This is a genomic window from Clostridium sp. X (assembly GCF_055755365.1).
In genome coordinates, this window is the sequence record NZ_CM146912.1 from 115,343 (window position 1) to 173,013 (window position 57,671).

44 protein-coding genes (2 of these 44 running past the window's edge) are annotated in these 57,671 nt (G+C 30.0%); 3 read left to right on the top strand and 41 right to left on the bottom strand.

Annotated features, from left to right (window positions below; genetic code table 11):
• From rfbD (ACX0KU_RS00600) to ACX0KU_RS00785, 38 genes are all read right to left on the bottom strand, one after another.
• Positions 1 to 80 carry the start of a dTDP-4-dehydrorhamnose reductase gene (rfbD, locus tag ACX0KU_RS00600; RefSeq protein ID WP_472991014.1) on the bottom strand. It extends 799 nt beyond the left edge of the window, so only the first 80 of its 879 coding nucleotides appear in the window; the start codon lies at positions 78 to 80; its stop codon lies off the left edge, out of view.
• Positions 81 to 99: 19 nt separating this feature from the next.
• Complete coding sequence (rfbC, locus tag ACX0KU_RS00605) at positions 100 to 657, bottom strand: dTDP-4-dehydrorhamnose 3,5-epimerase (protein ID WP_472991015.1); 558 nt, start codon at positions 655 to 657, stop codon at positions 100 to 102.
• Between the two features lie 11 nt (positions 658 to 668).
• Entirely contained in the window at positions 669 to 1,724 is a 1,056-nt protein-coding gene (rfbB, locus tag ACX0KU_RS00610; RefSeq protein WP_472991016.1) for a dTDP-glucose 4,6-dehydratase, read from the bottom strand.
• Between the two features lie 35 nt (positions 1,725 to 1,759).
• A complete protein-coding gene (rfbA, locus tag ACX0KU_RS00615; protein ID WP_472991017.1) occupies positions 1,760 to 2,659 on the bottom strand; it encodes a glucose-1-phosphate thymidylyltransferase RfbA in 900 nt (299 codons plus the stop codon).
• A gap of 66 nt (positions 2,660 to 2,725) precedes the next feature.
• Entirely contained in the window at positions 2,726 to 3,385 is a 660-nt protein-coding gene (locus ACX0KU_RS00620; protein WP_472991018.1) for a sugar transferase, read from the bottom strand.
• Positions 3,386 to 3,594: 209 nt separating this feature from the next.
• Positions 3,595 to 4,377, bottom strand: a complete 783-nt coding sequence (locus tag ACX0KU_RS00625; RefSeq protein WP_472991019.1) for a tyrosine-protein phosphatase — start codon at positions 4,375 to 4,377, stop codon at positions 3,595 to 3,597.
• Positions 4,374 to 5,075, bottom strand: a complete 702-nt coding sequence (locus ACX0KU_RS00630; protein ID WP_472991020.1) for a CpsD/CapB family tyrosine-protein kinase — start codon at positions 5,073 to 5,075, stop codon at positions 4,374 to 4,376. The genes ACX0KU_RS00625 and ACX0KU_RS00630 overlap by 4 nt, the downstream gene beginning before the upstream one ends.
• Before the next feature lie 12 nt (positions 5,076 to 5,087).
• Positions 5,088 to 5,777 (bottom strand): YveK family protein, encoded by a 690-nt coding sequence (locus tag ACX0KU_RS00635; protein WP_472991021.1) that lies wholly within the window; start codon positions 5,775 to 5,777, stop codon positions 5,088 to 5,090.
• Between the two features lie 120 nt (positions 5,778 to 5,897).
• Positions 5,898 to 6,962 (bottom strand): hypothetical protein, encoded by a 1,065-nt coding sequence (locus ACX0KU_RS00640; protein ID WP_472991022.1) that lies wholly within the window; start codon positions 6,960 to 6,962, stop codon positions 5,898 to 5,900.
• 64 nt (positions 6,963 to 7,026) lie between these two features.
• Complete coding sequence (locus tag ACX0KU_RS00645; RefSeq protein ID WP_472991023.1) at positions 7,027 to 8,685, bottom strand: hypothetical protein; 1,659 nt, start codon at positions 8,683 to 8,685, stop codon at positions 7,027 to 7,029.
• A gap of 92 nt (positions 8,686 to 8,777) precedes the next feature.
• A complete protein-coding gene (locus ACX0KU_RS00650) occupies positions 8,778 to 9,347 on the bottom strand; it encodes a sigma-70 family RNA polymerase sigma factor (protein WP_472991024.1) in 570 nt (189 codons plus the stop codon).
• A gap of 155 nt (positions 9,348 to 9,502) precedes the next feature.
• Positions 9,503 to 11,200, bottom strand: coding sequence for a S41 family peptidase (locus ACX0KU_RS00655; RefSeq protein ID WP_472991025.1), 1,698 nt, complete (start codon positions 11,198 to 11,200; stop codon positions 9,503 to 9,505).
• 86 nt (positions 11,201 to 11,286) lie between these two features.
• Complete coding sequence (locus tag ACX0KU_RS00660) at positions 11,287 to 11,763, bottom strand: hypothetical protein (protein ID WP_472991026.1); 477 nt, start codon at positions 11,761 to 11,763, stop codon at positions 11,287 to 11,289.
• A 45-nt stretch (positions 11,764 to 11,808) separates the two neighbouring features.
• On the bottom strand, positions 11,809 to 12,465 hold the full coding sequence (locus tag ACX0KU_RS00665; protein WP_472991027.1) for a hypothetical protein: 657 nt from the start codon (positions 12,463 to 12,465) through the stop codon (positions 11,809 to 11,811).
• 31 nt (positions 12,466 to 12,496) lie between these two features.
• Positions 12,497 to 13,348 (bottom strand): SLAP domain-containing protein, encoded by an 852-nt coding sequence (locus ACX0KU_RS00670; RefSeq protein ID WP_472991028.1) that lies wholly within the window; start codon positions 13,346 to 13,348, stop codon positions 12,497 to 12,499.
• Positions 13,349 to 13,530: 182 nt separating this feature from the next.
• Positions 13,531 to 17,970, bottom strand: a complete 4,440-nt coding sequence (locus ACX0KU_RS00675; RefSeq protein ID WP_472991029.1) for a DUF5050 domain-containing protein — start codon at positions 17,968 to 17,970, stop codon at positions 13,531 to 13,533.
• Between the two features lie 465 nt (positions 17,971 to 18,435).
• Entirely contained in the window at positions 18,436 to 18,825 is a 390-nt protein-coding gene (locus tag ACX0KU_RS00680; RefSeq protein ID WP_472991030.1) for a hypothetical protein, read from the bottom strand.
• A gap of 187 nt (positions 18,826 to 19,012) precedes the next feature.
• Positions 19,013 to 20,149, bottom strand: coding sequence for a TolC family protein (locus ACX0KU_RS00685; RefSeq protein ID WP_472991031.1), 1,137 nt, complete (start codon positions 20,147 to 20,149; stop codon positions 19,013 to 19,015).
• A 22-nt stretch (positions 20,150 to 20,171) separates the two neighbouring features.
• A complete protein-coding gene (locus ACX0KU_RS00690) occupies positions 20,172 to 21,647 on the bottom strand; it encodes a hypothetical protein (RefSeq protein ID WP_472991032.1) in 1,476 nt (491 codons plus the stop codon).
• Positions 21,648 to 21,663: 16 nt separating this feature from the next.
• Positions 21,664 to 24,795, bottom strand: coding sequence for an efflux RND transporter permease subunit (locus ACX0KU_RS00695; protein WP_472991033.1), 3,132 nt, complete (start codon positions 24,793 to 24,795; stop codon positions 21,664 to 21,666).
• Positions 24,796 to 26,091 (bottom strand): efflux RND transporter periplasmic adaptor subunit, encoded by a 1,296-nt coding sequence (locus tag ACX0KU_RS00700; protein ID WP_472991034.1) that lies wholly within the window; start codon positions 26,089 to 26,091, stop codon positions 24,796 to 24,798.
• A 28-nt stretch (positions 26,092 to 26,119) separates the two neighbouring features.
• Positions 26,120 to 26,545: a MarR family winged helix-turn-helix transcriptional regulator gene (locus ACX0KU_RS00705; RefSeq protein ID WP_472991035.1), complete on the bottom strand. Its 426-nt coding sequence runs from the start codon at positions 26,543 to 26,545 to the stop codon at positions 26,120 to 26,122.
• A gap of 253 nt (positions 26,546 to 26,798) precedes the next feature.
• Positions 26,799 to 27,653, bottom strand: coding sequence for a hypothetical protein (locus tag ACX0KU_RS00710; RefSeq protein WP_472991036.1), 855 nt, complete (start codon positions 27,651 to 27,653; stop codon positions 26,799 to 26,801).
• A gap of 199 nt (positions 27,654 to 27,852) precedes the next feature.
• Positions 27,853 to 29,364 carry an undecaprenyl-phosphate glucose phosphotransferase gene (locus ACX0KU_RS00715; RefSeq protein WP_472991037.1) on the bottom strand — a complete coding sequence of 504 codons (1,512 nt, stop codon included), beginning with the start codon at positions 29,362 to 29,364 and terminating at the stop codon, positions 27,853 to 27,855.
• Between the two features lie 4 nt (positions 29,365 to 29,368).
• Complete coding sequence (locus tag ACX0KU_RS00720; RefSeq protein WP_472991038.1) at positions 29,369 to 30,238, bottom strand: glycosyltransferase family 2 protein; 870 nt, start codon at positions 30,236 to 30,238, stop codon at positions 29,369 to 29,371.
• A complete protein-coding gene (locus tag ACX0KU_RS00725) occupies positions 30,223 to 31,680 on the bottom strand; it encodes an O-antigen ligase family protein (protein WP_472991039.1) in 1,458 nt (485 codons plus the stop codon). The genes ACX0KU_RS00720 and ACX0KU_RS00725 overlap by 16 nt, the downstream gene beginning before the upstream one ends.
• A gap of 55 nt (positions 31,681 to 31,735) precedes the next feature.
• The gene (wecB, locus tag ACX0KU_RS00730; protein ID WP_472991040.1) at positions 31,736 to 32,860 is read right to left on the bottom strand and encodes a non-hydrolyzing UDP-N-acetylglucosamine 2-epimerase; all 1,125 of its coding nucleotides are present in this window, start codon (positions 32,858 to 32,860) and stop codon (positions 31,736 to 31,738) included.
• 96 nt (positions 32,861 to 32,956) lie between these two features.
• Positions 32,957 to 36,232: a glycosyltransferase gene (locus ACX0KU_RS00735; RefSeq protein ID WP_472991041.1), complete on the bottom strand. Its 3,276-nt coding sequence runs from the start codon at positions 36,230 to 36,232 to the stop codon at positions 32,957 to 32,959.
• Between the two features lie 36 nt (positions 36,233 to 36,268).
• A complete protein-coding gene (locus ACX0KU_RS00740) occupies positions 36,269 to 37,522 on the bottom strand; it encodes an ABC transporter ATP-binding protein (RefSeq protein ID WP_472991042.1) in 1,254 nt (417 codons plus the stop codon).
• Positions 37,523 to 37,534: 12 nt separating this feature from the next.
• Positions 37,535 to 38,326: an ABC transporter permease gene (locus tag ACX0KU_RS00745; protein WP_472991043.1), complete on the bottom strand. Its 792-nt coding sequence runs from the start codon at positions 38,324 to 38,326 to the stop codon at positions 37,535 to 37,537.
• Complete coding sequence (locus ACX0KU_RS00750) at positions 38,323 to 39,435, bottom strand: glycosyltransferase (RefSeq protein WP_472991044.1); 1,113 nt, start codon at positions 39,433 to 39,435, stop codon at positions 38,323 to 38,325. The genes ACX0KU_RS00745 and ACX0KU_RS00750 overlap by 4 nt, the downstream gene beginning before the upstream one ends.
• A gap of 18 nt (positions 39,436 to 39,453) precedes the next feature.
• Positions 39,454 to 40,326 (bottom strand): dTDP-4-dehydrorhamnose reductase, encoded by an 873-nt coding sequence (gene rfbD / locus ACX0KU_RS00755; protein WP_472992377.1) that lies wholly within the window; start codon positions 40,324 to 40,326, stop codon positions 39,454 to 39,456.
• A 16-nt stretch (positions 40,327 to 40,342) separates the two neighbouring features.
• The gene (locus ACX0KU_RS00760) at positions 40,343 to 41,401 is read right to left on the bottom strand and encodes a glycosyltransferase (protein WP_472991045.1); all 1,059 of its coding nucleotides are present in this window, start codon (positions 41,399 to 41,401) and stop codon (positions 40,343 to 40,345) included.
• Positions 41,355 to 42,374 carry a dTDP-glucose 4,6-dehydratase gene (gene rfbB / locus ACX0KU_RS00765; RefSeq protein ID WP_472991046.1) on the bottom strand — a complete coding sequence of 340 codons (1,020 nt, stop codon included), beginning with the start codon at positions 42,372 to 42,374 and terminating at the stop codon, positions 41,355 to 41,357. The genes ACX0KU_RS00760 and rfbB (ACX0KU_RS00765) overlap by 47 nt, the downstream gene beginning before the upstream one ends.
• Before the next feature lie 88 nt (positions 42,375 to 42,462).
• Positions 42,463 to 43,383: a glucose-1-phosphate thymidylyltransferase RfbA gene (gene rfbA, locus ACX0KU_RS00770; RefSeq protein WP_472991047.1), complete on the bottom strand. Its 921-nt coding sequence runs from the start codon at positions 43,381 to 43,383 to the stop codon at positions 42,463 to 42,465.
• A 275-nt stretch (positions 43,384 to 43,658) separates the two neighbouring features.
• Positions 43,659 to 45,458 (bottom strand): O-antigen ligase family protein, encoded by a 1,800-nt coding sequence (locus ACX0KU_RS00775; RefSeq protein WP_472991048.1) that lies wholly within the window; start codon positions 45,456 to 45,458, stop codon positions 43,659 to 43,661.
• Positions 45,459 to 45,758: 300 nt separating this feature from the next.
• Entirely contained in the window at positions 45,759 to 48,470 is a 2,712-nt protein-coding gene (locus ACX0KU_RS00780) for an Ig-like domain-containing domain (protein ID WP_472991049.1), read from the bottom strand.
• Between the two features lie 69 nt (positions 48,471 to 48,539).
• Entirely contained in the window at positions 48,540 to 49,676 is a 1,137-nt protein-coding gene (locus ACX0KU_RS00785; protein WP_472991050.1) for a hypothetical protein, read from the bottom strand.
• A gap of 816 nt (positions 49,677 to 50,492) precedes the next feature.
• Between ACX0KU_RS00785 and ACX0KU_RS00790 the strand changes: the two genes are divergently transcribed.
• Both ACX0KU_RS00790 and ACX0KU_RS00795 read left to right on the top strand, forming a co-directional pair.
• A complete protein-coding gene (locus ACX0KU_RS00790; RefSeq protein WP_472992378.1) occupies positions 50,493 to 51,305 on the top strand; it encodes a YihY/virulence factor BrkB family protein in 813 nt (270 codons plus the stop codon).
• Positions 51,306 to 51,423: 118 nt separating this feature from the next.
• Positions 51,424 to 52,614 (top strand): S1C family serine protease, encoded by a 1,191-nt coding sequence (locus ACX0KU_RS00795; protein ID WP_472991051.1) that lies wholly within the window; start codon positions 51,424 to 51,426, stop codon positions 52,612 to 52,614.
• A 37-nt stretch (positions 52,615 to 52,651) separates the two neighbouring features.
• On the opposite strand, the gene ACX0KU_RS00800 is transcribed toward ACX0KU_RS00795, so the two are convergent.
• Both ACX0KU_RS00800 and ACX0KU_RS00805 read right to left on the bottom strand, forming a co-directional pair.
• Complete coding sequence (locus ACX0KU_RS00800; RefSeq protein ID WP_472991052.1) at positions 52,652 to 54,169, bottom strand: HAMP domain-containing sensor histidine kinase; 1,518 nt, start codon at positions 54,167 to 54,169, stop codon at positions 52,652 to 52,654.
• Positions 54,166 to 54,861, bottom strand: a complete 696-nt coding sequence (locus tag ACX0KU_RS00805) for a response regulator transcription factor (protein WP_472991053.1) — start codon at positions 54,859 to 54,861, stop codon at positions 54,166 to 54,168. The genes ACX0KU_RS00800 and ACX0KU_RS00805 overlap by 4 nt, the downstream gene beginning before the upstream one ends.
• Positions 54,862 to 55,109: 248 nt before the next feature.
• Between ACX0KU_RS00805 and ACX0KU_RS00810 the strand changes: the two genes are divergently transcribed.
• The gene (locus tag ACX0KU_RS00810; protein ID WP_472991054.1) at positions 55,110 to 57,098 is read left to right on the top strand and encodes a fructose-1,6-bisphosphatase; all 1,989 of its coding nucleotides are present in this window, start codon (positions 55,110 to 55,112) and stop codon (positions 57,096 to 57,098) included.
• 103 nt (positions 57,099 to 57,201) lie between these two features.
• Here the strand turns inward: ACX0KU_RS00810 and ACX0KU_RS00815 are convergent, their stop codons facing one another.
• On the bottom strand, positions 57,202 to 57,671 hold the 3' end of the coding sequence (locus ACX0KU_RS00815) for an Ig-like domain-containing protein (protein ID WP_472991055.1). 1,540 nt of this gene lie beyond the right edge of the window; 470 of the gene's 2,010 nt are visible here — the last part of the coding sequence; the start codon falls outside the window, past its right edge; its stop codon occupies positions 57,202 to 57,204.

The window sequence follows — 57,671 nt, forward strand, 5'->3', positions numbered from 1 at the left end:
AGCTCTGAAGCACCTTCTTTTAATATATTAACAATTTGACTACCTAGTTGACCTCTGCAGCCTGTGATTAGTATTTTCATATCATTTCTCTCCTGGAAATTAAAATTCTATTTTACTTTCTTTTAAGGTTGGAGCATTTTTATCCTTATCTGATAATAGTACTTTATTTATTCCTTCCAAAGGCCATTGTATATTTATATCTGGGTCATTCCAAGCAATTCCACCTTCAAATTCAGGATGATATAAATTAGTACATTTATACACAAACTCAGCCTCATCAGATGTAACTAAAAAACCATGTGCAAATCCTTCTGGAACATAAAACTGTTTTTTATTTTCTTCACTTAAAAGTACACCATACCATTGTCCATATGTTTTTGATTCTTTTCTTAAATCTACTGCAACATCAAAAACTTCTCCTTTTATTACCCTAACTAATTTTCCTTGAGGACATTTGGTTTGAAAGTGCATACCTCTAAGTACACCTTTTTTTGATTTAGACTGATTATCCTGCACAAATATCATATCTAATCCAGCTTCTTTAAAGTCTTCATAATTATATGTTTCCATGAAATAGCCTCTATGATCTCCAAAAACCTTTGGCTCGATAATATATAAATCCTCTATAGGAGTCTTAATAAATTTAAACTGTCCCATATCTTGTCCTCCTATTTAGTATCATACATTTTACTGTAATAATTTTGGTAATCTCCCGTTGTTACGTTATTCATCCAATCTTTATTATCTAAATACCATTTTATAGTTTTCTTTATTCCAACTTCAAATGTAGTTTCAGGATACCATCCTAATTCTTCTTTTATCTTACTTGGATCTATTCCATATCTTCTATCATGTCCTTTTCTATCTTCTACATACTTAATTAGATTCTCAGTTACTTCTTTGTCAACATGTTCATTTATATAGCTTATTACAGTTTTTACAATCTGAATATTAGTTCTTTCATTATGACCACCTACATTATAAACCTCACCGATGCGTCCCCGTTCAAGGGTTATATCTATAGCCTTACAATGGTCCTCTACATATAACCAATCTCTTATATTTAATCCATCACCATAAACAGGCAAATCTTTGTGATTTAAGCAATTGTTTATTAATAATGGTATTAATTTTTCTGGAAACTGATATGGTCCATAGTTATTAGAACATCTTGTTATGTTAATTGGCATTTTATATGTGTCAAAGTATGCCTTAACCATTAAATCTGCTCCTGCTTTACTTGAAGAATATGGACTATGTGGATCTAAAGGTGTACTTTCCATAAAGTAACCAGTTTCTCCAAGTGAACCATATACTTCATCAGTGGACACTTGTAAGTATTTCTTCCCTTGTTTGAAGCCTTCTCCTGTCTCCCATGCTTTTTTAGTAGCATTCAATAGGGTAACAGTTCCTAATACATTAGTTCTTACAAATATTTCAGGTTCTCTTATACTTCTATCAACATGAGACTCAGCTGCAAAATTTACTACATATTCTATATCGTACTTTTCAAACAGTCCTTCAACTAATTCTTTATCGCATATATCTCCTTGAACAAATATATGATTAGAGTTATTTTCTACATTCTTAAGATTCTCTAAGTTTCCCGCATATGTTAACTTGTCAAGATTAATAATCTTTATATCATTATACTTGTTTAACATATATAGAACAAAATTTGATCCTATAAATCCTGCTCCGCCAGTGACTAAATAAGTTTTCATGTCTTATCCTCCAAGCTATAAATTATTTATGCTTATTACATGGTAGCCGCAACTTCCTTTGCCACTTCACTAGATTCATCAGCTATATTAATAAGGTACTTACCATATTCAACTTTAGAAAGTGGTTCAGCTAATTCTAGTAATTGTTCTCTACTTATATATCCTTTTCTATAAGCTATCTCTTCTATACATGCTACATATAATCCTTGTCTGGTTTGCACTGCCTCAACAAAATTAGATGCATTTAGTAAGCCTCTATGTGTACCAGTATCTAACCATGCCATTCCTCTACCTAAAAGTTCTACTTTTAGTTTTTTTCTTTTTAAATACTCATTGTTTACAGAGGTTATTTCTAACTCACCTCGTGCTGAAGGACTTATGCTTTTAGCTATTTCAATCACATCATTATCGTAAAAGTAAAGTCCAGGCACTGCATAATTCGACTTAGGATTTTGTGGTTTTTCTTCTATAGAAATTACATTATTATTTTCATCAAATTCAACAACCCCAAAATCTCTTGGATTACTTACATGATATCCAAATATTGTAGATTCATTCCTTATTACTGCTTTTTCTAATCTTTCTGTGAATCCGTATCCAAAGAATATATTATCGCCTAAAACTAGTGCTACCTTGTCTTTTCCTATAAAATCTTCCCCAATTATAAAGGCCTCCGCTAAGCCCCTTGGCTCATCTTGAATGGCATATTCGAACTTTAATCCAAGTTCACTTCCATCTCCCAGTAATTCTTTAAAAAAGTTTATATCTCTAGGTGTTGAAATTATAAGTATCTCTGTTATACCTGCAAGTATTAACACTGATAAAGGATAATAAATCATTGGCTTATCATATATAGGTAATATCTGTTTGGATACTGATTTTGTTATTGGATAAAGCCTAGTTCCCGATCCTCCAGCTAATATTATTCCTTTCATTAATTTTCCCCCATTAGTTCTAATTTTTTTATCACAAATTGAAACTCTCAGTCTCTAATCTATCCCCTAAGCCGCATTCTCATCCCCAAACAGTACCCCTACTGTTTTAAAAATGAGTTTTATATCTATCCACGTACTTCTTTCTCTAACATACTTAACATCTAGTTCCATCCACTCTTCAAAATCTATATTATTTCTTCCACTGACTTGCCAGTAACAAGTGAGTCCTGGTTTAGCCAGGAGTCTAAGCTTTTGATATTCCGTAAAATGTACCACTTCTCTTGGAAGGCTTGGTCTAGGTCCTACCAAAGTCATTTCACCCTTCAGTACATTAAAAAGCTGTGGAAGTTCGTCTATGCTTGTCTTTCTTATGAATTTACCTACTTTAGTTATTCTAGGGTCATCCTTGATTTTAAACATTGGACCGGACATTTCATTTTTATCTTTTAGCTTGTCTAAAATTTCTTCTGCATTAGTTACCATAGAACGAAACTTATACATTTTAAATATTTCTCCATTTAGTCCTACTCGTTCTTGTGAAAATACAACTGGGCCCCTTGACTCTAGTTTTATGAGCATTGCAGTAATTAATAAAATTGGTGATAATACTATAAATCCAAATAATGTCCCCAGTACATCCATTGTTCTTTTTATAACATGGTATGCTTGCCTTTTTTCTGATTCACTCACTACTTTAATATGTTGATTAACTTCTAACTCCTGCATTCCCCCACCCCCATTTTTATTCCATTTTATTGAAATTTTCCCCATATAATTTAAAATGTCAACTAAACTTTTAATCCTCGGCTACTATATTTTTCGTCCTAAAGATCAAATGCTTTATAAAATTAAACTTTCTATTAACAATTATAACAAGGTTTTTACAGTTAATTCTTGAAAAAAATAGGCTTATAGCCTATTTTACACCTATATTATTAAGTTAGATTCAGTTTACTAGCTATCTTATTAAAAAAACTCTTATTTTCTTTAATTTGCATATTATTATATGCTATTTCATTACCTTTCGACATTTCACTAGTATTTACTAAAATATTATCAAACTTTTGTTTATTTAAACCTTGTATTTCCATTAAAGCTTGTTTTATTTGTGGTTTTCTTCTTCCTTCAGTGTGGGCATCTGAAGCTATAAAATCACATATTCCATTTTTAATAAGCCTAATTGCAGTTTTTTGTATACCCTTTCCAAAAACTCCAGTAATACTTCCCGAGTTTAATTGAAAGAAACATTTTTCTTTTATAAAGCTATTTAAAATAGTTATATCTTCCATTATATAATTATATCTTTCTGGATGAGCAATAATAGGTTTTGCCCCTAGAAGTTTTAGTTCATATATAGTATCTAAAACATAACCTGGGAGAATATCTGGGGGTAGCTCTATTAGCATATACTTTGAATTATTAAGACCCTTAATTACTCCATTTTTATAATAGTCTAAAGTATGTTTATCTAAGAAAACTTCTTGTCCCGGAAAAATTTCAACATTTATATTATTTTCTTTTGCAACTCTATTTAATTTTTTTACTTTTTCTTCTACATCCTGGTAATGGTTTTCATAAAAACCTCTATAAAAATGAGGAGTGGCAATAAGTTTACTTATACCATCCTCCTCAGCTATTTTAAGCATTTTCAAAGAAGTTTCTATGTCCTTTGATCCATCATCAATACCTGGAAGTATGTGACAATGAATATCTATCATTTCTTCTTACTCCCTTTTTTCTCATTTTTATCTTCATTTCCATAATAATAGTAATAGCTATATCCATAGCCTTTTCCTGTATTAACAGGTACTTTTGTTAATACTACTCCAAGTATATTAGCTTTTACTTTTGAAAGAAGCTCTTTAGCTTTTACTATTGCTTCTTTTTCCGTTTCCCCTGCAGCTGCTACAATTATCACTCCCTCTACTATAGTAGATAAAACTTGAGCATCTGTAACTGCAAGAACAGGTGGACTATCTATTATAATAATATCAAACTTTTCCTTCATCTCTTGCAAAAAGTTTTTCATCTTCTTAGATGAAAGCATTTCTGCTGGATTTGGTGGTATTGTACCTGAAGTAAGCAAAAGTATGTTATCTGAATATTTTATAAAAGCTTCTTCTAGGGTAATTTCTCCAACTAAATAATTTGACAATCCTTTTTCATTAGATACATTAAATTTTTTATGTATAGTTGGTTTTCTTAAATCGCAGTCTATTACTAAGACTTTTTTATCTGCTTGTGCCATTGATATAGCTAAATTTCCAGCTGTAGTAGATTTACCTTCTGAAGGACCCGAGCTAGTTACAAGTACAGTTTTCATATCAGCGTCAAAGGATGAATACTGAATATTAGTTCTTAAGGTTCTATATGCCTCTGATGCAATAGATTTAGGTTCTTTTTCAACAATTAACAATGTCCGCTCCTCCTATTCTGCTGCATGTTCTGGTATCATACCTAGTACAGGAATTTCTAGATATTTTTCTATATCTTCCTGTGATTTTATTGTATTATCCATGTACTCTAGCACAAATACTATTCCAACAGATAGCATAAGTCCTAGAAAAAATGCAATTGCTACATTAAGCTTTTTATTCGGTTTTACTGGTTCTTGCGGAACTTTAACCTTGTCTAATATTTGAACATTTCCGTTTGGTATTATAACTTTCGCTTTATCTATAAATAAAGTTGTCACCTTTTCAGCAATTAGTTTTGCCTCTTCTGGATTTTTACTTTGTACCTTTATGTCCATTATCTGAGTGTCTTGTTGTGGTGTTACCTTGATCATTTCTTGTATTTGCTTTGCTGTAAAACCTAGATTTAATTCCACTGCTGCTTTTTCTGCAACATCACTTGATGTAGCAATTTTTGCATAGGTTTTCACTAATTTCTGATACATTGCTATATCTGAACTATCATAGGATATGCTAGTTTCATTAATATCAGAGGTTTTTCCTATGAAAACGCTTAAGGTTGCTTCATAGGTTGGTTTTATTATTAGAAAGCTTATAATTCCTGAAATCAGTGTTACAATTAATGTTATAGATATTATGAGCTTTAGCCTCTTTCTAAGGATTCCAATGAGTTCCCTGAGGTCTAAAGTTATTTCTTCTTCCATTGAGTTTTTTCCTCCGTTCTTTCAATTGTCTATTGCTGTAGCTTTATCGCTGAATTACTAACTAATTTTATTTCTGTATATTATAACATCAAAGCACAGCATTTTCTAGCTAATCTATGTTTAGTCTAACTGGTTTTCAATAGCACCTTTATCAATATTATACATGTCCATAAGCTTGTTTAAATTATCTAAATCTATACTTTCATACATTTTTAAACTTAAGCTAAGTTGATCACCTATTTCTAAATTTTTAAATCCATTTAATGCATTTGTCATATTGGAGGTAAAGTCATAATTTTTATCTTTCATAGCTTCACCTATACTTGTACTAATTTGTTGAAGTATTTGCTTCTGAGAACTTTTACTAGTATTAGAAATTAAGTTATCAACTTCAGTCTTTGCTTGTTTTAATGCAGCTTGTTTTTCAATATCCTCTTGGTTAGAATCTCCTGATTGATTTCCCCCTACTCCTCCCCCAATAACAGGAGGTGTCTTATCTTCATATTGAATTTCTATTCCTAATTTTGTATCTATTTTAACTTCCTTACTTTCTACTTTATTAAAAGCTATACCTTTTTTATCTCCTGATAAAACAGTTACTAAATTACATTTTACGTTATCAATTTTTACTTTTCCTAAGTTACCTGGATCAATTACTAAGTCTCCACTAACGTCTAAATTAGAAATCGTAACATTGTTAGCTTTTATATGTATACTTTTATATTTGTCTTTTAAAATCTTACTTCCATCTAAAACAAAATCATTTTTTAGTATAAATAGTTCTCTTACAACTTTTGCACTTTCAATTTTCACATTTTCCACTTGTGATGGAACTTCAGCTTCTTTAGATTTTTTAATTTCATCTTCTAAGTTAAAATTCTCCTCATTAGCCTTCTTTTCTAAAAAAACATTCTTAACTTCATTGTAGCTAATATATTTTTTCTCACTGTCATAAATTAGATAAAATTCTCCATTACTTAAAACATTATTAAATTCTCTATATAAGCCATCTTCTACACCAATTTTGTTATTCATAAAAGAGTCTTTTAGTTCTTCTACGTTATATTGATATACATTACTACTATCTTTTAAAAGGTAAGTTTCTACTGCTGCATATGCTTTAAAAGAAGTTGCTGTTACAAAAATTGCTGCAAGTATAAATGAATTTATTAATCTTTTTTTCATACTTCTTCTCCTTGTCTAAAGTTTTTAAAAGAGTTAACCACCTAAGGTGGTTAACTCATAAAAACTATTTAAATGCTAAATTATAAGTTTCTGTTTTAGATCCATTTGTGAATTTTAATGTTATAGTTTTATTTTTTAAAGTTGATAACTTAGTATCTTTAGTTACTGTTATTCCTAAAAGATTCTTAACTTCATCCATGCTTATATCATTAGCTGAAGTTGAGTAAACTTCAGTATCGTTAATTTTTACTTCACTTAAAGTATATCCATCAATAACTGGTAAAGATATATCTGTATATACTCTATCCTCTGGTGTTAATATCTCTTCTAGTTTATCATAGCTACTTCCGTTTTTCATTTCATTAAGCATAAATGCAATATAACCATTATCTTCAAGATATTGCGCTTTAACAGTTTCTCCCTTTGCATTTAATTTTGCAACTATATCTGCCTTTATTGTATCTTCATTGTCTACATCATCTTTAAAATCTAAAACAGCATTTAAAAGACCTGCTAGCTCGTCTCCGTCTTCAACAGGGATACTATCCATGTATGTTTGAATTTTATTATATAGCGCTCCAATTGTAATGTCTTTTTCACTATCTAATGCTGGAAGACTTAATGTAATTGTATTTGTACTCTGATTATAAGTTTCTAAGTTTACATATCCACTAAGTATTAGATTAAAGAACACTCTAGAATTATTTACATTATTCTTAATTAAAGTCTCAAGACTTGATAAAGAAGGTGTTGTTGAACCACCACCGCCGCCACTTGATCCTCCACTTGATGGTTGAGTTACTGTTCCTGATCCTCCAGTGTTTGTAATAGGCTTATCTGTTGTTACTGTTGCTCCTGCTTCAGCTACTACTGTTATGTCCTTAGCCTCATCATTTACAATCTTAACATCTACCTTTGATCCTGCAGTAATTGTTAGTTTTACAGCGCTACTAATCTCCACTGACCCTAAGTTACCACTTAGCACAATTTCTGTACCTTTAGGAGCTGTTATTGAAAGTTTAGTTACTTTTGAAGCAGCATCTACATTTAAACTTAAAGACTTTTCTATTACTAGCTCTTTTGCTTCTACAGCTTCTAATTTTAAGCTTCCTGATAACCCAGTTATTGCATCAGCCTTTACATTTTTAACTGTAACTGCAGCATCTTTTCCTGCATCAACTAATAATTTGCCTGTAATTGTACCATTAGATATAATTACTTTTCCTACTGTTACTTTTACATCTTCGTATGCTTCAAGAACTTCTTTAGATAAATCTAATTCAAAACCTTCTTTTGTAATATTTAATCCATTAACAAGTTTATCTCCACTAACTTTTCTTTCATAAACATAATTAGGAGTTTCTCCTGCTTCAGCTACTTTTAAAAATCCATTTAATTCGAATTCTTTTCCACTTACTTTTCCTTCTTCTAATGCTTTTACAGCCTCTGCATAGCTTATGTATTTTTTAGAATCATCATAGATAGCATGTACACCATTTTTACCTTGATCTTCTTTAAATTCGTTAAATAGTAAGTCATTGCCTTGTCCCACTTTATTATTTAAGAAAGATTCAGTCAAACTTTTTAAATCATATTGTCTAATTGTGTTAGTCGTAGTATCCTTTATAGCATAAGCTCCAGCGTCAGCAAAAGCAGTGGTATATGTACCAAGTATTGCTAGTGCAGCAACTGCCATAGATACAAGTATTTTAGTTTTTTTCATATATTACCCTCCCCATTTATAATCTTACATTTTTTACTTTCTTAATTATATTATATTTTCAACTTAATGTAAATTAAAATACCCATAACTTCTTATTCTTTAATTTTCGTATGAAACTCTCTAAGCTTTATAATAACTGTATTTTTTCTTTTTTGTGCTGTTCCATATTTTATTTTATATAGTTCACTATACTTTTTTAATCCTCCATAACCTATTCCATAACTAAACCTTATAAGCTCCTTCTCTTCTTTCGTAAGCTTACCCAAGACAGCTTTTAAATTACATACTTCTTCTCTTCTAATTAGCTCATCCTCAATACTTTTCTCTACCTTAGATGAGTTAGAATAGCGTCCTTCTTCTATAAGCTTTTCATAGCTTGTCTCGTAATTAGATTTAGCTACATTTCTAATTGCATTGAAATAATTTTTTCTTATAGCATTATAAACATAGGGTACAAAGCTAGCCCCTCTATCTAAATCAAACTCTTTTACTGATTTTATTATGCTTAAATAACCTATTTGAATTAAGTCTTCTTTTTCATATCCTTTGATATAAATACCGCTTACCATTTTCAGTATCAGTGGAGTGAATTTTTCTATCAATTCACTTACAGCAAGTTTATCTTCTGTTTTTCCTTTTACAACTAAATTTTCTATATTCATACGCTCTCCTCCAAACGTTTGTTCGCTATATTATATATTATACGAGAACAAACGTTCGGAGTAAAGATATTATTCTATATTTATCCATTTTTTTATTTGATGTCTATTCTTTCTAATCTTGAAATGGATTAAAAACTCCATCTGAAGCCAAGAACTCAATTTATAAAAATTCTACTTATAACGTCTTTATTTAATCCTAATCCATTTTCACTTTTCACTTCTTTACTTATCATAATAAAATAGGTTTCCCCTTCTTTTAGTTCAGTTTCAAAAGTTAACGCTACTTTATTTTTACCATCAACTTTTAGGTTTATAGCTACCTTTTCCCCTGTTTTTGAGTTAATTAGCTGTAAATTATTCTTATTAACTGTGGTAGTATCTAAAGAATTATTAAATGTTATGGTTATATTTTTATCATATTTATTTTTAGTAATGTCTATAAACTTTTTATGCTTAGGATATAACAGACCAAGCTTACCATCAACTTCATCCTTGGTAGTGCTAGTCCATCCATTTTGACTTCCTATATATATGTCTTCATTTTTTACATTTTCTAATATATAATTATACCCTTCCCAATTTTCATCTTTTATTGCTTCATCAACATCTATATAAAAAGTATTATCCTTTATTTTAATCTTTACATATCCAGATTTATCGGTATAATTTTCTATGTCATTTTCTTTTCCTATACTTGAGAGTAAAAGACTAGCTACTATTGCAGGATCAATGATAGCATCTTCAACAGGAAAATCCGGACTAACTCCTACATGATTTATAGTATTACCATAAGGTGAAAAGAACTCATTTGTAGTGAGCTTTATTAAACCTCCATCACTTAATCCAAACATGTTTTGAGCAACTCCTTTTCCATAGGTTGTTTCACCTATAAAAAAAGCTTTTTTATAATCTCTTAATGCTGCTGATAGGAGCTCTGAAGCACTAGCACTATATTCGTTCATTAAGAAAATCACAGGCTCGTCAATAACTGTTTTATGCTGAGCTCCATTGAAAGTGTTAACACTTTTTTGTTTATCCTTCATTAAAACCATAGGATTATTTCCAATAAAATATCCACCTATATCTAAAGCTGAATGTATATATCCCCCTGGATTATTTCTAACGTCTACTATATAAGCCTTTACTCCCTCTGTGGTGAGAGCTTTTAATGATTGCGAAAACTCAGCTCCAGCATTTTCTCCAAAGGAACTTATGGAGATATAACCCACACCATTAATCACTTCCCATTCTACAGTTGGCATGGAGATTGTTCTTCTTGTAATTATATATTCTAGAATACTATTATCTCTTTTAATTAAAATACTAACCTTTGTTCCTTCTTTACCTTTTATATATCTTACTGCTTCTTCTGAGGAGAGTCCTACTAAGTTTGTATTATCAGCCTTTAGGACTATATCATTAGGTTTAATTCCTACTTCCTCTGCCGGAGACCCGCTTATTACACTAATAATTTTAAGCCCTTCTTCAGCTGCTTCTACTCTTATTCCTACTCCTACAAGCTTATTATCAATTCCATTCACAAATTCATCATACTCTTCTTTTGTAAAGTAGGTAGAATATGGATCATTTAGTTTAGTTATCATATCATTAATACTTCCTGAGTTTAAAACTTCTTCAGATGCTGTATCTAAATAGTACATCTTTATAATTGCTCTCACTTCTGACAATAATTCATCATTATTAATTTGAGACTGATATGTTGTATTTTCTAAAGCATTAACTTTCATCTCCGAAAAGCTTAAACTGCAAAATAAAATTAGCATTGCTAAAACTATATTTAGCAATCTGCGTGCATTTATTCTACTTGAAAATCTATCTTTAAATTTTTTCATAAACTCACCACCCGTTTCTAATAAAATAAAAACTAGGATTTAGGCAACTTATATTAAGTTTTGACCTAACCCTAGTTAAAATTTCCTTATTCTATTCCAATAATCTCTAGATATTCATTTTCAGCTGTACTTCCTGTATCCTTATCTTTATAAGTAATTACAGTCCCTGATGCAGCTACCTTTTTGATTACTTTTGGAATGCTTGTCATCTTTGCACCCTTTGTTTCTATAAAAGTATCAAGTACAAAAGGTACATTATCTATTTTAGATTCCATAAAAGCATCTCTTACTTCAATATAATCTATGTATTTATTTGTATCATCATGAAAAGCGTATAATCCATAAGCTGAAAATATCTTGTTATATTCATTATACATTGGATCTGACCCATTAATCTTATAGTTCATGAAAGAACTAATTAGCTCTTGCTTATTAAATTCATAAATAATATTTTTAGAATTATCCTTTACTACATAAGCATCTGTTTTTGCACCTACACTGATAGTAGCTCCAAAAACTAATGCTCCGGCTAATGTTAGAGCTGCTAAAACTTTAGTTTTCATTTAATCCTCTCCTTACTTTAATATCTTAAGTAGTTTTAATAGATATTACTTTTTTAATGTAACTTTTATACTTTTCGTTATTGCCGCTTCATCAGTTGATTCTACAACTCCATGAAAAAACTTTTTTGAAGGGACATATTTTAAATCTTGTCCTAAAGCTTTTACCTCATATTGTTCTGGCTTATCTGTTTCTAAAGATATTGCTACATATCTATCTAGACCACTTAATCCTGAGCTGATTTGTATATTCATCTTAGGAAGCTTACTAGCTGGATCTTTATTTACATCAACATAAGTACTGCTTTCTGATAGTTTTTCTTTATTGTATACTACTTGCACCTTAATATTTTTATCTTTATATTTTTGTTTTAATGTATTTGTATATTCGTCAGCTAATTTATCAGCTTGAGCTTTATTTGCAGCTTCACTTACATTAATTACTCCTATAACTTCCTTATCCTTTACCTCAACCTTTGCATTTTCCATATCTTTTTTCAATGTATCTGTAATATCTGTGTTTACTTTTTCAGTAGTATTATTTCCAGTATTACTATTAGTGTTATTCTCTACTACCTGTGGATTTTTGCTATCATTCATTCCACCAAATGAAAAAACTGATGAAAAGGTAGTTACTACCATTGCTGTAGCAACTATTCCAACTATTATTTTAATTATTTTTTTATTTCTATTATCTTTTTTCACTGTTTTATTCTCTCCTCTCCTAATGATTATTCTATTGTGGAAGTTCAAAATTAACCTTCCATTTACTTAAATCTAATCTTTTTTCGGTTAACTCCTGTTTTGAAAAAGAGAAATTATATACTTTAGCTTTATTTGGATTTATAGCTACATTGTCAAGATAAAACACTCCTGCCGCAACTATTTTTTCATTTGCATCTATTATACTAATAGGTACTTTTCCAATCTTAACTTCTTTTTGTGTGCTATTACGTATTATAATAGTAACTGAAATTCCATTATCTTCATTTTTATATACCTCATAAGTTGCCACACTAACTTGCCCTTTTCTTAATAAAGGAAGATTTTCTAAAAATTTTTCAAACTTTCTTCTAGCTTCACCTTGAATTGCTTCTGGCAAATTTTCAAATTCAATCTTAACTGTTTCTTCTGCCTTTATTTTAGTATCGAAAATAATTTTAAGCTCTTTAAGGTCGTTCTCACCTAAGTTTACTTCTGACTTTTCAAAATATATCTTCCAAGGTCTTACACCCATTGGTGGAACCTCTCCAATTTCTCTTAGATTAAATATTTTATTTGCAAGCACTTCGTTATACTTATTAATTATGAGAAAAGGAACGCTTTCAAAATTTATAGGTTTCTTAAAGCCATTTCTTATGAAAATGCTTGCTTCATACTTATCTCCTAAATCAAATATGAAATCTGTGCTTATATTCACATCACCTTCTTTTATAGGTGGAAGTGACCCTATTTCATCCACAAAACATTCTTTTTGAAACTTTGATATTCTATCCTCAAATTCTGGATGAATAGATATTTGTGTTTCTACTATTTTTCTATCTTTATTAACTTTGTTATTAATTTCTTTATTCTCTGTACTCCCCATTTTACATTTCCTCCCTAATTGCAACTTATATAATTACATACACGCAGTCTAGTAAATCACATTATAAGTATACCATAAAGTTACAGTATTTTATAATAAATTCTTTGTTAACGCAATTACAACTCATGGGTAAAAAGCAATTTTAAAGGAACTAGAATAGTGCTAGTTCCTTTAAAGATTTGTTACGGTATTACCGTTTCCCCTGCCAATGTTACAGTTAAAACATTATCATTTAACGCTTTGTTTCCAGATGAATCTTCTACAACAACTGCTACATATAAAGTTCTTCCCGAAGTTGTAGTAGGATAATCGAAGGTAGCACTCCAAGTCTTAGCTGCTGCATTATAACTAAGTACCGATGCAACCTCATCCTTAAATGCAGGAGTACCATTTGAGCTTGCTACTATCTTAAAGGTATGTGGAATGGTTGTATTAATTTCATTCCAAGTTATAGTGATTCCCTTTCTTACACCATCCTGGGTATTATCACTATTTGAATCAATTACATTAATAGCTGTAAAAGTCTTACGTTTAATTGTAGCTATAACTCTCTTAGTTGTTGGTTTTGTAACACCATCTTTAGTTACCGTTATAGTTGCCTTTAATGCTACTTGTTCATCTTTTGCCGTTGGTGGCTGAGTCACTTTTAACATTCCATCTTCGTACACAACCTGCACTCTTGAATTACTACCCTCTACAGTCCAACTAATAAACACATCAATATTTGGAAGTTCATTGTCTATAAATCTACTTGTACTAGGAAGTATTGAATTAGGTGTTACCGTATTTGAATCTATTGTTATATCTTGAAGATTATTTTGTTCTGCACGCAATATTTCATCTATACTTCCAAATTTACTTGCAATACCAAGATTAATCATCTTAAACTTTAATACATCGAAAGCTATATTTATTTCTTGCTGAGTTACATTCTTAAATCTTATAGCCTTATCCGAAACTCCCTTAGCTACAAGCATAGCTGTTACAAGCTCATTTTTCTTATCTGCATCTAGTGCATCAGATAATGAAGCTTCACTTGCTTCAGTTATAAGCTGGTCTAGCTGAGTGGTGTCTGACCAAATTACTACTGTCTCAACTGCTGATATATTACCTACTAAATCAACTGCTACTAACTTATAGTTTTCAATATTATCTAAATCTAAATCAATATTGACATCCGCCTCAAGTCCTGTAGTGTTAATATCATATCCTACACCTTTTTTAACATCTGCAACCTTAGCTTTGCCGGCTTTTACTGCATCTTCAAGCTGCTGAACAGAGTTTATGCTATCACTTTTTCTTATAAGGTATATCTTTCCGTCTTCATTACTTCTTGCAACTATTTTATTTCCTAGATATACAACTCTATAAGTTTCTTCTAGTGATAGTTCTGGAGACTTATTATCTACAATTATTGGATTAACAGAAGCTATAGAAGCCCCTACTTTGTTCACAAGAACTAACTTATACTCAAGGTCAGCATAGGTTAGCGCATTTCCTTGCATTCCCCCTGGTATTATTATAGTTTTATTGCTTACATCATACTCTAAATATGTTGGTCTTAATCCATTTGCATTATTTGCATTACTTTGATCAAATTGACTTACATTAAATCCATCTTCTATTTTCCATCTAGTTATGCCATTTAGTGTACTTACAGGAACTAACCATGCCGTTTCCTCAGTGCCAAGTGCAACTGGAAGTGTCATAGCTTCATTTCCTTTAAATCTTGCTTTTGTTAATGTAGGCTGCTTTGGAAGCTGATTATCAATAATATCTAAAGTTAATGGAAGACTTGAAATATAAGCAATAACTGTAGGTCTTCTTCCTACATTGTCTGCAGTAGCTGTAGTATTGTATCTGCCTGATATAAATATATCATACTTACCGGCTTTGTATGCAGTACCTGAGCTATCCTTTGCAATTCCTCTATCTCCAGTCCAATCTAAACCCTTGTTTGAACTTGATACTAAATTACTTAGATTTGTATCTATACTATAGGCTTCACCTGCTAAAACATCTCCATAACCTTTTAATGCTTTTGTTGTACTATTATTACTTAAATCTAATTTTTTCTTAGTCTGAAGAGTATACACATAGTAAGCATTTAGCCTAGCTTTTAATGTTGGGAACCATTCTGCTATTGTAAAGTCTCTTCCGTCTATTCCAAACCCTACATCGTCATTATCCTTTGCTGATGTAATAACAGGCATATCTGCTTGTTTTACCTCCGTTGGTCTACTTTCTGACTTTCCTTGTCTTGTTACAGTTATCCAAACACTTTGTTGCCCCGATGTATCTAAATCTAACTTAGTGATAACTGCTTTATTTTCTCTACCATTTCTAACAACTGTAGCTTTTCCAAGCAATTTTACACGATCTTCACTATCATATACACTTACTGTTTCTCCAGCATTAAGCTTTGGTGGATTCGATAGTGGATTATTGTCAAATAAATTTTTAACCTCAATTACATCTGAAGCTTTATCTGGATTATTATATACAGTTATTGTGTTAGTATCATTTAACATTTCTGATGGAATTTCAAGCTCAAGAGCTATCTTTGTGTTAAATCCTATAACATCTCCAGTGTAAACTCTAAGTCCATTTTTTATGCTTACATTTTTTTTATCCCAAGAGACCGAAAACTGATGCATAGTATTATCATCTTTTATACCTGGCACTTTCTCAGGTATATACTTTTTCTCAATTTCAGCCAAGGTCAAATTAACATCATAATGTGGAACAGTAATTCTTAAATCATCTATTTGAATAATTTTATTATTTAATGATGATTTTTTTATAAGTTCCCCTTTTATTTTTCCATTACTATCAATTGGTAGTCTATATAGCTTTCCTTTTGATGTATAGTAGATATAGTTCTTACCTAGATTTATATAATCTACAACTTCATCAGCTAACTTTATTTTCACTCCGCTACCATCTGTACGTATCTTATATAATTTTCCTCCATCAAGATAGTTGCTATAATATACCCAATTCCCTGATACATTTAGATGGAATCCTTTATCAACTTCTCTAGTTTGTCCTACTATAGGAATTATACTTCCTGTCCCATCCTTTTTAACTTTACTTAAAATACCCGTTCCTGAAGTATAGTAAACCCAATCTCCCTGAACCTGAATAGAATCTGCCCACTCATCACTTAACTTAGCTTTATATGTTCCATCTACATTAATTACGTAAGGTCTGTGCTTATCACTTTTATCCGTATAATATATCCAGTCACCAAGTACATTTATGTATGCAACCTCATGATTTAAAGCAGCACTTACTTGTGCTCTCCCTGTACCGTTAGTTCTAATTTTATACAGCTTTCCCGCACTTGAGTGGTTACTGTAATAAATCCAATCACCTGATACAGTAACATAGGCTGCCATGTCATCTGTAAGCTTTTGTTTACCTGTTCCATCAATCTTTATTTTATAAAGCTTTCCCTTATCTGAATAATTACTATAGTATATCCATCCATTTACAGCATTTATATATTGAGCATTATCAATACTAATCGCATTATTAAACATTCCACTAGTATCTAACCTATATAAGCTATTTTTATCATCTGTATTATTATAAAAAAGAGAGTCATCAGAATCTTCTGCTATGTATCCATTATTATTAATATTTCCAGCAGTATTTCCTTTACTCTTATCTCCTATTATATTAACTTGTGTTTTAAAAGAATTAGAGTATTGTGTAATCAATTTTCCTTTTGCAATAATATCTTTATTATCATTTAATATAGAGATATTTTCATAACCCGCTGTTGATGTATAAACAACAGATTCTCCAATCGCTTTTATATCATTACTATGATCCAGCTTAAAATATGCTGCACCATCTACCCCTATAACACTATTAACCTTTACCATTATAACCTTAGCCGTAGAATTTACTGTAATTTCAGCTTCTACTGAGGGAACTACTAACTCATATTCTGAAATAGTTCTATTCCACTTATATGTGGACTTCTCCCCATCTGGTCCTATGTAATTCATTTCATTATACTTTGTTATATTACTTGTACCATCCAAGTTAATATTTCCAAATATGTTTTTAATTTTTTGCTCAGTTGCACTATAGATATAATAAACATCGTAATTATCATTTATTATTTCATTTCTAAGCTTTGAATTTTTAGCTAAATAATCTATGGAGTATGCCGTATTTCTTAAAATAATAAGCCCATTCTCATAGGGAAGCCCTGCATATACATTATTTACTGTAAAATTTACTTTAATAGGCTTTTTAAGTTTTTTACCCTCCTTAGATTTAACACCTTCCTTTAAGATGATATGGTACTTTTTCCCCTGAATATAATTTGAATAAGGTTTTATTGTGATTGTCTTATTATCATCACTTAATGAAACACTAGTATACACCTTATTATTAGATTCATCCTCAACATAAATATTAGTACTATTTACGGTAGAGGAATTTAACGCTTTATTAAACTTTAATTTCCATTCCTTATTCACTTCTACACTTGCACTTTTATCCTTTACGTCATAATCTACTATTGTATCTGCTTTACTGATACTCGGCAAAGATATAAGAAGTGCTAAAAACAACGGTGCAATTTTTTTCAATCCCTTCCCCAAAACTACTCCTCCTTTTGGTGGTACATCACTATGTACCTTTTAATACGATGAAAATACAAAAAAGTTATTAAAAATAACTTTTTCTTCATATATCTCTTTAAATAATCCTTATGTGTGGACATGTTATAAATTATATATTATAACATGTCCACACATAAGGCTTTCATATAATATATAGATATTTTATTTATCGTCCATATATTTATAAAAGTTTAAATATAAATTTAAATTTCTATTCTTAATAAGAAAAATCTTAAGCTTTCTTCATAAAAATCTACAAGCACCAAAGATAAATTCCAGTTTTGTAACAGTCCAAGCTATGGTAAGTTGGACCATTCTTTAAATTGAATAAAAAAATGTATGAAAGCAAACAACATGTGTCTGTTTTCATACATTTAAAAAGTATACTCTAAACTTACCATCTTCACCAATAATCAAGGGTAATTGTCACTATTTATTATTACTTTATTTTTCAATTACGATATTTGATACATTTTTTCCATTCTGAACTGCTTGTACATTAATAACCATACCTTTGTATTCTCCCTGCAGATTATTATATTTAACCTTTAGTTCTTGTGCATACTGATTTGCTATCTCTTGTATATCTTCTTGTTTTGCATCTTTGTTTATAATCATTGTAGCTATTATCATTTTATCTTGTATATAAACCTTGCTATCTAATACTATTTTTTCTTTTTGAATTTTCTTTGTCAGCGAAGTATCTTCTACCTTCTGTTTTGCATCCTTAGGAACTTCTACAAGCTCATCTTTTCCACAAGCAGCAAGAGATGTTATAAGAGCTAATGCTGAAAACATCACTGCTATTTTTTTATTTAATGATTTTTTCTTCATTATAGATATGTCTCCTTCCACTTAATTATGCTTTATTTTTTTACTTACTATATTATAACATATTTTTTTCTAATAACATATTTTTTTCTAATAATCACATAGCATAATGTGGAAAGATAATGTAGAGTTTCAGAATTCCATTTGCGAATTAACAATTTCCCTTATACAGATGCCTATCCTGAATTAATCACCACTTATTTGAAAATGATTCAACAGCAATATAATGATTCAACTTTGCTATATTATATTCGTATAGAGCAACATCTAAATTTTCCTGAGCTATGTCACAATCCATCTTGGTACTTCTCCCTGCTTTATATTTAGCTTCTTCCACTTGAAAATAAATTTGGGTATTTTCATAGCTCAATTTTTTAATTTCTACCTCATTCTGTAAATTTAATATATTGTTATATTCTGTTCTTATCTTCACTTCTATGTCTTTCTTTTCATCTTCTATATCATACTTAGCTATTAAAAGCTCATCCTCAAGTTCTTCTATTCTAGCTTCGTAATCTACCCCTCCATATAATTTTTCAATCTCACTTAAATCATCGTCTACATAATCTTTTACAACGTCCTTTTCCTGTATATCTATCTTTTGTTTTTCTATTAAATAATTTAATTTATAATAATTCTCTAACGTCGTAGATATTGTTTTATTAATATTATCAAGCTTATACTCATTATAGGGTATTTCAACTTTTTCTAAGTCCAACTTTGAATCTACTTCGTTACCTATATTTAAATTTAATTGTATTTTTAAGTTTTGTTCTTCATTTTGAAGCTTTATTAACATTGTTTCCGCCTGTTTTAAATTTGCTTCATCTTCTATTATAGAATATTGTGCATCAATTCCGGCTTCAATTCTTTTCTTCTTATTTTCTATGACATTTTTTAATCTTTGAATTTTTTTCTTCTGATTTTCTATCATAGTATTCTTGTTTAAAATCTCGTAATACATTTTAGTAGAATTGAGAACTACTTCATCTTGTTTTTTACTTCTTTGCCATTTTAAATCCTTTATTTCTAATTGTTTTCTATATGATGTAACATATTTACGCATATCCTTTTGATACTGCGATTCGCCTTCCTTTTCTTCTAATAAATCATTGTACCACTTCTCTTTAATTTCAATTTGTTCTTTAAATAAGTTAAGTTCTGAATTATTGCTTGTGGTAAGTTGTATTATATCATTTAAGTCTACTGTACCTGTTTTATTATTAGACGCACTAAATACTACAGTAGCACTTAATGACAAAATAATAGATACTACTACCAATATAGCTACTGTTCTAGATATCTTATTCATTTTATATGTTTTCATATATACATATTACCTCCCTTATCTAGTATTGAGGACCCACTTTACTTGCTGAATCTAGTTTATTTAATGCAGTTTTATAATCTCTAATTGCATTTATATAATTTATCTTTGCACTATTCACTCCAATCTCAACATTCCACACCATTGTAAGTGACATCATTCCATTCTTATAACTAGTTTTAATAGCATTATATTGAACTTTTGATAATTCCAATTTTTTAGTAGCTAAGTCTATTTCTGCTCTTTTATGCCTTAAATCTAAATAAGCATTTTCTATATCTTTTCTAATATTTTTTTCTGATTTTAACAATGCAATGCTTGCCTCATTGTAAGCTCTACTAGCATCCATCCAATCATACTCATCATCATCAAGATACTCCTTTACTATATCAAAGCTTCTTTCTTTTTCATCATAATCAAGTTTAGCTGTAATTATTTCATTTCTATTTAAAAGAGCAGAAGATAAATATTCATCATAAGCCTTTGGCTCTTTAATAGTAATGTCACTATTATCCGTAAGAGCTACTTCTTTTTCTAAGTCTATACCAATTATCTGTTTTAATTGAATTTTTCCATTTTCAACTTGTCTATTAAACTTATCTATCTCTAGGCTTAATTTTTGCAACTCTTTTTCAGCTGTAATCTTTTCTACTTCAGATGTTTGATTATTTTCATACTGAACTAGGAGATTGTTATACTCTTTTTCCTGCTTATCATAAAGCTGTTTTTGAAGTTTTAATCCTTCATCTGCAAATAAAATCTCATCATAAGCTCCTTCTACACTAACCTTAATAGTTTCATTTACTACTTCTCTTTGAGACTTAACCTTTTGGAGAGCAGTTTGCATAGAATACCATATAATATCTCTAGCTTTCACAAATCTAGTATATTCATCTTTTTTACTCAATTTTATCGGTGAGCCAGTTGCCGGATTTGTAAGGCCCATTGACATATATATTGCTTTATGTTCTTCAAACTTAGCTAGTTGTTTATTTATTTCATCATTTTTTAAATCTAAACTTGCTTTATCTATATCCTCTAGTTGCATTTCAACTTCCGATATTTCACTTTCAATATCCTCTTTTGTTTTACCACTATCTAATGAGTAATTTTCTAACTTCTCTTTTAAACTTTCAAGTTGATTAATTAAAGTATTATACTCTTCTAAAGCATCAGTAATATTCTTTTGTTTAGCTTTAAACTCGTCACTATTTATTGTTGTATATTCACTTTTATAATCCTCAAAACCATCTAAAAGCGACCTGATTTCATCTCTTAATTTTGTATACTTTTCAAAATTCCTTACTAAGGTATTCATAGATATATCAATTCTTAAAAGATTAGAATTACTTTTTAGTGCCATATCTACTGACTGACTTTTAGTTAAAACAATAGGTTCTTTTGAAACTTCAGCACTTGCATTAAATGTTGAAATTACTAAAATAGTGGAAGTGAATATAACTCCAAGTATTCTTGAAAGATGTTTTTTATTTATCACAGCTAAATCACCTCTTTTACATACTCTCACTTATGGTTTTAATTTTACTTTTCTTTTTTCTGTTACTAAACTTAGTGCTTAAATCATCAAATAAGCTGTATACCACTGGAATATATACTAGAGTTAAAACAGTGGAATACATTAGTCCTCCAATAACTACTGTAGCTAATGGTGCTTGCATTTCTGCTCCATCTCCTATACCTAGAGCCATTGGTATAAGACCTAAAACTGTAGTGAGTGTAGTCATAAGTATTGGTCTTAACCTTCTTGGTCCTGAATTTAAAATAGCCTCTGTTCTATCTTCTCCCCAGCCTCTTCTAATACCTATATAGTCTATTAGAACTATAGCGTTATTAACAACTATACCTGCTAGCATTATAACTCCAATAAAGGATATTACTGATATAGTTCTTCTTGTAATAGCAAGTCCAAGAGCTCCCCCTGCAACAGCTAGAGGCACTGAGAACATTATTATAAAAGGATTTAATAATGACTCAAACTGTGATGCTAGTATCATGTAAACAAGAGCTATTGCAAGAAGTAATGCTACAGCAAGCTGCCCGAAGGCTTCCATCATTTCTTCATTCTCTCCACCCATATTATAACTATAACCCTCTGGTAACTCTAGGGTTGAAATCTTTGCTTCTACGTCTTTAACTACACTATTAAGATCTCTTTCAAATATCTGACTTGTAACTGTTACAAGTCTTGCTTGCTCTGACCTGTTTATTGATGTTGGTCCTCTTTCGATTACTGCATCTGCTACTAGATTTAGTGGTATATTAGTTCCCATTCCTGTAGTAATCATTATATTTTGTAGGTTGTTGATACTTTCTTTAAATATGTCGTCTCCCTTTACTACTACATCTATCTCATCACCGTCAAGCTTAAAAGTAGTAGCAGTCTTACCCTTTATTGTTGAGCTTACTTGTGAAGATATTTGGGCTGCTGTAAGTCCATATTGAGATGCTATTTTTCTATTTAGCTTTATTCTAACCTCTGGCTTTCCTTCTCCCATGCTTGTTTTAACTTCTCTTGTACCTTCTACTTTAGATACCTCTGCTTTAAATTTATCGCCTAAATTTTTAAGAACTTCTAAATCATCACCTTTAATTTCTATGGATATAGGTGTTGAACTCATTCCCCCCATAGCCATTGAGGCTGTTTGATAACTTATCTTTGCTCCTGCAATATCTTTTGTTAATCCTCTAAGCTGATCTGCTATAGCCTTATCACTTCTATCTCTTTCTTTAAGAGATTTTAATTGAACAGTTATACTAGCAGTATTTGCACCTCCACCCATAATAATTGACATACCAGAGCCACCTATTTGAGTAAAGATTGTATCTATCTCTTCGATTTTTTCTGCTTTTTCTTGTATAATAGTAGCTATTTCTGAGGTCTCTTCAATACTTGCTCCTGCTGGAAGCTCTGCAGTTATAGAAATTTGTCCTTGGTCTGATGCTGGGAAAAATTCTGCTCCAACAGTAGCTAGGGTTGCTGTACTTAAAAGAGAGATAACTAGTCCTAATGCTACTGTTTTCTTACGATTTTTTAAGGACCCCTCTAAAATTTTCTTGTATTTAGTTTCTATCTTATGAAATAAAGCATTAAAAATACTGCTTAGCTTGAATATTCCTTTTCTATGAGATAATAGCTCCTCATTATTCACTATTTCCTCTTCATGTAGTATCTTAGATGCAAGCATTGGTGTAAAGGTTAAAGATACTATTAAAGATGTTGCTAAAGAAAACACTATAGTTAATGCAAAATCTCTAAATATTTCTCCTACTACTCCACTAGTAAGGGCTATCGGTAGGAAAACTACAACAGTAGTTAAGGTTGATGCTATAACTGATATACCAACTTCACCTGTACCCTTTATAGCTGCTTCCTTTTTATCATTACCCTCTTGAATATATCTGTATATATTTTCAAGTACAACTACAGAGTTGTCTACAAGCATACCTACTCCAAGAGCAAGACCTCCTAGCGTCATAAGATTAAGAGTTATTTTAGCAAAGTATAGAAGCACAAAGGTAGCTACTACTGACACTGGTATAGCTGTACCGATTATAAATGTACTTTTTATATTACCTAAAAATAGAAAAAGTACGAGTATTGCAAGGGCTCCACCTATTACAGCACTACCTGAAACATTTGATATAGATTTATTTATATAATCTGCTTGATCTATAAGAACATCTAGTTGTACTTCTGGATATTTAGCTTTTAGCTTTTGGAGTTCAGCATTAACTTTTCCCGAAACTGATACTGTATTTGCATCAGATTGTTTTTGAATGCTTATACTAACACCATTTTTACCATTAGTTATAGAAAGAGATTCTATATCTTTATTAGTAAGGTTTACAGTAGCTATATCCTTCAGCAGTACTACTCCTCCAGTTTTTAGAGGTATTGGCACGCTTTCTATTTCATCTATTGATGTAAATTCACCCATAGTTCTAATTAATAATTTCTTGTTACCTTTATTTACATTACCACCAGGGGCATTTAAGTTTTCTGCCATTAAAATCTGTGATATGTAATCTATACTTAATCCGTATCCTTCTAGTTTCTCTTGATTTAGTGATATCTGTACTTGTTTCTGGAGTCCACCACTGATATCAGCTGAGGCTACTCCTTCTATTCTTTCAAGTTTTGGTTGTATATTGTCCTCTACAAAGGCTTGTAATTGTTCTAAATCCTTCTTTCCTGTTACACTTATACTCATTACTGATTGAGCACTAGGATCTATTTTTAGAACCATAGGTTCTCCTGCTCCATCTGGAAGAAAGCCTTTAACCATGTCTACTTTTTCTCTCATATCTAAAGCAGCAAAATCCATATCTGTACTATCATTAAACTGAGCTATAATAATAGAATTACCTTCTACAGTTGTTGATGTTACTTCTTTTATATTAGGTGTAGTTTCAATGGCTTGCTCTAAAGGTTTTGTAATTAACTTTTCCACTTCTTCTGGACCTACGTTAGGGTAGCTAGTTGATACGACTGCAACAGGGATATTCATGTTTGGAAGCAAATCTATAGATAAGTCCATAATAGATACTATACCTAAAATTAGAATTGTAATTACTCCCATTAGCACAGTTACAGGTTTTCTAACTGCAAACTTAGCTATATTCATTTATTTTGCACCCCCAACGACTTTTACAGTTTCTCCATTCTCAACAAGTTCTTGACCCTTTACTATTACCTTGTCATTAAGAGATAATCCTTTTTTAATTTCAACATAGGATCCGTTATCAAGTCCTGTTTCAACTATTTTTTCGACAGCTTTTCCTTTTTCTTCAACATATACTATCTGCTTTTTATCATTAACAGTAACAGCCTCACTTTTTACTACCATTACTTTTTCCTTGTAGTCAGTGTTAAACTCCACTCTTGCAAACATACCTGGCTTTATTGCATGGTCTTTATTATCCACTTCTATTTCTATGGTATAAAGGTTATTTTGAAGATTTGCTACAGGGCTTATTAATGTTATAATTCCTGTAAGCTTTTTATCTGAAACTGAAGGTACTTCTAAATTCATTTTGCTACCCTTTTGAAGTTTAGTTACAAGCTTTTCTGTTACATCTACTTTTACATAAACCTTATCCACAGAAATTATTGTAGCAATTGGTTGAGCACCTGAAGCCATTTCTCCTTTTTCTACATTTACAGCATAGATAACTCCATCCATTGGCGCAGTTACTACTGTATCATTAAGAGACTTTACTGCTTGATCATAAGCAAGTTTTGCCTGATTATATCCTGCCTCAGCTTGCTTTACTGCAACAGTTGCTTGATTAACACCATTATTTGATTGTAATAGAGCTTCATTAGCCTGAGCTAGTTGTGCCTCTAGAACCTTTATAGTAGTATCTGAAGCTGCAAGCTCTGCTTGTTCAAGTTGAGATTTTGAAATAATTCCTTGTTCATATAATACTTTGCTTCTCTCTAAGTTTAACTTTGCATTTTGAATCTTCTCATAGTTGGCATCATAACTAGCCTTAGCTAAATCATAAGAAACCTCTATAGATTTTATGCTGCTTTCTGCTTGCTTTAATCCATTCTTAGCTTGCTCTACTCCTACAGCTGCACTGTTCATTGATGCATTGACCTGATCTACCCTATTCTGAAGATCACTTTTATCAAGCACTACTATTGTTTGTCCTGCTTTCACTGTCTGTCCTACCTTTACAGAAACCTCTTCAACTCTTCCAGCTACTTTTGGAATTACTGCCACATCATTTTTTCCAGCGATTTTTCCCGTGATCATAGTAGAGTTATATATTGTATCTGTTTTTACTGCTGCAACTTCTACAGGAGTATATTCTTCCACAGTGGCAACAGTAGCAGCCTCTTTAGCTCCACAACCAGATAATATTAGTACTGTTACTATAGATGCAGAAATTATCTTTAAATAAGATTTTTTCATAAACTTTCCCCCTGAAAATCATAATAATTTATTTTTCTAATAAGCTTTGTAATTTCTCAAGTCCAGTTAATATACTTTTTATCTCTTCCTCTGTGGCCTTTTCTAATATATTATCCAAGTATTCCTCCACCTCTAACTGAAGCTCATGAGCAATTTTTTTATACTCATCTTCAAGTTCTATGTAAGTTACTCTTCTATCCTCATCAGAAGGTATTCTTTTAATTATGTTCTTTTTTTCAAGGCCATTAATCATTGATGATATAGTACTATTTGAAAGCTGCATTGCCTTGCTTAGCTCTGAGACCTTCATTCTTTTATTTTCAAACAACACACCTATAACCATCATTTGAGGTACTGTAAATCCACAATCATTAAACCTATCACACATATTTTTATGTAGTGATTTATGTATCGATTTTAAAAGACCTGCTATCTTAACTCCCTCTCTATTCATATTCCTCCTTTATACCTCCTAATGTCTAATCTTCTACGCATAATATAATTAGTTCGCATTCAAATAATTCGAACACGAATTATTTATATTGTACCATTATATGGACAATAGTCAAGTAATATGTACCATTAATTACATATATTATTTTTTTCGGTAATTCTTATATTTTTAGGTTTTTCGAGAGGTTATAATAACCAAAAAGAGAGAGATATATCTTTCAGATATCCCTCTCTCTAATACTATAATTACACTTCTAATACAGTTTCTCAATTTTCACATCTGATTTTTGAGGTATATTAATTTCAGATCTTCTTCCATAACTCATAAGAGAAATCTTACCTTTTGTGCCTTCAATTATATTTATTATAGCTTTACTTTTAACCTCTACATCTTCTCCTATATTTCCACTAAGTTCAAATTCATCATCTATCTTTGAGCTTATAATCAACTTTCCTACACTTGCTCCTTCAATCACCCTAACTTTAGAAGAATGTTCTAATACAATTTCTCCAATTTTAGCATTTGAACCAAGAATGAGATTAACATTTTTGTTTACAGTTACCTTTCGAATATCCCCATCTAATATAACCTTTTCTCCTTCTTCTCCTCCAACTACTATGATTTCTGAAATTTTAGTAGTTTCATCTGATTTTATTATTACATCACTGTTTACAACTATTTTAGGAAAATATTTACCTTTAAGGATTACAGTTTTTTCTTCATTTTTATCATATTGTACTTTTATTTCGCCCACGGTTTTTGGTGTTAAATCAATGACCTTTTCTTTCTTTTCAATATCATCTATACAGTGTTCATAGATTTCATCTCTACTTATATAACTTGTAGCTATTCCCTTAGCTTTTACATTATTCAAATATAAGCTTCCTTTATCTAAGATAATTCCATATACCTTTTCATCTGTAAGATAATAGTTTTCTTTATTATTTAGGTTTACTATACTATCCTCATTATAAGTTTTTATTATATTTAAAAAACTAGCATCCTTAAACAAATATTTATCTTCATTTGCATAGGAATTATAGCTTATTGACAGGCTGCTGATAATACCTATACACAATATACATACATATGATTTTATTTTTTTCATGTTTTACCTCCTTATCACCATTGATAATTCTTCACGTATTTCTTAGTTATATATACATTGTATCATATCCATTTTATTACTTATAGCTTATTTTATGGTACTAATTATGAATAAAATTATATGTATATATAAATACCCAGAGATTTACTTAAACCTCTGGGTACACAATAATATTATATGCTAGTTTACCTATATTTTCTTAATAAGCATTTTTATTTATAAAGCCCTTAAACACAGTTAGAAACATTATCCTAATATCCATCCAAAAGCTCCAGTTTTCAATATAATAAATATCGCATTCAATTCTTTTTTCTATTGATGTATCCCCTCTTAATCCATTAACTTGTGCCCATCCGGTCATTCCTGGTCTTACATGATGCTTAACCATGTATTTTGGAATTTCTTCTTTGAACTTGTCCACAAAATATGGTCTTTCTGGCCTAGGTCCTATAAGACTCATATCCCCTTTAAGAACATTAAAAATCTGTGGAAGTTCATCTATGCTAGTCTTTCTAATAAAGTTACCGAATTTAGTCTTTCTTGGATCATTTTCAGTAGTCCAACATACTTTTTCATCTTCTTCTTTTTGGATATGCATGGATCTAAATTTATACATTAAAAACTTCTTTTTATTAAGCCCTACCCTCTCTTGCTTAAATATTATATTACCTGGAGAAGTTATCTTAATAACTATCGATGTTACTAAAAATACAGGCAAAAAAATCACTATACAAATTGTTGAAACTAAAATATCAAATAATCTCTTCATTAGTTTATTTAGAATATTGTCTAAAGGAATGTACCTTATATTAATTATAGGTATACCTTCCACTTCTTCTACATAAGGCCTTGCTGGTATATATTTATAGTAATCTGGTATTATTTGAGTTCTGACACCATACTTTTCACATAAAGAAATTATACTTCCCATTTTGTCATATTCTTTAATGCTTAAGGTTATAAATACTTCATCTAAAGTCAATCTTTTTAGAATTTTTTCTAAATCTACTATCTTGCCAATAAAATTTTCATTACGTAATGTTAAGTTATTATCAGATTTCATATTTGATGTTGCAGCAATTTGTTTATATGTTTCATTAAATGGAGCATTAAAATTCTCAGAGTTAAGATTATAATTTTTATTATAATCATGTGACAAAGCAAAATTATCATCTAGTATTCCTATAATATTATATCCCCAATGTTTATTGCTCTGTACTTTATTAAAAAAATTCTTAGCTCCATCACTATATCCTACTAGAATAATATGCTTGATATTCTTACCACTTCTTCTTATTATTCTTAAAACACTTCTAATGAAAACTCTTTCTATAGTAGTTATAGTAATATTTAATATAGAAAATAAAATCAATAAATATCTTGAATAATTTATTTCTTTAATTAAATATAGAAATAAGATAAATATGAGCATACCAATAATATTAGATTTAATTATACTTATAGCTTCACTATATATGCTTTTAATTCTCCGTGGTGCATACAGCTTAAATGAATAATATATTATTAAGTACAGTGGAATTAATACAATCAATGGTTTTAAATATGACTGCAAAGTCAAATACAATCCATTAGTAGTAATAATACCACTCTTAAATCTAATAATCCATGCTAATATTAAAGCAATTGGCATACATAATACATCCAATATAACTGTTAACTTATTTAGAAATTTCTGATTCTCTTTTATCATAAGCTCAACCTCTTCGTTTTAGTAAATTAACTAAAATTGATATAGTTAGTCTTAATGCTATTCCTATATATACTATTAAAGTAACCAACCAATTGTATCTCTTATAATAATGCTTATTATAAAATAAATACATAGCTCTATGAAACTCATATATTATTTTAAATCTCTTTTTCTTACTACTAGCACCCTTGTAGTGAATAATTTCAGCTTCTGGATAGTAAATTACTTTATACCCAGCTTGTTTTATCCTATAACACCAATCGATATCTTCACCGTACATAAAAAAGTCTTCGTCTAATAGTCCTATCCTATCTATAACTTCTTTTCTTACAATCATAAAAGCTCCTACTAGAGAATCTACTTCATTTATTTCATTATCCGATAAGTAACCCATAGTATAGGCTCCAAACTTTTTGGAGCTTGGAAAAAGCTTGTGTAGTTTTAGTAAGTAGTACAATGAAGCCTCTGGAGTAGGGTAACCCCTTTTACAAGCATGGTCTAAGGTGTCATTTGGTAGAAGTACTTTGCAACCTAATGCACCTATATGATTACACTTATCCATATACTTGATGCACTTTTCAATACAATTCTCTTTAACAACTGTATCCGAATTAAGAAGGAGTATATATCTTCCCTCAGATTCTTTTATAGCTATGTTGTTTGCTTTAGAAAATCCTAGATTAGCATTATTTTCAATAAGCTTAATTTCTGAAAAGTAACTTTTTATCATTTCACAGCTACCATCTTTAGAATTATTATCGGAGAGTATTATCTCATACTTTACTGATTTTCCTACAGTTTGTATAACTGATTCTATGGTTTGCTTTAAAAGCTCTCTTGTATTGTAATTTACTATTATTATTGATAAGTCCATTTTTCACCTGCTATTTTATCATTTTCTAATTCTATTATTTTCATTTCCAAAAAACAAAATAATATTATACTCATACCTGATGAATTAAATAGAAATGGATTAAACTGAGTACTTATGCCTAAAGCTGTTAGTAAGTAAACAATTGCTAAAGCATTATAGGTCTTTGGTGTTAGTCTTTTTAAAATATACCAAATTACGTAACAAAAGAAACTAAGCCATATTAAAATACCAACTAACCCAATCTTCATAAGTAATGCTATACCTACCATCTCATAAGAGTATGGAGTATCATTACCATTTGCGGTATATTGTTGTATTGAACTTCCATATCCCCATCCAAGTATGGGCTTTTGTTTCCATTTATCTATCAACTGCTGAATCTGTTTAATTCTTGTAAGATTAGCTCTTTCTGTTCCTGCATGTTCTTTCATATCATTTATCACATCTTCCGTTGCAATGTCACTTTCAATAACTTTTTGTGACTTCTCCTGAGATTTATCAGTTGCAATAGCAAATGGTTTTGTTAACCTCATAAAAATGTAATTGTCAAACACTACAAAATTAAGTACTATACAGCTTATTAGTATTGTGCTTATAAACTTATTAACTCTAGATATTTGTAATGTATTTTTGTCCTTTACTTTTTTGTAGGCTATTATGCTATAGTAGAGTATTACTCCTCCTAAAACCCCTAAAAACAGTGACTTCGTTAATGTTGTACATAGTGCAAATGTACCAAGGAAGGTAAGTGCTGTATTATTTATATTTTGCTTGCTATTTATAGTAAAGTAAAAAGTCATAATTAAAAAGATGGATGCAGGATATATAATTCTAATATAGGATTCAGGCATCATAACAATTGGACGTACAGTATGTTCACTCGTTAATTTTTCTATTCCTTTAAAAACACTTAAAGCAAATGTTGCATCACCTACAACTACTTCTCCTATATAAAAAATTATATGTATAATCCCTAAAGCAAGTATACTTCCTTTTATAATCGTTTTATACTTTTGCCAGTTAAGTAAATTAGATTTCATTAAAATAACCAATGGGAAGTATAGTAATATTACATTTACACATAATACCTCTTTAATACTTATCCTAAAGGGCGTTCCAGTAAAACTTGGTATAACAAAAACCCAAATTAGGTTTAATCCTAGAAAAAGTGCTAAAATTTTATCTAACTTACTAAAATAAGTGTTTATTAGGTTGTTATTATTTGTTTTACTTGTATATTTATTATCTTTCCTATGATATCTACTATCTCTTATTACAATAAATACTTTTATGGTTAATACCGTTACCACTACGCCAAAAAGTATTTGTCTAATCGGAATATTTCCTAAGACAAGAAGTCTTCCATTAAATCCCAACATTAATTCAATAATAAATATAGTAAAGCAAATATCCATCAATGTATTTAAAAATTTTTGGTTCATAATCACCTCTCCTGTGATTTTTATCTTCAGATGAACAAAAATTAATACCGATATGTTATCTATTAGAATATTTATATATATGATCTAATATTCTCTTGCAAGCTTTTCCATCTCCATATGGATTCACAGCATGTGCCATTTTGTCATACATCGCTTCATTTATTAGTAATTCTTTTGTCTCACTATATATTCTATTTTCATCTACTCCAACAAGCTTTATTGTACCTGCTTGTACAGCTTCTGGTCTTTCTGTTTCTGTCCTTAGCACTAGAACTGGCTTCCCAAGAGTTGGTGCTTCTTCTTGTATTCCTCCTGAGTCTGTCATTATTAATTTTACTCTTGACATAAGATTTGCAAATTCTACATATTCAAGTGGCTCTATTAAATGAATTCTTTCATTATATTCACTAAAGTAACTATGCGCCAGCTCACGTATACTAGGATTTTTATGCATAGGAAATATAACTTCAACTTTCTCATTATCTTCTACTAGCTTTACAACTGCCTTAAAGATATTTTCCATAGGCTCTCCCCAATTTTCTCTTCTATGAGTTGTAAGCAAAATTACATCCTTATTTCTGTAATCTATATCATTTAACATAAGATTGCTAAATATTAAGCTATCGTCTATTACACTTAATAAAGCATCTATAACTGTATTACCTGTAATAGATATACGAGAGTCGTCTACTCCTTCTTTTAAAAGATTCTTCATATTTGTTTCTGTTGGTGCAAAATGAAGTGTAGCAATACTACCTGTAAGTTTTCTATTTACTTCTTCTGGAAATGGAGAATATATGTCGTATGTTCTAAGCCCCGCTTCAACATGTCCTACTGGAATTTTGTTATAAAATGCAGCTAGTGCAGAGTTCAGTGTTGTGGAAGTATCACCATGTACCAAAACAATATCCGGCTGACATTGCCTAATTACATTGTTTACTCCACTTAAAACTTTGCTTGAAATATCTATTATTGTTTGTCCGTGACTCATTATATTTAAATCATAGTTTGGTTTAACATCAAAGATATTTAAAACTTCATCTAACATCTCTCTGTGTTGTGCTGTGTTGCAAACTATTGAATTAAATCTATCATCTTTTTCAAGTGCTTTAACTAATGGGCACATCTTTATTCCTTCTGGTCTTGTGCCAAATATTGATAACACTTTAATAATATCCATACCACTTTAATCTCCTCACTTTAATATTTCTAATCTTTTAATATTAAACCTATTAATACTTGTAATATATGACCATTTCAACTATTTTAATAGTACTTACTTAACACCTGGTCTATATTTATGTTGCTGCCACTCAGTGTCCCATCTTTCTTCAAAAATTTTCTTATTTGCATTAAATATACTCATATAAGTTTTATCTTCTAACTTTTTAAAGGAAACATTACCATAATGATGTATAAATACATCTTCTGCACATTTAATTTTATACCCTAATGATTTAGCTTTATAAGAATAATCATCGTCTTCAAACATTCCTATTCCATAAAGTTCCTCTAGAGGTCCTATCTTATTAAATGCATCTCTTGATATTACTAAACAATACATTGCTAATACATTTATTTTATCATAGGTCTCTCCCATATGTTTTGTAGTGTATGTATACGCAAAATGATCCATAGATAAAATATCTGAATAAGAAGTATTAATTTTAGCTTCATTTCCAATAGAATTTGTTACAGGTCCCAACAGTGCTAGTTCTTTATCTATTTTAAAATGCTTAATTAATCCACTTATCCATCCTCTTGTAACTACTGTATCATTATTCAATAAAATAATATAATCTCCTGTACTAGCTTGAATTCCTATATTATTGCCTTTTGCAAATCCATAATTTTCTTCATTTAAAATTACTTTTACATGTTTATATTTACCACTAATTTCATTCAAATAATTTGGTGTATTATCGGTGGATTTATTATCAACTATAATTATCTCATAATTTGGATAAGCAGTTTTATCTATAATGCTATTAAAACACTCTTTTGTATACTCTAATTGATTATAAGTTAATAGTATAATAGATACTTTAGGAAAAATATCTTTAGCAAAATCAATAAAAGTTTTTCCTCGGTCTTTCCAATCATTTTGTTTCGCGAATTCCATACATTCTTGAGAATCTGCTAATATATCCTTTTGTTCTAAACATAATCTTACATAATCTAAAAATTTCTTATTGTCATTAGCTAGATATACATATTTATCTTTAAATGGCATTAGCTCTGGTATATCAGTTGCAACTATCTTCTTACCTGCACTAAGATATTCATAAAACTTAACAGGATTTGTCGCTTTAATTAAATCTGTAGATGTATCAAACGGTATTAAACATATATCAAATTCTTCTAAATAACCTGGTAGCATATCATATTTTTTTTCACCTAATAATTTAATATTATCATATTTGCTAAACAATTTAGCACCTTCAGTTACTTCCCCAATAAGAACTATATCTACATCTGGCATTTGTTCTGCAAGATATAGAATTTTTTCAAAATCAAACCAATGTGCAATTGCACCATAATATCCAACTACTTTTCTTTCATTAACTATCTTTTTAGATTCTTTATATGCTTTATGAAAATGCTCAAACTCTGTTCCATTTCTTATAATTCTAATATTTTCATTATATTTATGAGCACATTCAGCTAAATAGTTGGAACTTGCTATAACTTGGTCACTCGCTTCTAATAGCTCATAAGAACATGGAGCTAAACATTCAATATTTGTATCTTCAAACCCTGTATAGTCGTCTAAATAATCTGTTACAATTTTAAATCCATATTTATCTTTGAAATATTTTGCCGCCTGTACCCATGTTGGATATTCTACTACAATTACACAATCTCTAATTGCATTTTCAATAACTATATTCTCTAACTCTTTAATAATATCTTGGCTATCTTTTGTATAATCAGCGGTATAAATTGCCGAATATCTATTGCTTTTTAATGAAAATATGTTAATGTTTTTATTCTTCTTAATTATTTGTGTATTACTGTCATTATAATTTGCATTTATATAGAATACTCTGTGACCTTCTTGTGAAAAACTATTTGCTAAGTGCTGTGGACGTTGATATCTAAAATCGTAATCAATTATAGATAAAAATAGAATATCATGTTTATTATACTTATTTTCAAGTATTGAATTCACCTGATTTTCAGACGTATATCTTAATGTTGGATCTATTACCTCTATCTTTTTATCTTCTGCGTATACAGAATTATTATTAACTTCTTCTACTTTATCTAAATAACTAATTATCTGAAACATAGGGTTATAGCTATGATTATTGATAGACAATCTTTTATTAGTCCTTTTAATTAGCCACTTAAAAAATTCCTTTTTATCTGATAATTTCCCTTTTATTAATTGATATTTTGTTCTATATAGTAAATGTATTAATTTAAATGATTTTGTGTCAGCCAATGCTAATGTATGTTTTTTTGTTTCTATAATAACATTCTTATATGCATCCATATTATTTTTAGTGTTATTTAATTCCTTTAACAATTCCAATCTTAGTTCTTCTTTGTTTTCATTTTGTTTATAGTTATTCTTAAGTTCCTTAACTTCATTTAATAGGGTTTCATTTTCCATAGTTAAATTAGTAATTTGTTCTTTATTCTTTTCAAGTTCTCCGACTTCTTTTAATAGTGTTTCATTTTCCATAGTTAAATTAACAATTTGTTCTTTATTCTTTTCAAGTTCTACAAGTTCTTTTAATAAAACCTTATTTTTCTCTGACAAATTTACTACCTGGTCATTTAGTTCTAAAATTTCTTTTGTCTTTCCTTCTAGTATTTCTTCTATTTGTTGAATTTCTTTATCTATTTCAATTAAATCCTTATGAATCTTCTCTTTCTCTTCAAAGTCACCATTATGTAACCTTGATAATTTCATTTTGGCTTGATTTACATAACTTTCATTTATATAAACTAACAATATTTGCTTTCCAGGCCATAAAGTATTATCTATATTTAATGTGTTAATGACTTTGTAATAAGATAAATAAAAGCTATTAACTTTAATTGTAAAACTACTATAATCAAATCTTATAAAATGTTCTTTGTGTAGATTTTCTTCTTGAAAAGGGAGTAGTAACAGAAGATATTTTCCCGAAACTTGTGCTAGCCTTTCTAATTCATTAAATGGATTTTTAAAGTGTTCTAATACATTTGAAGAAAACACTACATCATATTTTTCTTTAATATCCTTTATATCATCGCAAATAAACTTACATCCTGGGTAGGTATCTTCAGCATCTCTAATTGCACTTTCTGAAAAATCTATCCCTATTACTTCCGCTCTTGAAAACCGTTGCTTTAATATATTAGTTCCTGCACCTTTGGCACATCCAGCATCTAAGATGTTATAATCATTTATTTCTATATCTTCAGTTAGCCAGTTTGGTAAACTTTCAAGTGCTATCTGAGTAAAAAACGCTGTTTGCTTTTCTCCATCAAACTCTTCCCAACTTCCATTTCCAAACCGATCTTCCCAATAATTTTGTGAATTAATTATATTAATCATTAGTATTGTCCTTTCTTCTATTTATCTATAAGATTATTAAGTAAACTGATTTACACTTACTACCATTGGAACATCTAACATTCCATAATATACATTATTGCTTCCTACCTTAAAATAATGTGCTCCTTCAATATAATCAACATAACTAGGCAACTGTACTTCTCTAGTCTCTAGACTAGCAACTAAATAATATTCACCTGGTACTAAATAATTCTTCATACTAAAAGTTACTTTATATAGTCCATCTTTACTAAAAATTATATTTTGCTTAAAAGTGTCTCCTACAATAAGATCTTGTCCCTTTTTATTTTTTATTGAAAATGCTATTCCAACTGGATAGCTATGTATAATATCTGGTGTTATCTTTACATCTATTACTATATTTACGTCATCCTCTTTATCTAAATATTCCACTTCTTTCTCATTAGTATATATTCCTGCATATTTTATCAATCCTATATTGCTCCCCCATCTAGATATAGGAGTAAAACTCTTTTCTTTAATTATATTTTCATTATAGACATCAACTACTTTTTTATATTCTATACCTATTCCCTTATTGGTTGTATAAGACATGTATTGTGAAGTTACAGATTTTACATCCCCGTCCTCTTTTAAGTGTCCTTTTTCTATCCAAATACAGCTATCACAAAACTTTCTTACTGAATCTACATCATGAGTAACTAATATAATAGTCTTTCCTTTTTCTTTTAATTCTTCAAACTTTCTATAACATTTTGATTGAAATACATTATCTCCTACTGATAATGCTTCATCTACAATTAATATATCTGGATCCACATTAATAGCCACTGCAAAAGCTAATCTTACAAACATACCACTTGAATAGGTTTTTACAGGTTGATTTATAAAATCTCCTATATCCGCAAACTCTACTATAGACGGTATCCGTTTTTTTATTTCTTCCCTTGTATATCCTGATATTGCCCCATTTAAATATATATTTTCAATTCCAGTATACTCCATATTAAAACCCGCGCCTAATTCTAATAAGGCAGATATTTTCCCATTTATCTCAATTTCTCCACTTGTCGGGCTCAATACACCTGTTAGTATTTTTAATAAAGTAGACTTTCCAGAACCATTAGTTCCTATTATCCCAATAGTTTCTCCTTTACATACTTCTAAAGAAATTCCTTTTAATGCATAATACTCTCTGTGGTATTTTTTCTTAGTAAGACTTAAAGATTCCTTTAATCTATCTATAGGTTTATCATAAAGTCTATATATCTTATTTATATTGCTTATTTTTACAACTGTATCTTTCATATAATATATCTCCTATAATATGTCTGAAAAATGTGGTTTTAATTTTTTAAATACTATCGTTGATAAAACAAATATTATTACAGTTAACGTCCAAAAATATATTGTTTGACTATATCTTCCCCAAAACCACAATTTATTTATAAAAGCATCCCTATACCCTTCAACTATATAATACATTGGGTTCAATTCTAATATCCATTGTAAATTCTCTGGTACTATAGTATAACTCCACATAATTGGTGTTAACCACATTATCATTTGTAACAGGATTCCAATTATCTGCCCTAGATCTTTAAAGAAAATAATAATAGCTGCTGTTGCATATGATAGCGCCAAGACCAAGATAAATGTGCAAAAGGAGTAATATATAACTTGGATTATGTGTAAATCTATAGGATACTTATAGCCTAAAAATAACATTACTATAAATATTATAAATACTAGATGTACAAATAATGCAGAAACTATTTTCACAATAGGAAGTATGCTTATTTTGAACACAACTTTTTTAACTAAATAACTGTATTCAACAAAGCTATTGGTTGCATTGAGCAATGCCTCTTGAAAGAAAAACCATGGTATTAAACCTGCTATAAACCATAATACAAAAGGTGTGTCTTCTGTGGGTGAAGATGACTTTAATCCATATTGAAAAACAAACCAATAGATTAATATTGTTGTTATTGGCTGAATAAATGCCCATACTATCCCTAGATATGAACCTGCATATTTAGTTTTAAAATCATTTTTAGCTAAATTAAAAATTAAACTTTTATTGCTATACAATTCTTTAATTAAATTCATAATTCTTCTTTTCCCCTGTTAACATAATTTTTTAGAACTTTTATATAAGACTTTACTCTATTTTCCCAAGTATTTTGTTCAATAAATTTTATATTCATCTCATTTTCAATAATATTTCTATTTTTTATTTTATTTATAGCTAAAACAAATTCCTCATAATTATTGTAAAAGTATACAAGTTCATTACTCTTATATGGTTCTAACTCACTCCAGTATGTTGTAACTACAGGTTTGTTAAAAGCTAAGTATTCATATAATTTTACTGGATCCACTCCATTTATGAGTTTAGATACTTTAAATGGAATTAGCATTATATCGCCCGCTTTAATATACTCCTTTACATTTTCATGCTCAATAGCTCCTAAAAAGATTATGTTATTACTTTTATTTATTACTTTCTTCTTGATATGTTTTTCTACTGGTCCTACTAGATAAATTGTATATTCTGGGTTATCCTTTGCATATCTTTTAATGGTATCTATATCCAACCATTCGCTGATAGTTCCTATATAAATAAGATTAGGTGACTTTAAGTTTATCGATTTTTTATGTGTACTTATTAAAGAGTACTCTAACGCATTTTTAATTACATCTATTTTTTCTTCGCATATTAGATATTCTATTATAATTTTATTTTTTAAATAAGTAGAGCTTGTGATTATTTTAGAAGCTTTTTCACAAAGTTGTTTTTCTCTTTTCTTAACTAATACTCTCCTATCTTTATCGTAAAAATAAGGTATATTATCCATACACTCATATACTATTTTTGCTGTATATTTTAAATGATTAGGTAAGTAATCATATTGTTCTGGATGTGTGAGTATTACTATGTCATAATTTTCATTTAATATCCGTTTAATATATAAAATATTTATCTTTTTTATTATAGTAATTTTAGATGAATACGGTAATGTAAACTTGTCTTTAATATATAAATGCTCGCTTAGTCTTTTATGAAAAATTTTTTGTTTTAAAAAAGGAGTTATTGAGAAATATGTTACGTCTATTTGATTCTTACTTAAATGTTCACAAATGAAGTGCGGTCTTTGTTTTATCCATTTCCAGTTTACCGTTGAAAAATATAAAATCTTCATATTCGTTCGTCTCATACTTTCTTAAGCATAAAATTATTCAATTATCGTCGCCATTTCTTTTAAATATCTTTCTAAAGCATCTTCCCACCTAGGTAAAAGTTCAAAACTAGCATCCACAAGACTTTGTTTAGAAAGCCTTGAATTTAAAGGTCTTACTGCCTTTGTTTTGTATTCACTTGTAGGAATAGGATTTATTATACAGTCTAATTTTACCTTTCTCATAATTTCTGTAGCAAACTCTGACCAAGAGCAAACTCCTCCATTAGTTGCATGGTATACTCCGTATTTCTCACTTTGTGACATATCACATAAAAGTGGCGCTAAGTCTGCAGTATACGTTGGACTTCCTATTTGGTCACATACAACATTTAGGCTTTCCTTTTCTTTACCTAACTTAAGCATAGTTTTAACAAAGTTATTTCCATTCAATCCAAATACCCAAGAAATTCTTACTATGAAAAATTTCCTTAAGTTTTCTTTTACCTTTAATTCACCTTCATATTTGGATTTTCCATAAACCGATATAGGATTAATACTTCCATCAGTTTCAAAAAATTCGTCTCCTTGTCCATCAAAAACGTAATCTGTGGATATATATATCATCTTAACATCAACTTTCTTACAAGCTTTTGCTATATTTTCGGTACCCTCCACATTTACTTTATAACATATCTCCTTTTCATCCTCTGCCTTATCAACTGCTGTATACGCTGCACAGTGTATAACACACTCTGGATTTACTTTTAAAATAAAATCATTAACAGCATTATTATCTGTTATATCTAATTCTTTCTTATCAATACCTATACATTCTATATTTCTATTATTTAACTCTTTTATAACATCAAAACCTAGTTGTCCATTAACTCCAGTAACTAAAATCATTTTTCTACTCCTTTGTAGTATGACTTTTATGTTTTCTTTATAATATACCTTTTTTTGTTAACTTAATAATGTATCTAAATAAACTATCTGGTATAAAAGGTAAAAAAGCTTCTACTATTATAGTAACTTTATGAAAATTCCTATATTTTATCATCACTTTTAAATCCTTAAAAGATACCTTAATAGAATAGTTTTTTCTTGCTTCTATCCATTGCAAACAATTATTTATACTCTGTATTAAATTTTCACTATATGATAATCTTTCTTTAAAAGAATTATATCTCTTTAAAAAAGCCTCTATTCTCATATCATAATATGTTTCTTTATTATACACACCGGTTAAAATACCAGTTTGATTAGAAGCATGTTGTCTATATCTTACTAAAGGCTTATTTATAACCTCTATCTTTCCTTCCATCGCTGCTATGATACCAATCCATTGATCATGTAAAATTGTATTCTCAAAAGGTATAGCTTTTTTTGCTATATCATTTCTCACCATCATAGCACACCCTGTAATAAAATTAGTCATTAATAGGTCTTTTGCTAGATTATATCCAGATTTAAATTCATATCTTTTTCTTATCTCGGTTATACTGTTTGCAATTCTTTTGTTATTTTCATCAATTATAGAGAGATCACTGCATACAAGTGTTACGTCTTTATTATAATTAATATATTCTTTATTTAATTTATCACTGTCCAAAGTTATTTCATGTATAGTAATGAATTTCTTTATCATTAATTCTATTTTTTCATTTTCCCATATATCATCTTGATCGCAATATGCCAAGTATTCTCCATTTGCGTGTTCTGTAAGGTACTCAAAGGCTTTATTAGATCCTTTATTTTTAACTGCTCTAGTTAAAATATATGGAAAACTAGTTATATGCTTTTTTATCAATGATTCATCTATAGGAAAATCAGGGCAGTCATCATAAACTATTAGTTCTAAATTATCATAAGTTTGACTATTTAAAGAAACTAACTGTTCTATAAACCAATGTATATTTGGCTTATATACAGCTAATAGTATAGATACTAATGGTTTACCTATTCCCATACATTTTCTCGTAATAGTTTTGATATTCACCACTGATTATATTTCCCCACCAAGCTCTATTGTCTAAATACCACTTAATAGTCTTTTTAATACCCTCATCAAAGGTTGTTGTCGGTAACCATCCTAATTCATTATGAATTTTTGTAGGGTCTATAGCATAACGCATATCATGTCCTGCACGGTCATTTACATATTTAATTAATTCTTCTGATTTTCCTAGTTCACTAAGTATGGTTTTAACTACTTGTAAATTAGTTCTTTCATTATGTCCACCAATATTGTATACTTCTCCTATGGTGCCTTTATGAATAATTAAATCAATTGCACTGCAATGATCCTCTACGTATAACCAATCACGAACATTTTCTCCAGTACCATAAACAGGTAATTCTTTATCATTTAATGCATTTGCTATCATTAGTGGAATCAACTTTTCTGGAAAATGATATGGCCCATAATTGTTAGAGCAGCGTGAAATCGTTGTAGGAACTTTAAAAGTACGATTATATGCCCCAACCAAAAGATCTGCTGATGCCTTGCTTGCTGAATATGGACTAGATGTATGCAGTGGAGTCTCTTCTATAAAAAATAAATCTGGCCTATCAAGTGGTAAATCTCCATAAACTTCATCAGTAGATACTTGATGATAACGCTTTATTCCATATTTTCTACAAGCATCAAGTAATACTCCTGTTCCTATAACATTGGTATTTAAGAATAAACCTGGATTCTCAATTGAGCGATCAACATGACTTTCTGCTGCAAAGTTTACTATAATATCCGGATTTTCTTTCTGAAACATATTAAACACTGCATTACGATCAGATATATCTATTTTATAAAAGCTAAAATTAGGATTATCCTTTACACTCTCTAAAGTTTCTATGTTTCCAGCATAAGTTAAACAATCTACACAAACTATTTTATAATCCTTATATTTATTATGCATATAATGAATGAAGTTTCCACCTATAAACCCCGCTCCACCAGTTACTACTATTTTCATATAATTAAGCTCCTTTATAAACTAATTATTTCAGTTCTAAAATGTATGTTTTTTAATTATTCAAAATCGAACTGAAAAACTACAATCACTATTCCTTAGAAGCTGCAACTTGTCCAAAAGTCTCCCCTTCATATGTCTCCTTCACCTGTTCAGATATACTAATTAGGTATTTGCCATAATTAGTTTTAGTCAGTGGTTCTGCTAAAGACACAAGCTTGTTTTTATTAATCCATCCATTTCTATAAGCGATTTCTTCTAAGCAAGCAATATAAGTTCCCTGTCTATTCTGCACTGCTGCTACAAAATTTGAAGCATCTAACATAGAGTCATGGGTTCCTGTATCAAGCCAAGCCATTCCTCTACCTAAAAGATTTACTTTTAAATTTCCTTCATTCATATATAATCTATTTAAATCAGTTATCTCAATTTCTCCTCTTGCAGAAGGCTTTAGATTTTTTGCTTTTCTAACTACTGAATTATCATAAAAATATAAGCCTGGAACTGCATATTGAGATTTTGGTTTTTCTGGTTTTTCTTCTAATGAAATAACTTTACCTTTACTATCAAATCCAACTACACCATAAGCCCTTGGATCTTGAACATAATATCCAAAAATAACTGCACCCTCTTCTAGTTTGGATGCTTCCTGTAAGTGCTGCGTAAGGTTATGTCCCCAAAATATATTGTCACCTAGAACCATTGCAACATTATCATTTCCAATAAACTCTTCACCTATGATAAATGCCTCCGCAAGTCCGTTAGGAGCTTTTTGAATTTTATATTGGAACTTCATTCCAAGGTCACTACCATCCTTAAAAAGTTCTTTAAATGCTGGTAAATCTCTCTCCGTAGATATAATTAAAACTTCTCTTATACCAGCTAACATCAATACAGATAGTGGATAATATACCATTGGTTTATCATAAATTGGAACTATTTGTTTTGATATTGACTTAGTCACTGGATAAAGTCTTGTACCAGATCCACCCGCTAAAATTATCCCCTTCATTTTATCTTCTCCCATCTTACCCTACTGTATGAAATTCTTAATTAAGATAGAAATTCTTTTAACTCACCTGAATTTTAGCACTACAAATTGATAATTTTAAAATAGAATATATTCGATTAATACATTCCATATAGCACACTTTCATTATACCGTTTCACCCTATATATTTCAATGAATTATAGCATAATTCCAGTTGAGTTAAATAAAAAGCTCAGCCTTTTAGCCGAACTTTTTAAATGAAAATTTTAATATTTATTATCTAAGTTGTTTAGATTCTATATATTTTCTCTTTCCTTTTTTAACATCCTTATATTTATGCTAATTCCCATTCCAAATATCACCCAAAATACTGGTGCTACTGATACTACGCTATCGTTAAATAATCCTGCTCCTAGATATCCTATAACAGCTAAAAATAAAGCTAATCCAATTGAAGAATAGAAATCTTGAAAATTATTATTATAAAATAACTTCATCGCTGATATTATATACATAGTAAATAATGTTAATAGAGCTATTAACGAAACCACTCCTGTATTTAAAGCTGTTTGAAGATATAAGTCGTGTGCTTTATCTACTAACATATTCATTGTTCCATAACCCTTTAACTTTCCTATATAATCATCTTGCGGAAAATATATTGCAAATGTATCTGGCCCACGACCAATAAACACTGTATCTTTAAGTAAAGGTATTGACCTTGACCATATATATCCTCTTGCTGAACCTAGCGTTTCTTTCCCTTTAAATCCCCATTGTTCTATATGTCTTAAATCTACTGCTTCACCTCTATTATTTATAAACTTAATTCCATCTTTAAGGAGTAAAAACTTTAGGTCAGAATTTTCTTTTTTGACTTCCATTTCATAGGCTTCTGAATTAGACGTATAAACAGTTTTAAGTTTTATCATATAATCTTTATATAAATTATCTTGTAGTGAAACATTGCCATTCTTGCTTACTAACGGTTTTATTTTATTACCTTCAGTATCTTTAAATTCCAATCCATTTTCACTTAGTCCTATATTTAAAGTTTCATTAGTATATATAATCTTTAAGCCTTCTTCATCAATAAATACATCCTGTAAAGTATTTTTCTTTTCAGTAGTGATTGATGAACTAATATCCTTTATTAATGAGCCTAATCTGTTTACTAAGTTTCCATTAGAAGTTATGTTGAACCCTAGTAGAATCAATATTCCTATAATCATTAAAGAAACTACCCATTTCCATCGTCTTAATATTTTCTTTCTTAAAATTATTGCTAAGAATATCATTGATAGTGTTCCACCAATAATTCCTGCTCTAGACTGTGATGCAATCCAGTTTGCAAACATTAACAAACTTACTAATGCAAAGACTATCCGTGAAGACTTTTTTTTACTTAGTAATGTTAGACTAAGAGTTAAAGGAAATAACATTGCCATGTAGCTTCCTACATAATTATAATGATATAAGGTTGAATAGATTACATTTTTACCAAATTGAAATTTAATATCATTTGCCATACTTTCATACTTTGATGGTAGCATTAGCTTTTTACCGAAGCTTGTCTGAAGTAAATCATATCCTAAATATTGAAATATACCAATAGTTCCTATAATTACTGCTGACACCATCAGTAGTCCAATTATAATTTTAAATTGTTTTTCTTCTTTAACACAATTAATCACTATAAACAACAGTAGCATATATGCTACTATTACCATCATACCTTCGTATCTTTCTACAAATCCCCAAAATGCTACCTTTTTATATTGGGAAAATATTGTAGATAAAACTACGAATAATGTGTATATTCCCATTGGTATGTATAATTTAGTTTTAGTTATTTCTATATCCTTTTTTACTAACTTAAAAATAGTTATTAATATTAGAATACTAACCATTATTAATATCCATATCATTTTATAATATGAAAAAAAATCAGCACTAATATTGGACCCATTCCAATATTTCAATAATGCTCCTTCTAAATGAACTACTTTTAGATATACTATTAAGGGTATAATGAAAATTATTGCTCCGATAAAAATTCCATGCAACAAATTTTTATTGTCCTTTTCCCTATACATTTTGCACCCCCACTACAACGCTTTTTTATAATTAACTTATACGGCTAGATTAGGATTTTAAATTCTTAAATATTTATATATATGTATTTAATAAAAAAGACCGACGGTTTAACCATCAGTCTTTCTTTATTAAATTTAGATATGCTTATTAATTTTTTCATCGAAAGATGTGACTTCGAAATATTGTATGAAATATTTGAAATGATTGTATTTTTAGAAATGTACGTTCACTTAAATAAAACTCAGTTTATTCTAATTTTCCAATAAGGAAGGATAACTAATGTTATCCTTTCTCATTAACTATTTCTTTATATCTGATGGATCAACAACTTCTGTATCTATATCTTTAGTTACATTTCCGTTAGCATCTTTTATAGCAGAGTTTTGAGATACTCTTACTCCGTATAAGTCTTCAAGCTCTGTTACTTCATCTTCATCTTCATTTTCAATAGTTAAAGTAATTGTGTTATCTTTAACTGTTACAGCAGTAACATCATATCCGTCAACATCAAATGTTGTAGTTGAAACTGAAGTTCCATCTATATCTTCTTTAAATGTTAATACAATAGATGTTGTTGTTGTTGCTGCAACATTATCCATATCATCTCCATTTAAATCTTCAATAGTTGCAAGCTCTGCACTTATCTTGTCAACTAAAGCTGCAATTGATTGACCAGTTGTAACTTCTGCTAATTTAGCACCATATTTGTTTTCTGAGTCTCCATTAGCTTTGATTGCAAATTTGATTAATCCTGTTGGATCGTATGCTACTTCATCATCTTCTGCTAAAGTATAAGTAACAACTGTATTTCCATCTTCATTAGTTGATACATTTACTTTCGATGGAGTTAATTTAGTAGTTCCATTTGCTTCATAAAGTGTTATATCATCTTTATCAAAAGATACAGCATCTTTAAATGTAAGTTTTATTGTATCATCAGCTGTAGCTTCGAAAGAATCAACAGCAACAGTAGCTGTAGAAAGAACATCTCTTTCAGCAGTTAAAGTAGAAGTATAGTTTCCAGTTGCATCAGCTACACGACCGATTTGTAATTTAACAGCTTTTCCTGTTAAATCATAAGAATCTTCTTTTCCTGCTTTATATGGAACAGCAATTTCTACTGCTTCTCCATTTTCTACTACTTTGATAGTAACATTATAAAGGTCTGATACGTCATATGATTCACCATCAATAACTAATGTATATTTTTCTAAGTCATCAATTGCATATTTAGCATCTCCTGTTGCCATCTTTTCACCAAAGTTAACAACTATTTTTTGAGTTGTGTCTCCTAAATTATATGAGTTTAATGTAACATCTTCTTTATCATTTAAGTCTACTGCTGTTTTGTCATCTATTTCAAAAGTTTTTGTTGTTTTATTAACTTTGTTACCAGCTACATCTTCTACATCTTCAATTACGATTGAGTATTTTCCACCATCAAGCTTATCTCTTAAAGTAATTGTAACCTCATCATTGTCATCATCATTAAATTCTATTTTAGAGATGCTTGGCTCAACTTCTTTTCCATCTTCGCCTAATATTGTGTAGTTGCTCTTCTCTTTAGTTGCAGTATCTAAATCTACTTCTTCGCTGAAGCTTACTACTATTTCTTCTTCAGTATCCCCTTGTTCAACCTTAGTAACTTCTGGTTTAGTTTCATCGATTGTAGTTTCAATCTTAGTAGTTAATTTATCAATTTCATTTCCCCAGAAATCTTCTAACATTTCTTCATCCACATATACATATGCTGTTCCTTCTGGAAGTTCATAGTCAGCATGGAATTCAAGTGTAACTTTATTTCCATCGATTGTTACTTTTTCAGCTTTATTTGTTGAGTTAGTGTGGAAGAAACCATCAAGTATATCACCTGATACGATTTCTGTAGCATCATTATTATCTACAAATCTAACATCTTCATTGAATATTAAAGTAACTTCACCTTTTTTAGCATCTTCATATCCAACTACTGTTGGAGCTTTAGAATCTTCTATAACTGTAGCTGTTAAAGTACCTGAAATTACACTAAAACCAGCATAATCTTCAACATCGCTAGTAACTTTAACACTTACTTGTTTTTCATCATTTAAGTCAGAATATAACTTAATTTTAGCTTCAGTATTATTGTTAGCAAGTGTTACTGATTGAACATATAAATCTCCACCATTAACTTCAAAACTATCTGTTTCTACACTTGTAGGATTTACTGGTTCACTGAAAGTAACTTTAATTGTATCTGATCCTATAACTTCAACTTTTTCTGCCTTTGGAAGAGTAGTATCTACAAAAGTTAACTCTTCTTCAACATCATCTCCAGTTATTGCTTCATCTATAGTTAATATTAATTCGTCTTGATTTTCTGGGATATTAGCATCATCTATATTGATTATTGCAACATTTCCATCAAGATCTATGCTTTCTATTGCAAAGTCAGCTCCATCTTCATCTTCTAATGTATAGTTAGCTTCATCTTCAACTTCATCTTTATCTATAGAACCGCTATAAACTACTTCTATTTGTTTTAAGTTAAGAACTTTTACAGATTTAACTGCAACTTTTCCTTCTTCAACTGTAGTTTCTGTTTCTACAACAACTTTTCCGTCTTTAACAACAACTTTTTTAACAGTAGGAACTTCTATAACTTTAGCATCTGCTGATTCAGTGTAAGCATCTACTACGAATGCTTCTCCTGCTGCTTTTGCTTCTAAGAATTTAGCTTGGATATCATCGTAAGATACGAATTTTCCAGTTTTAGCATCGCTGAATGCATAGAATCCTTTAGCTTCTGTTAATTTAGCTGTGAAATCTTCATATAATGGAGCCGCTTCCCCTGCTTTTGCAGCTAAGAAAGATTCTGTTAATGCAGCTTTGTCATATTTTAATACGTCTTCACCGATTTTAACTGAGTATGCATCTACTGCTGCAAATGCTTGAGATGATAATACTGCTGCTGCTATCATACCTGCAACTGTTCCAGTTGAAAGCACTTTTAAAGTTTTGTTCTTTGCCATTTTATTTACCTCCCTAAGATAAGTTAAACATTATATTCTATGATAAAAAATTATTGCTTTTTTTACTGACTATTTTACAGTTACTACAACGTCAGCTTTTATAGCTGCTTCGTCAGCTGAGTTTACTAAGCCTTGGAAGAATCCTTTTGATGCTACATATGTTAATTTTGTTCCTTTAACCGTTACATCAAATGCTTCTGGTGTTTCAGTAGCTAAAGTAACTTTTACATATCTATCAAATGCTGTTAATCCAGCTTCTACAGTAGCTGTAGCTGTTGGAACTTCAACCTTTGTGTAAACAACTTTAACATCAGCTTTTATAGCAGCTTCGTCTGAAGAGTTTACTAAGCCTTGGAAGAATCCTTTTGATGCAACATATGTTAACTTAGTTCCCATTACTGTTACATTGTAGTTTTCTGGATCTTCTACATTTTCTAATTCAACTTTTACATATCTATCGAAAGCTGTTAAACCTGCATCTACAGTTACAACTGCTTTAACTTCCTTTGAAGCTTCTTCAACTGTTACAACTTTTAACATCCAACCATCATATTTATTAGTGCTGTCTGCTTTTTTACCCCAAACATCTACTAAGTAAGTACCTGGTTTAGTAAATGTGTATTTTGTAGCTTCAGCTGATTCATATGTGTCATCAATTGACCATCCTTCAGCTCTTACTTCTACTGATGGATCAAACATATGAAGCTTGTATTGATATTCTCCTTGAATAGTTACTGATTCTCCTACTTTATAAGAATCTTTTACTCCTAAGTTGTCTAACTTAGCTCTTTCAGCAAAGTATCCATCTTTTTGAATTTTGAATTTTGCTGTTTTGAAGCTATCATACTTAGCTGTTGATCCTTCAGCTTTAACCCATACTGAAGCATTATATGCTCCTGCTGGTAAATTGTTGATTGCTGCAGGTATAAATGGTTCTGTTCCTTTAACAGCTTCTGTGTAGCCGTTAGTTAAACTATACCATTTTCCTGTTGTAGTGTTTTGTGCCCATATTTGGTATTGAACATTTGTTGCTACGTTTGATTGAAGTGCGAATGAGAACTCATCCCCTACTTCTGCCATTGTGATTGCTGGTGCTACATAAGTCACCTTTGGTGTTACTGCTGCAGCTGATGCTGGTGTAGACACTACTACTCCTGATGCAACTAAAACAGCTGCAAGAAGCAAACTCATTTTCTTCTTTATCACTTTTGTTCCCTCCCATTGAATAAGATTTAATATAAAATTTTAAATTATTAACAACTTAATGAATAATTTATGTAAATTCGGGAAGCATAACTTTATGAAAGGTTACATTTCCTGAGTATTACCATATTGTATTTTATTATTTGAAAAAATGGTATTTCCTCTATATTAAATATAAGAAATTAAATTACATTTTGTATAATTTTGCTTATATTAATAATGAGTTCCTTTTTTTCCATATGCTCTACAATATTAATTATATAAGCTTTTTTTACACTTATCAACAATTATTCTATAGTTTGTACATGGTAATTATTTAGATGCTTCTCATATGTATTACCAATTTAATTAAATATATTGTGATTTTTCATATCCATATATATTAATACGAGCAAATTGTAGAAAAGTTTGCATTTTAAAGAAAATTTTTCATATTTTTTTCTATCGTATTGATTTTAAACCATTTTACCATAAAATGCAATAGATAATACTATTAAACAATATTATCTTATTTATTTACCTTTTCTTTACAATATTATCATCTTTTTCTTGTACATGCCTCATTTATTTTACTGTCTACATATATCTTCGTAAATTTTAAAATATAATTAATCCCTTTTTAAAATTTACTTCCTAGTAATTTATTCGAATATCTAAAATCTATTCCCAATTACCTTATTTATTCCATAATTTTATTTTTAGTTATATTTTACTTTTACTCTGATATAGAATATTAATAAGTCATTTTACAAAAACTTTATTGATGAATTTTATTTACTTTAATATTAAGAACTTTTTTTCAAAGGGGGTAGTACTTTGATTAACACAATGAAAAACAATTCTTTATTTAGGTTATTTCAAAAGGCTAAAGAAGATGATATTTTTGCACTGGCATCACAGCTTGCTTATAGTCTGCTGCTATCTTTTTTCCCTTTTCTAATATTTCTATTCACTATTGCAGGCTATAGTAGAGTTGCTAGCCAAGATGTTTTAATTAGCCTAAAGGGAATTCTTCCTTATAATGCTTATTCTTTAATTGATAGAACAGTCATAGAGATTTTTGATTCCCGTAAAAAGGATTTATTGTCTTTTAGTTTTATAACTACAGTATGGATAGCTTCAAGTGGATTTCATGCTGTAATTAAAGCTTTAAATAAAGCTTATGATGAGAATGAATGTAGACCAATTTGGAAAGTACAACTGATTTCCATTTTATCTGTTTTAGGTCTTACCTTTTTAATTATATTCTCACTTTTCATTCTGGTGCTTGGAAATGTATTAAAATCTAAATTTGCTATTTGGTTTGGAGTTTCTAGTTCTTTGTATTTCTTATGGAACTTTTTAAGATATCTTTTAACCTTAGTTATAATGGTATTTATTTTTGCACTACTATATAAAATAACACCTTGCAAACGACTTACTCTTTGGGAGGCTGTTCCTGGATCAATTTTCACTACTATAGGATGGATTATTGTATCTATTGGCTTTTCCTTTTATGTAGATAACTTTGCAAATTACTCAAAACTATACGGAAGTATTGGTGCTGTTATCGTACTTATGGTATGGCTTTTTCTTACTTCTATTATAATTCTACTTGGTGGAGAGATTAATTCACTTTCAAGAAGAAGATAAGAATTTTTTTGTGTAAAATTCTTATCTTCTTCATAACTTTGTCACAAAACTGTAACAAAGTTACGTTAATATAAGCATAGAACATAAATCTATGAAGATAGTAAAGGAGAGATTTCTTATGGATAACAATAAAATTGATAATACAGACTTTGTAGAAGTAAGTTCCTATGAAGTAACACCATATAAAGAAGAAGTTAAAAAATCAAATGGTATGAGAGGAAGACTTCTCTCTTATGTACTGGTAGGTGTTCTATGTGCATCCCTTGGTGCTGGCATATCTACAGTTGGTACTATAAAGTACTTTAATGGTAAAGTTAAGACAAATCTAGTACCTCAAACTACTACTGAAAATAAAGCTAACACTAATGTTGTACAAACCTCAAACAACTTAGTTCCACTTTCTGTTGCTAATGTTGTGCAGCAAGTAGGCCCTGCTGTAGTTGGAGTATCTACTAAGAGTGGTACTAGAGATTACTTTGGGCTACCAGAGCAGGAAGAAGGTATGGGTTCTGGCATAATCTTTAGCGAAGATGGATATATCCTTACAAATTATCACGTTGTAAGTGGTGCAAAGAAGATAACAGTTATATTTAATGATGGAAATTCTGGAAAAGAAATTCCTGCAAAGCTTATAAACTATGATGCTGCAATGGATCTTGCTGTTATAAAACTTAGTGAGACCGTTAAAGTTCCAGCTATAGCTGAATTTGGAGATTCTGATGCTATTCAAGTAGGAGATCCTGCTATTGCTATAGGTAATCCTCTTGGAAAACAGTTTTTAGGAACAGTAACCTCTGGTGTTATAAGTGCTGTTAATAGAGAGGTAGCTGTAGAAAGCCAGACACAAAAGTATATACAAACAGATGCTGCTATAAATCCTGGAAATAGTGGAGGAGCTCTTGTTAACATTTATGGTCAGGTTATTGGAATAAACTCTGCTAAAATAGGTGGAAGTCAAATAGAAGGACTTGGCTTTGCAATTCCTATAAATGCAGTTAAACCTAAAATTGAAAATTTGATTAAGCCTATACTTAGAATTGGCATCAGTGCTATAAATATAGATAAACAGTTATCAAAAGAACATAATTTACCTATTGGTGTGTATATACAACAGATTGAAAGCTTCAGTCCTGCTGAAAAAGCCGGCATAATGCCTGGAGATGTTATAACAAAATTCGACAACAAAAGTGTTTCTACAGTTCAAGAAATAAATGAACTTAAACAAAAGCATAGTGCTGGTGATTCTGTAGAAGTTGAAATTAGTAGAGAAGGAAGCACTAAAAAATTAACTTTAAAACTTACTGAATAACCCCCCTTAATATAGGAAGAAAAAAAATCGCTAGTGACTAGTCACTAGCGATTTTTTTCAGTGTGAAATAAAACTTTACTCCCACATCTGTATTTTCTACTCCATACTGACTTTCATGTAGCTTTAATATGTTTTTAACTATAGAAAGCCCAAGACCTGTGCCCCCTACACTTCTCTTTCTTGCTTTATCCACCTTATAGAATTTATCCCAAACTTTATCTATATCTTCCTCCCAAATATGTTCCCCTTCATTCTCAATTTCAACAACTACTTTTTCTTCCTTTATTAGAGTTCTTACATATATATATGCACCTTCTCTAGTATGCCTAATTGCATTAGTTAGAAAGTTAGTTATTACCTCTTCTATTTTGTCCCTATCCCCCAGAACCTGTAGCCCTTTTTCTATCTCTTTATTAATTATAACCTTAGCTTCATGATTCGACATTATACCATCTAACCTTTTTATTGTCTCACTAATACTTGTATCTAAATTAAAACTGTCAATTTGAATCTTAAAATTTCCTGACTCTAGTTTAGATAGTTCTAACATTTCTGTCACAAGCTCTCCCATCTTTTTTGCTTCATCTATTATTACATTAATATAGTAGTCTTTATCTTCTCCCTCTACTATGCCATCCTTTATACCCTCTGCATATCCACCAATTAGACTAATTGGTGTCTTAAGCTCATGAGATACTGCCGCCACAAACTCTTTTCTTCTCTCTTCTAATTCTTTTTCTCTCTCTATATCTTCTTTTAGTTTAGCATTAGATTCTCGAAGAGACTTTAATGCACTACTTAAATTCATTGATAAAAAGTTTAAAGTTTTAGCAAGTCCTCCTATTTCATCTTCTCTATCTATTTGACAGCTTTCCTGAAAATCTAATCTTGCCATTTTTTTAGCTGTATTGTTTAGGTCAACCAGTGGTTTCGACACCATATTTGAATATATATAAGCTAAGATTAAAGTTAACGCTACACCAAAGACGTATATATATATGTAGAATTCCCTCATTACAGCTACTGATTCATTAACTGGTTGCAAGGAAGATACTGCAAAAATTACCTTTGTTGGAATACCTTTAAATATTACAGGCTTCACAGCTACAATATGCTTTATATTATAGGTAGGATCATTAAATATGTATGTTACACCCTCTCCCTTCTTTTGAAGTTCTAAAAATGTTCTTGGACTCGATGTCCACTCTCTTATAATTCCTTGAATAAGTCTAATTTTCCCTGTATCCTTTATTTCATTATCATAATCTGTAGTATAATTTAAGAGTCCATTACTTTCTAAAATAGCAATTTTAGCGTAATTTTCATCCTCAAAATCCTTTATATTATCTATTGTATTTTGAAGGCTTCCTATATTCTTTATGTACTCTTTTGAAAAGCTCTCTAATTTTTCTGTAAGGCCGCTAGTTTTTCTATCCACATAAAAATTTTCGAAAAACACAGATTGAAGTAAAACCTGGGCAGATATAAAAAGCATAAATACCAGTGTAGTAACTACAAATAACTTAAGGGCAATTTTTCTTTTCATTCTCCTCATTCCCTCACCTCAAATTTATAGCCACTTCCCCTAACTGTAACTATGTAATCAGCCTTATCTCTTAATTTTTCTCTAAGTCTTTTAACATGAGTATCTACAGTCCTAAGTCCTCCATAGTATTCAAAGCCCCAAACCTTATCCAATATAATGTCTCTTGTTAGTGCTACGCCCTTATTTTTAGCAAAATATAATAGTAAATCATACTCCTTTGGAGATACTTGAATTTCCTCTCCATTAATAGTTACACTGTGAGAGGTTTCATTTATTATGAGTCCATTAAAATCTACTATATTAGATTGCTTATTAATATCCGTATCTATATCTACTACACTACTTCTCTTTATTAAAGCCTTTGCCTTTGCAACTAACACCTTTGGACTAAAGGGCTTTGTAACGTAGTCATCTGCGCCTAGTTCATAACCTAAAAGCTTATCTTCCTCTTCTCCCTTAGCCGTCAAAATTATTATTGGAGTTTCTGAAGTTTTTCTTACCTTATTGCAGACTGTAAACCCATCCATGTAAGGCATCATTATATCCAGTATTAATAAATCTACTTTATTTTCCTTAAATATATCTAAAGCCTCAACACCGTTAGCAGCTTCTAAAACTTCAAAGCTACTACTCTTAAAATAGTCTCTTAGAAGCTTCCTCATTCTCTCTTCGTCTTCTACTATAAGTATGGTTTTATTCAATGCATTCACCTCGATTTTTACTAATCACTATAATTTATTTTATCAGATTTATAATACCTTTTACAGTTCATCTATTCGCTAAGAGTTCAATTATTTTCCTTATTGTACTATACTTTATCGTAAAACCTCATTAATTGTTGTAGCATTTTTATTTATTGTAACTAATAAAGTGTGATATAATATTATAATTAAAATACAATACATAAGAATTTTGCGATACAAGATTCTTTTATAAAGGGGGCAGCCAGATGACTTTCTGTGACGAGAATAATTTAGAATTAATTAAAAAGGATTTGAGATACTTAGGATTACTTGCAAAACAATATCCAAATATCTCTTCTGCTACTACTGAGATTGTAAATTTACAAGCTATTTTAAATTTGCCTAAGAGCACAGAACACTTTATAAGCGATGTCCATGGGGAATATGAATCCTTTACTCATATGCTTAAAAATGCTTCTGGTGTTATTAAAAGAAAGATAGATGATGTATTTGGAACTTCTTTAAGAGATAGTGAGAAAACAACTCTCGCAACTCTTATTTACTATCCTGAACAAAAGCTAGACCTTATAAAAGCTACAGAAGATAATTTAGAAGATTGGTATAAAATAACTTTATATAGACTTATTGAATTGTGCAAGGTGGTTTCTTCAAAATATACTCGTTCAAAGGTTAGAAAAACTCTTCCACCTGATTTTGCTTATGTAATTGAGGAATTACTTCATGAGCATAATACAACAATAAACAAGCATGAATATTATAATGTAATAATTTCCACTATAATTGACATAGATAGAGCTTCAGAATTCATTATGGCTATCTCTAAGCTCATACAAAGACTAGTGGTAGATAGACTTCATATAATAGGCGACATTTACGATAGAGGTCCAGGCCCTGAAATTATAATGGAGGCTTTAATAAAACATCATTCTGTAGATATTCAGTGGGGAAATCACGATATTCTGTGGATGGGTGCTGCTGCTGGAAATAAGGCTTGTATTTGTAATGTAATTAGAATTTCTCTAAGATACTCTAATTTAAATACCATTGAAGATGGTTATGGAATAAATCTCCTTCCTCTTGCAACCTTTGCTATGGATGTTTACAGAGATGATTCATGTAAAAAATTCAATCCTCGAGGTTTAGGAAAAGAAATTAACAACAAGGATTCTTCTCTAACTTCAAAGATGCATAAAGCCATTGCCATTATGCAGTTTAAATTAGAAGGTCAGACAATTAAAAATCGTCCTGAGTTTAAGATGGAAGAACAACTTCTCCTTGATAAAATTAACCTAGAAGAAGGAACTATAGTTTTAAATGGAGTAACTTACCCTTTAAATGATACCAACTTCCCAACTATTGATCCAAAAGATCCGTATAAATTAACTCCTCAAGAAGAAGTATTAATAAATAAATTAAAACGTTCCTTTGTTCATAGTGAAAAGCTTCAACGTCACATTCGCTTTTTATATAGCAAAGGAGGTATGTACTTAGTTTATAATTCTAACTTGCTTTATCATGGATGTATCCCATTAAATGAAGATGGTTCTTTTAAAGAAGTTCTTATTAATGGTGAAAAATATAGCGGAAGAATCTTGCTGGACAAGTACGACTCCTTAGCTCGTGAAGCTTATTTCTTTAAGGAAGGTTCTGCATCAAAAGAATTTGCTATGGATATGGTATGGTACTTATGGTGTGGCCCTGATTCAGCTGAATTTGGAAAACAAAGAATGACTACCTTTGAAAGATACTTTATTGATGATCCTAAAACTCATGAAGAGATAAAAAATCCTTATTACAAATATAGAGATAACGAAAAAGTATGTTGTAATATACTAAAAGAATTTAGTCTTGACCCTGAATGTTCTCATATAATTAATGGACATATCCCTGTAAAGACAAAAGAAGGAGAAAGTCCAATTAAAGCTAATGGAAAACTTCTTGTTATAGATGGAGGTTTCTGTCGAGCTTATCAGCCTGAGACAGGCATTGCAGGATATACTTTAATTTATAATTCTTATGGACTACTCTTAAGCTCCCATGAGCCTTTCGAATCTATAAGAAAAGCAATAGAAGAAGAAAGGGACATCCTATCTTCAACTATAATTCTTGAACATGTGGCTACTAGAAAAAGAGTTGCTGATACAGATATCGGAAGAGAAATCAAATCACAAATAAAAGAGATTGAAATGCTTTTAATCGCTTATAGAAAAGGACTCATTAAGGAAACAAAATAATTACTAATCTCTAGTATCAAATAACCAAAAATCTTAAAAGAAATCGCTAGTTTCTATCATATACATATAGAAACTAGCGATTTATAATTAATAACTATTTTAATTAGAATATCCACTCTATTTTATCATTCACTAAATAAGATTTATACTCTAACTCATACCACTTCTTTACCTTAAATTTATCTGAAAGAAATTTGAATTTTGGTGATACATCTCCTCTTATGTCTAAATCATTTAAAATATTAGACATAAAAATTCCATCTGCTCCCTTATTATAGGCTTCATTTGCTCTAATTAAATATTCTTCTACCGATAAATATCTATTATCTGGTACATATTTTCCTTCTTTCATTAGCCTTTCTGTTTCCGGTGTTAAGTCTCTCCCTTTTAGATTAGCAGAAATACCAACTAAAATCTGGATTTTATTAGACTTATACAGACTTGAATATTCTTCTACATTCCAGAACTCTTCATATCCTATAACTGAAGGAACTACTGTATCTACTAACCCTTCTTCTACCCAAGTTTTTGCGTCTAACCCATAAGAGGCTGGCTGCAGATATGGGAATCTCA

Bases quoted from the DNA above. Each gene is read 5' to 3' on its own strand.
- rfbC (WP_472991015.1), bottom strand. From the start codon at position 657: ATGGGACAGTTTAAATTTATTAAGACTCCTATAGAGGATTTATATATT.
- rfbB (WP_472991016.1), bottom strand. From the start codon at position 1,724: ATGAAAACTTATTTAGTCACTGGCGGAGCAGGATTTATAGGATCAAAT.
- rfbA (WP_472991017.1), bottom strand. From the start codon at position 2,659: ATGAAAGGAATAATATTAGCTGGAGGATCGGGAACTAGGCTTTATCCA.
- ACX0KU_RS00620 (WP_472991018.1), bottom strand. From the start codon at position 3,385: ATGCAGGAGTTAGAAGTTAATCAACATATTAAAGTAGTGAGTGAATCA.
- ACX0KU_RS00625 (WP_472991019.1), bottom strand. From the start codon at position 4,377: ATGATAGATATTCATTGTCACATACTTCCAGGTATTGATGATGGATCA.
- ACX0KU_RS00635 (WP_472991021.1), bottom strand. From the start codon at position 5,777: ATGGAAGAAGAAATAACTTTAGACCTCAGGGAACTCATTGGAATCCTT.
- ACX0KU_RS00640 (WP_472991022.1), bottom strand. From the start codon at position 6,962: ATGAAAAAAAGATTAATAAATTCATTTATACTTGCAGCAATTTTTGTA.
- ACX0KU_RS00645 (WP_472991023.1), bottom strand. From the start codon at position 8,685: ATGAAAAAAACTAAAATACTTGTATCTATGGCAGTTGCTGCACTAGCA.
- ACX0KU_RS00650 (WP_472991024.1), bottom strand. From the start codon at position 9,347: ATGAATATAGAAAATTTAGTTGTAAAAGGAAAAACAGAAGATAAACTT.
- ACX0KU_RS00655 (WP_472991025.1), bottom strand. From the start codon at position 11,200: ATGAAAAAATTTAAAGATAGATTTTCAAGTAGAATAAATGCACGCAGA.
- ACX0KU_RS00660 (WP_472991026.1), bottom strand. From the start codon at position 11,763: ATGAAAACTAAAGTTTTAGCAGCTCTAACATTAGCCGGAGCATTAGTT.
- ACX0KU_RS00670 (WP_472991028.1), bottom strand. From the start codon at position 13,348: ATGGGGAGTACAGAGAATAAAGAAATTAATAACAAAGTTAATAAAGAT.
- ACX0KU_RS00680 (WP_472991030.1), bottom strand. From the start codon at position 18,825: ATGAAGAAAAAATCATTAAATAAAAAAATAGCAGTGATGTTTTCAGCA.
- ACX0KU_RS00685 (WP_472991031.1), bottom strand. From the start codon at position 20,149: ATGAAAACATATAAAATGAATAAGATATCTAGAACAGTAGCTATATTG.
- ACX0KU_RS00695 (WP_472991033.1), bottom strand. From the start codon at position 24,795: ATGAATATAGCTAAGTTTGCAGTTAGAAAACCTGTAACTGTGCTAATG.
- ACX0KU_RS00700 (WP_472991034.1), bottom strand. From the start codon at position 26,091: ATGAAAAAATCTTATTTAAAGATAATTTCTGCATCTATAGTAACAGTA.
- ACX0KU_RS00705 (WP_472991035.1), bottom strand. From the start codon at position 26,545: ATGAATAGAGAGGGAGTTAAGATAGCAGGTCTTTTAAAATCGATACAT.
- ACX0KU_RS00710 (WP_472991036.1), bottom strand. From the start codon at position 27,653: ATGAAAAAAATAAAATCATATGTATGTATATTGTGTATAGGTATTATC.
- ACX0KU_RS00715 (WP_472991037.1), bottom strand. From the start codon at position 29,364: ATGATAAAAGAGAATCAGAAATTTCTAAATAAGTTAACAGTTATATTG.
- ACX0KU_RS00720 (WP_472991038.1), bottom strand. From the start codon at position 30,238: ATGGACTTATCAATAATAATAGTAAATTACAATACAAGAGAGCTTTTA.
- ACX0KU_RS00725 (WP_472991039.1), bottom strand. From the start codon at position 31,680: ATGAACCAAAAATTTTTAAATACATTGATGGATATTTGCTTTACTATA.
- wecB (WP_472991040.1), bottom strand. From the start codon at position 32,860: ATGGATATTATTAAAGTGTTATCAATATTTGGCACAAGACCAGAAGGA.
- ACX0KU_RS00735 (WP_472991041.1), bottom strand. From the start codon at position 36,232: ATGATTAATATAATTAATTCACAAAATTATTGGGAAGATCGGTTTGGA.
- ACX0KU_RS00740 (WP_472991042.1), bottom strand. From the start codon at position 37,522: ATGAAAGATACAGTTGTAAAAATAAGCAATATAAATAAGATATATAGA.
- ACX0KU_RS00745 (WP_472991043.1), bottom strand. From the start codon at position 38,326: ATGAATTTAATTAAAGAATTGTATAGCAATAAAAGTTTAATTTTTAAT.
- ACX0KU_RS00750 (WP_472991044.1), bottom strand. From the start codon at position 39,435: ATGAGACGAACGAATATGAAGATTTTATATTTTTCAACGGTAAACTGG.
- rfbB (WP_472991046.1), bottom strand. From the start codon at position 42,374: ATGAAAATAGTAGTAACTGGTGGAGCGGGGTTTATAGGTGGAAACTTC.
- rfbA (WP_472991047.1), bottom strand. From the start codon at position 43,383: ATGAAGGGGATAATTTTAGCGGGTGGATCTGGTACAAGACTTTATCCA.
- ACX0KU_RS00775 (WP_472991048.1), bottom strand. From the start codon at position 45,458: ATGTATAGGGAAAAGGACAATAAAAATTTGTTGCATGGAATTTTTATC.
- ACX0KU_RS00780 (WP_472991049.1), bottom strand. From the start codon at position 48,470: ATGGCAAAGAACAAAACTTTAAAAGTGCTTTCAACTGGAACAGTTGCA.
- ACX0KU_RS00795 (WP_472991051.1), top strand. From the start codon at position 51,424: ATGGATAACAATAAAATTGATAATACAGACTTTGTAGAAGTAAGTTCC.
- ACX0KU_RS00800 (WP_472991052.1), bottom strand. From the start codon at position 54,169: ATGAGGAGAATGAAAAGAAAAATTGCCCTTAAGTTATTTGTAGTTACT.
- ACX0KU_RS00810 (WP_472991054.1), top strand. From the start codon at position 55,110: ATGACTTTCTGTGACGAGAATAATTTAGAATTAATTAAAAAGGATTTG.